We start from the raw sequence: 55076 nt of genomic DNA, 5'->3' as shown, positions 1-55076 counted from the left end.
GCAAACGCTGCAGTCGTTTGAAGCGCGTGTGAAAGGGGCTGCCCAGGCGAAGATGGAAAAAGACGCGACGGAAAACGCCAGCAAAGGTGAAGCTTATGCGGCCAAATTCGCCAAAGAGAAAGGCGTGAAGAAAACGGAAACCGGCCTGCTTTACCAGGTAGAGAAGGAAGGTACGGGTGGTGTGCCGAAAGACAGTGACACTGTCGTCGTTAATTACAAAGGCACCCTGATTGACGGTAAAGAGTTTGATAACTCTTATACCCGTGGCGAGCCGCTGTCGTTCCGTCTGGACGGTGTTATTCCGGGCTGGACTGAAGGTCTGAAGCACGTTAAGAAAGGTGGCAAGATCAAGCTGGTGATCCCACCAAACCTGGCTTACGGTAAAAACGGCGTTCCGGGGATCCCGGTTAACTCCACTCTGGTATTTGATGTGGAGCTGCTGGATATCAAACCAGCCGCTAAAAATGATACCAACGCACAACCGGCTGCACCAGCACCTGCCGCTGGCGACGCGAAAGCGAAGAAATAATTTCACTACCGCCACCTGTGGGTGGCGGTTTTGTTCCCCGTTCTTTCTCTCTGATTACCCCACTTTTATGCGTTAAGCCGTATTTCCATACAAAGGTCATACATGCTTTTCCGTTATTTGCTAAACTGCCCGACGTGCATTTTAATCATAATGAGTCTGGTCTGGCGCCTCGTGACAGGCTCTTGTCAAAGGGTGGTGTCGTTCATGTCTAATTCACTTCTTTCCGGAGATATGGCGGAGTCTGAGCTGCTGGAGCAGCACCCGTTCATGCCCGTCGATTTTGAAATCCTTAAATCCTACGAAGCCGTTGTCGATGGTCTTGCCATGCTGATTGGTTCGCACTGTGAAATCGTCCTGCACTCGCTGGAAGACCTCAAGTGTTCTGCGGTACGTATTGCTAACGGTGAACACACTGGCCGTAAAATCGGCTCACCGATTACCGATCTGGCTTTGCGTATGCTGCATGATATGGCTGGTGCGGACAGTAACGTTTCGAGAGCCTACTTCACCCGTGCGAAAAGCGGCGTGCTGATGAAGTCTGTGACTATCGCCATTCGCAATCGCGGCAGACGGGTGATTGGCCTGCTGTGTATCAATATGAACCTCGATGTGCCTTTTTCCCAGATCATGGCCACTTTTATGCCCCCGGAAATTCAGGAAGTCGCTTCTGCGGTCAACTTCGCTTCCTCGGTAGAAGACCTGGTGATGCAAACGCTGGAATTTACCATTGAAGAAGTGAGCGCGGATCGTAACGTGTCTAACAACGCCAAGAATCGCCAAATTGTTCTTAATCTTTACGAGAAAGGCATTTTTGATATCAAAGATGCGATCAATCAGGTTGCTGACCGTCTCAATATTTCTAAACACACGGTGTATCTCTATATCCGCCAGTTTAAAAATGATGACTTTCATGGGCAGTATAAGTAATGCGTTTTTGCCTGATGGTGACCGGCCCCGCCTTTGGTACGCAGCATGCCAGCAGCGCCTGGCTGTTTGCCCGTGAACTGCTGGCACAAGGGTATACTCTGGAAAGCGTCTTCTTTTATCGTGAGGGCGTACTCAATGCCAGTGAGCTGAATGCTCCCGCCAGTGATGAGGTCGACCTGACCCGAAACTGGCAGCAATTGCATCAGCAGCACGGTGTGGCGCTCAATATATGCGTTGCTGCGGCGTTACGTCGCGGCGTGAGCGATGAGCAGGAGGCGGCGAATCTGGGGCTGGCAGCGGCTAATCTTGCCAGGGGTTTTCAGTTTACCGGATTGGGCGCGCTGGCTGAGGCTGCGCTCAGCTGCGATCGCTTGGTACAATTCTGATGACATCTGTCGCTTTTGTTTTCACTCAGGGGCCACATGGCTCCAGCGCCGGGCGTGAAGGTCTGGATGCCGTGCTGGCAACATCGGCACTGAGTGATGAGATCGCCCTGTTTTTTGTCAGTGATGGCGTGCTGCAATTAACCCTCGGGCAAGATCCTCAGCGCATCCTGGCGCGCAACTACATCGCCACCTTTGGCGTTTTACCTCTGTATGACGTTGAGCGTTGTTATATCTGCGCAGCATCGCTTGCCGAGCGGGGTATTGCCGCCGAGGCGCCACGCGTACTGGAGGCCGAAGTGCTGTCTCCGCAGGCGCTGCGCATAACGTTGAATGACTATGACCGGGTGATGACCTTCTGAGGAAACCATGCTGCATACCTTGATGACATCACCATTTCGATGCGATCTCCCCGCCATATTACGTCTGCTGGCTGCGGGGGATGACGTTTTGCTATTACAGGATGGGGTCATTGCCGCACTGGAAGGTAGCGTGGCCCTTGAAGCGCTGCTGAAGGCACCTATTAACCTGTATGCGCTGAAAGAAGATCTCGAGGCGCGTGGACTTCTTGCTCAAATTTCATCCAGGGTGACGGTGATAGGCTATACTGACTTTGTTCAGCTGACGGTGCGAAATCTGCAACAAATGGCCTGGTAACGACGGTAATCCTGGTTATTTCTTGACTCTTTTTCAGCTCAGCCCTAAAATTCTGCGGCCTCGTGATTCTACGAGGCGATTTATTACGTGTTTACGAAGCAAAAGCTAAATCCCAGGAGCTATTTAATGGCAACAGTTAACCAGCTGGTTCGCAAACCACGCGTACGCAAAGTTGCAAAGAGCAACGTGCCTGCGCTGGAAGCCTGCCCGCAGAAACGTGGTGTATGTACTCGTGTATACACGACTACCCCTAAAAAACCGAACTCCGCACTGCGTAAAGTATGTCGTGTTCGTTTAACCAACGGTTTTGAAGTCACCTCCTACATCGGTGGTGAAGGTCACAACCTGCAGGAACACTCCGTGATCCTGATCCGTGGCGGTCGTGTAAAAGACTTGCCAGGTGTGCGTTACCACACCGTTCGTGGCGCGCTGGACTGCTCAGGTGTTAAAGACCGTAAGCAGGCTCGCTCCAAGTACGGCGTGAAGAAGCCAAAGGCTTAATGGTTCTCCGTTAAGTAAGGCCAAACGTTTTAACTTAAATGTCATAATAAACTCATAGAGTTTTGGACAATCCTGAATTAACAACGGAGTATTCCTATGCCACGTCGTCGCGTCATTGGTCAGCGTAAAATTCTGCCAGATCCTAAGTTCGGATCAGAGCTGCTGGCCAAATTCGTCAATATCCTGATGGTAGATGGTAAAAAATCTACTGCTGAAACTATCGTTTATAACGCGCTGGAGACCCTGGCTCAGCGTTCGGGTAAAAACGAGCTGGAAGCATTCGAAGTAGCCCTGGACAACGTCCGCCCAACCGTGGAAGTTAAATCCCGTCGCGTTGGTGGTTCTACTTATCAGGTACCAGTTGAAGTCCGTCCGGTTCGTCGTAATGCCCTGGCAATGCGTTGGATCGTTGAAGCTGCTCGTAAACGCGGTGATAAATCTATGGCTCTGCGCCTGGCGAACGAACTTTCTGATGCTGCAGAAAATAAAGGCACTGCAGTGAAGAAACGTGAAGACGTTCACCGTATGGCCGAAGCCAACAAGGCGTTCGCTCACTACCGCTGGTAACAGCTCTGTAGTTGTTATTAACCCAGCGGGCGTTCAAGTAGCCAACCCGCTGGGATTTGACTGCCTTAGAACGTCCGAGAATCAGAGGAATCAAATGGCTCGTACAACACCCATAACGCGCTACCGTAACATTGGTATCAGCGCACACATCGACGCCGGTAAGACGACCACTACCGAACGTATTTTGTTCTACACCGGTGTAAACCACAAAATCGGTGAAGTTCATGATGGCGCAGCCACCATGGACTGGATGGCGCAGGAGCAGGAGCGTGGTATTACCATTACCTCCGCAGCGACTACCGCTTTCTGGTCTGGTATGGCTAAGCAGTTCGAGCCGCACCGCGTTAACATTATCGACACCCCAGGACACGTTGACTTCACCATCGAAGTAGAGCGCTCTATGCGTGTACTCGATGGCGCAGTGATGGTTTACTGTGCTGTTGGTGGCGTGCAGCCACAGTCTGAAACCGTATGGCGTCAGGCTAACAAATATAAAGTTCCTCGTATCGCGTTCGTTAACAAAATGGACCGTATGGGTGCTAACTTCCTGAAAGTGGTCAGCCAGATCAAATCTCGCCTGGCGGCTAACCCGGTGCCGATTCAGTTGGCAATCGGCGCGGAAGAGAAATTCACCGGCGTTGTTGACCTGGTGAAAATGAAAGCGATCAACTGGAACGATGCCGATCAGGGTGTGACCTTCGAATACGAAGAGATCCCAGCTGATATGCAGGAACTGGCTGAAGAATGGCACCAGAACCTGGTTGAATCCGCAGCTGAAGCTTCTGAAGAGCTGATGGAGAAATACCTGGGCGGTGAAGAACTGACTGAAGAAGAGATCAAAAGTGCTCTGCGTCAGCGCGTTCTGAACAACGAAGTTATCCTGGTAACCTGTGGTTCTGCCTTTAAAAACAAAGGCGTGCAGGCGATGCTGGATGCGGTAATTGAATACCTGCCGGCACCCACTGACGTTACCGCGATTAACGGTATCCTGGACGATGGTAAAGACACTCCGGCCGTGCGTCACTCTGACGACAAAGAGCCGTTTGCTGCGCTGGCGTTCAAAATTGCGACCGACCCGTTTGTCGGTAACCTGACCTTCTTCCGCGTGTACTCTGGTGTGGTTAACTCCGGTGACACCGTGATGAATCCGGTTAAATCTCAGCGTGAGCGTCTGGGCCGTATCGTACAGATGCACGCTAACAAACGTGAAGAGATCAAAGAAGTTCGCGCAGGCGACATCGCTGCGGCTATCGGTCTGAAAGACGTGACTACCGGTGACACCCTGTGTGACCCGAGCAACGTGATCATTCTGGAGCGCATGGAGTTCCCTGAGCCGGTCATCTCCGTTGCGGTTGAACCAAAAACCAAAGCTGATCAGGAAAAAATGGGTCTGGCTCTGGGCCGTCTGGCGAAAGAAGACCCATCCTTCCGCGTGTGGACTGACGAAGAATCTGGTCAGACTATCATCGCCGGTATGGGTGAGCTTCACCTGGACATCCTGGTTGACCGTATGAAACGTGAGTTCAACGTTGAAGCCAACGTTGGTAAGCCTCAGGTAGCCTACCGTGAAACCATCCGTGAGACCGTTAAGGATGTTGAAGGTAAGCATGCTAAGCAGTCTGGTGGTCGCGGTCAGTTCGGTCACGTTGTGATCGATATGGGGCCTCTGGAAGCTGGCGGTCCTGGCTACGAGTTTGTCAACGACATTGTGGGTGGTTCGATTCCTAAAGAATTCATCCCGGCCGTTGATAAAGGTATTCAGGAGCAGCTGAAGTCCGGCCCTCTGGCTGGCTACCCGGTTGTTGATATCAAGGTTCGTCTGCATTACGGTTCATACCATGATGTTGACTCCTCCGAGCTGGCGTTTAAACTGGCTGCTTCCCTGGCCTTTAAATCTGCGTTCGGTAAAGCAAAACCTGTGCTCCTTGAGCCGGTGATGAAGGTTGAAGTCGAAACGCCAGAAGACTACATGGGTGACGTAATCGGTGACCTTAACCGTCGTCGCGGCATGATCGAAGGTATGGAAGATACTTCTACCGGTAAGACCGTTCGTGCTCAGGTACCACTGTCTGAAATGTTTGGTTATGCAACTGACCTGCGTTCACAGACTCAGGGCCGCGCTTCATACTCTATGGAGTTCCTGAAGTACGCTGAAGCGCCGAACAACGTCGCTCAGGCCGTTATCGAAGCCCGTGGCAAATAAGTTCTCGGGTTTACACCATTGATCCCGTGCTCATCTCCCACAGGGTGAGCACAGAAAGGAAGGAATATCGCCGTGGCTAAAGAGAAATTTGAACGTTCTAAACCGCACGTCAACGTAGGTACTATCGGCCACGTTGACCACGGTAAAACTACCCTGACTGCTGCTATCACCACCGTACTGGCTAAAACTTACGGCGGCGCTGCTCGTGCATTCGACCAGATNGATAACGCACCAGAAGAAAAAGCGCGTGGTATCACCATCAACACCTCTCACGTTGAATATGACACCCAGTCTCGCCACTACGCGCACGTAGACTGCCCGGGCCACGCCGACTATGTGAAAAACATGATCACCGGTGCNGCGCAGATGGACGGCGCGATTCTGGTTGTTGCTGCGACTGACGGCCCAATGCCTCAGACCCGNGAGCACATCCTGCTGGGTCGCCAGGTTGGTGTTCCATACATCATCGTGTTCCTGAACAAGTGTGACATGGTNGATGATGAAGAGCTGCTGGAGCTGGTTGAGATGGAAGTACGTGACCTGCTGTCACAGTACGACTTCCCAGGCGACGACACCCCAATCGTTCACGGTTCTGCGCTGAAAGCGCTGGAAGGTGAAGCAGAGTGGGAAGCTAAGATCATCGAACTGGCTGGCCACCTGGATAACTACATCCCGGAACCAGAGCGCGCAATTGACAAGCCGTTCCTGCTGCCAATCGAAGACGTATTCTCCATCTCTGGCCGTGGTACCGTTGTTACCGGTCGTGTAGAGCGCGGNATCGTTAAAGTCGGTGAAGAAGTTGAGATCGTTGGTATCAAAGATACCGTGAAATCAACCTGTACCGGTGTTGAAATGTTCCGTAAGCTGCTGGACGAAGGCCGTGCGGGTGAGAACTGTGGTATCCTGCTGCGCGGTATCAAGCGCGAAGATATCCAGCGTGGTCAGGTTCTGGCTAAGCCGGGCACCATCAAGCCACACACCAAGTTCGAGTCAGAAGTTTATATTCTGTCTAAAGANGAAGGCGGCCGTCATACTCCGTTCTTCAAAGGCTACCGTCCACAGTTCTACTTCCGTACCACTGACGTGACCGGTACTATCGAACTGCCAGAAGGCGTTGAGATGGTGATGCCAGGCGACAACATCCAGATGGTTGTTACCCTGATCCACCCAATCGCGATGGATGACGGTCTGCGTTTCGCCATCCGTGAAGGTGGTCGTACCGTTGGTGCTGGTGTTGTTGCTAAAGTTATCGCTTAATAGCTGATATCTGTCTGACGAGGTCTATCCCTGTCAGGGTAAATAGAAAAGGGCGCTTCGGCGCTCTTTTTTTTGCCGGTGTGAAATCGGCTCCGCGTCGTTTTATGAAAGCAAGATTGCTGTTGCTTTGCCGCTAAATGTACGTATAATACGCAGGCCTGCCAATACGGCAAGGCGCAACTCAATATGAGTTGCCGACCAGTACGCAAGTGCTCGTCAACAATACCCGCGATATGCGGGTTATGTGCTCAACGATTACACTCCTCCATCAATCGTAATGGATGCGAGTAGTAATTCTTTTCGTTTATAAATAATTGGAGCTCTGGTCTCATGCAGAACCAAAGAATCCGTATCCGTCTTAAAGCGTTTGATCATCGTCTGATCGATCAATCAACTGCGGAAATCGTAGAGACTGCCAAGCGCACTGGTGCGCAGGTACGCGGTCCTATCCCGCTGCCGACCCGCAAAGAGCGCTTTACCGTTCTGATCTCCCCGCACGTCAATAAAGATGCGCGCGATCAGTATGAAATTCGCACTCACAAGCGTCTGGTTGACATCGTTGAGCCAACTGAAAAAACGGTTGATGCTCTGATGCGTCTGGATCTGGCTGCCGGTGTAGACGTGCAGATCAGCCTGGGTTAATCAGGTCATTGAGCGATTGAGAGGTTGAAACAATGATTGGTTTAGTCGGTAAAAAAGTGGGTATGACCCGTATCTTCACAGAAGATGGCGTTTCTATCCCTGTAACCGTGATCGAAATTGAAGCAAACCGCGTTACTCAGGTCAAAGGCCTGGAAAACGACGGTTACACTGCTATCCAGGTAACTACCGGTGCTAAAAAAGCAAACCGTGTAACTAAGCCTGCAGCAGGTCACTTTGCTAAAGCTGGCGTTGAAGCTGGCCGTGGTCTGTGGGAATTCCGCACTGCTGAAGGCGCAGAGTTCACCGTAGGTCAGAGCATTAATGTTGACATTTTCGCTGACGTGAAAAAAGTTGACGTGACTGGAACATCTAAAGGTAAAGGTTTTGCCGGTACTGTTAAGCGCTGGAACTTCCGTACTCAGGATGCGACTCACGGTAACTCCTTGTCTCACCGCGTTCCGGGTTCTATCGGTCAGAACCAGACTCCGGGCAAAGTGTTCAAAGGCAAGAAAATGGCAGGCCAGCTGGGTAACGAACGTGTCACCGTTCAGAGCCTGGACGTGGTACGCGTTGACGCTGAGCGCAACCTGCTGCTGGTTAAAGGTGCAGTTCCCGGTGCTACCGGTAGCGACCTTATCGTTAAACCAGCTGTGAAGGCGTAAGGGGATAGCAATGGAATTAGTATTGAAAGACGCGCAAAGCGCGCTGACTGTTTCCGAAACTACCTTCGGTCGTGATTTCAACGAAGCGCTGGTACACCAGGTTGTTGTTGCTTATGCAGCAGGTGCCCGTCAGGGTACCCGTGCTCAGAAGACGCGTGCTGAAGTCACTGGTTCAGGCAAAAAGCCTTGGCGCCAGAAAGGTACCGGCCGTGCGCGTGCAGGTTCTGTAAAGAGCCCAATCTGGCGTTCAGGTGGTGTAACCTTCGCTGCGAAGCCGCAGGACCACAGTCAAAAAGTTAACAAAAAGATGTACCGTGGCGCGCTGAAAAGCATCCTGTCCGAACTGGTACGTCAAGATCGTCTGATCGTTGTCGAGAAGTTCTCTCTGGAAGCGCCTAAAACTAAGCTGCTGGTAGAGAAACTGAAAGACATGGCTCTGGAAGACGTGCTGATCATCACTGGCGAACTGGAAGAGAACCTGTTCCTCGCCGCACGTAACCTGTACAAGGTTGACGTACGTGATGCAGCGGCTATCGACCCAGTTAGCCTGATCGCCTTCGACAAAGTCGTTATGACTGCTGATGCAGTTAAGCAAGTTGAGGAGATGCTGGCATGATCCGTGAAGAACGTCTGCTGAAAGTACTGCGCGCGCCGCACGTATCTGAAAAAGCATCTGCTGCGATGGAAAAAACCAACACCATCGTTCTCAAAGTTGCGAAAGACGCGACCAAAGCAGAAATCAAAGCCGCTGTACAGAAACTTTTCGAAGTTGAAGTCGAAGTCGTGAACACTTTGCTGGTTAAAGGCAAGTCTAAGCGTCAAGGACAGCGTATTGGTCGTCGTAGCGACTGGAAAAAAGCTTACGTCACCCTGAAGGAAGGCCAGAATCTGGACTTCGCAGGCGGCGCTGAGTAAGTCGGAGGAGAAGAACAATGGCAATTGTTAAATGTAAACCGACATCTCCGGGTCGTCGTCACGTAGTTAAAGTGGTGAACCCAGAGCTGCACAAGGGCAAACCATTTGCCCCGCTGGTAGAAAAAAACAGCAAATCTGGCGGCCGTAACAACAATGGTCGTATCACTACCCGTCATATCGGTGGTGGTCACAAGCAGGCTTACCGTATTGTTGATTTCAAACGCAACAAAGATGGTATCCCGGCGACCGTTGAACGTCTTGAGTACGATCCGAACCGCTCTGCGAACATCGCACTGGTTCTGTACAAAGACGGTGAACGCCGTTACATCCTGGCCCCTAAAGGCCTGAAAGCTGGCGACCAGATTCAGTCTGGCGTTGATGCGGCGATTAAAGCGGGTAACACCCTGCCGATGCGTAACATCCCAGTCGGTTCTACCGTGCATAACGTAGAAATGAAACCAGGCAAAGGCGGACAGATTGCTCGCTCAGCCGGTACTTACGTGCAGATCGTTGCGCGTGAAGGTTCTTACGTTACCCTGCGTCTGCGTTCTGGTGAAATGCGTAAAGTCGAATCTGACTGCCGCGCAACCCTGGGCGAAGTCGGTAACGCTGAGCATATGCTGCGCGTTCTGGGTAAAGCCGGTGCCGCTCGTTGGCGTGGTGTTCGTCCTACCGTTCGCGGTACTGCGATGAACCCAGTCGATCACCCGCACGGTGGTGGTGAAGGTCGTAACTTTGGTAAGCACCCGGTGTCCCCGTGGGGCCTCCAGACCAAAGGTAAGAAGACCCGTAGCAACAAGCGTACTGATAAATTTATCGTACGTCGCCGTAGCAAATAATTTTAGAGGATAAGCCATGCCACGTTCTCTCAAGAAAGGTCCTTTTATTGACCTGCACTTGCTGAAGAAGGTAGAGAAAGCTTTGGAAAGCGGAGACAAGAAGCCAGTGCGCACCTGGTCCCGTCGTTCAACGATCTTCCCTAACATGATCGGTTTGACCATCGCTGTCCATAATGGTCGTCAGCACGTTCCTGTCTTTGTTTCCGACGAAATGGTCGGTCACAAGCTGGGTGAATTTGCTCCGACTCGTACTTATCGCGGCCACGCGGCTGATAAAAAAGCCAAGAAACGCTAAGGCAGGAGGAAGAGATGGAAACTATCGCTAAACATCGCCACGCTCGTTCTTCTGCACAGAAGGTTCGCTTGGTAGCGGATCTTGTACGCGGTAAGAAAGTGTCGCAGGCTCTGGACATTTTGACCTACACCAATAAGAAAGCGGCTGTACTGGTCAAGAAAGTTCTGGAATCTGCCATTGCTAACGCCGAACACAACGATGGCGCTGACATTGATGATCTGAAAGTCACGAAGATCTTCGTAGACGAAGGCCCAAGCATGAAGCGCATTATGCCGCGTGCAAAAGGTCGTGCAGATCGCATCCTGAAGCGCACCAGCCACATTACTGTGGTTGTGTCCGATCGCTGAGACTCTGGAGACTAGCAATGGGTCAGAAAGTACATCCTAATGGTATTCGCCTGGGTATTGTTAAACCCTGGAACTCTACCTGGTTCGCCAATACCAAAGAATTCGCTGACAACCTGGACAGCGACTTTAAAGTTCGTCAGTTCCTGACTAAAGAACTGGCTAAAGCATCCGTCTCTCGCATCGTTATCGAGCGTCCGGCTAAGAGCATTCGTGTGACCATTCACACCGCTCGTCCTGGCATCGTTATCGGTAAGAAAGGCGAAGATGTAGAAAAACTGCGCAAGGTCGTAGCGGATATCGCTGGCGTTCCTGCACAGATCAATATCGCCGAAGTCCGTAAACCGGAACTGGACGCTAAATTGGTTGCTGACAGCATCACTTCACAGCTGGAGCGTCGTGTGATGTTCCGTCGTGCTATGAAGCGTGCGGTACAGAACGCAATGCGTCTGGGCGCTAAAGGGATCAAAGTTGAAGTTAGTGGCCGTCTGGGCGGTGCAGAAATCGCGCGTACCGAATGGTACCGTGAAGGCCGCGTGCCATTGCACACCCTGCGTGCAGACATTGACTACAACACCTCTGAAGCGCACACCACTTATGGTGTAATCGGCGTTAAGGTATGGATCTTCAAAGGTGAGATCCTGGGTGGTATGGCTGCTGTTGAACAACCGGAACCGGCTGCTCAACCTAAAAAGCAGCAGCGTAAAGGCCGTAAGTAAGGAGAGTCGCTGATGTTACAACCAAAGCGTACAAAATTCCGTAAAGTGCACAAAGGCCGCAACCGTGGTCTGGCGCAGGGTACGGATGTTAGCTTCGGTACTTTCGGTCTGAAAGCTGTTGGCCGTGGTCGTCTGACTGCTCGTCAGATCGAAGCAGCACGTCGTGCTATGACCCGTGCAGTTAAGCGTCAAGGTAAAATTTGGATCCGTGTCTTCCCGGACAAACCAATTACCGAGAAGCCGCTGGAAGTGCGTATGGGTAAAGGTAAAGGTAACGTGGAGTATTGGGTTGCCTTGATCCAGCCAGGTAAAGTCCTGTATGAAATGGACGGTGTTCCGGAAGAGCTGGCCCGTGAAGCATTCAAGCTGGCAGCAGCAAAACTGCCTATCAAAACCACCTTTGTAACTAAGACGGTGATGTAATGAAAGCAACAGAGCTGCGTGAAAAAAGCGTTGAAGAGCTGAACACTGAGCTGCTTAACCTGCTGCGTGAGCAGTTTAACCTGCGCATGCAGGCAGCATCCGGCCAGCTTCAACAGACTCATGTGTTGAAGCAGGTGCGTCGTGATGTTGCACGCGTTAAGACTTTACTGACTGAGAAGGCGGGTGCGTAATGACCGATAAAATCCGTACTCTGCAAGGTCGCGTGACTAGTGACAAAATGGAGAAATCCATTGTTGTGGCTATCGAACGTTTCGTGAAGCACCCAATCTACGGGAAATTCATCAAGCGTACGACCAAACTGCACGTACATGACGAGAACAACGAATGTGGTATCGGCGACGTGGTGATCATCCGCGAATGCCGTCCACTGTCCAAGACTAAGTCCTGGACGCTGGTTCGCGTTGTAGAGAAAGCGGTTCTGTAATAGAATCTGCCTCTCTAAAAAATAAGATAAACGGCTCGTCTGAGCCGTTTATTTTTTCTACCCATAGGCGAAAAGCAGTGTTATAATGCTGCGCCCTCAATTATGGGGCGATTAAACGACCTGAATCAGGTCCCGAAGTAGTAGTTGACATTAGCGGAGCACTAAAATGATCCAAGAACAGACTATGCTGAACGTCGCCGACAACTCCGGTGCACGTCGCGTAATGTGTATCAAGGTTCTGGGTGGCTCGCACCGTCGCTACGCAGGCGTAGGCGACATCATCAAAATTACCATCAAGGAAGCAATTCCTCGCGGTAAGGTTAAGAAGGGTGATGTGCTGAAAGCGGTAGTGGTGCGCACCAGGAAGGGTGTTCGTCGCCCGGACGGTTCTGTCATTCGCTTCGATGGTAATGCATGCGTTATTTTAAACAATAACAGTGAGCAGCCTGTCGGAACGCGTATTTTTGGGCCGGTAACTCGTGAACTTCGTACTGAAAAGTTCATGAAAATTATCTCTCTGGCACCAGAAGTACTCTAAGGAGCGAAAAATGGCAGCTAAAATCCGTCGCGATGACGAAGTTATCGTGCTGACCGGCAAAGATAAAGGTAAGCGCGGTAAAGTAAAAAATGTCCTGTCTTCTGGCAAGGTCATTGTTGAAGGTATCAACCTGGTTAAAAAACATCAGAAGCCTGTACCGGCCCTGAACCAACCAGGCGGCATCGTTGAAAAAGAAGCTGCTATTCAGGTTTCTAACGTTGCGCTCTTCAACTCGGCAACCGGTAAGGCTGACCGTGTAGGCTTTAGATTCGAAGACGGCAAAAAAGTCCGTTTCTTCAAGTCTAACAGCGAAACTATCAAGTAATTTGGAGTAGTACGATGGCGAAACTGCATGATTACTACAAAGACGAAGTAGTTAAGAAACTCATGACTGAGTTTAGCTACAATTCTGTCATGCAAGTCCCTCGGGTCGAGAAGATCACCCTGAATATGGGTGTGGGTGAAGCGATCGCTGACAAGAAACTGCTGGATAACGCAGCAGCCGATCTGGCAGCAATCTCCGGTCAAAAGCCGTTTATCACCAAAGCACGCAAGTCAGTTGCAGGCTTCAAAATCCGTCAGGGCTATCCGATCGGCTGTAAAGTAACTCTGCGTGGCGAACGCATGTGGGAGTTCTTTGAGCGTCTGATTTCTATTGCTGTTCCACGTATCCGTGACTTCCGTGGCCTGTCCGCTAAGTCATTTGATGGCCGTGGTAACTACAGCATGGGCGTTCGTGAGCAGATCATCTTCCCAGAAATCGACTATGACAAAGTCGACCGCGTTCGTGGTATGGATATTACCATCACCACTACTGCGAAATCTGATGATGAAGGCCGCGCACTGTTGGCTGCTTTTAACTTCCCGTTCCGCAAGTAAGGCAGGGTTACTGATGGCTAAGCAATCGATGAAAGCACGCGAAGTCGTTCGCGTGAAACTGGCTGACAAGTACCGCGCTAAACGCGAGGAACTGAAAGCTATCATTTCTAGCGTGAACTCGTCCGACGAAGATCGTTGGAATGCTGTTCTCAAGCTGCAAACTCTGCCGCGTGATTCCAGCCCGTCCCGTCAGCGCAAGCGCTGCCGCCAAACTGGCCGTCCACATGGTTATGTGGGCAAATTCGGGTTGAGCCGTATCAAGTTGCGTGAAGCCGCCATGCGCGGTGAAGTACCTGGCTTGAAAAAGGCTAGCTGGTAATTACCAATTGAATCACGGGAGTAAAGACAGATGAGCATGCAAGATCCGATCGCGGATATGCTGACCCGTATCCGTAACGGTCAATCCGCGAATAAAGTAGCGGTCACCATGCCTTCCTCCAAGCTGAAATTGGCGATTGCCAACGTGCTGAAGGAAGAAGGCTACATTGAAGAATTTAAAGTCGAAGGCGACACCAAGCCAGAACTGGAACTGACTCTTAAGTATTTCCAGGGCAAGGCAGTGGTAGAGAGCATTCAGCGTGTGAGCCGTCCAGGTCTGCGTATCTATAAACGCAAAGACGAACTGCCAAAAGTAATGGCTGGACTGGGTATTGCTGTTGTTTCTACCTCTAAAGGTGTTATGACCGATCGTGCAGCACGCCAGGCTGGTCTTGGCGGCGAAATTATCTGCTACGTAGCTTAATCGGAGGAAAAATGTCTCGTGTTGCTAAAGCACCTGTCGTCATTCCTGCCGGCGTAGAGGTAAAACTCGACGGTCAGGTTATTTCGATTAAAGGTAAAAACGGCGAGCTGACTCGTACGCTCAACAATGCCGTAGAAGTTAAGCATGCTGACAACGCCCTGACTTTCGCTCCGCGTGAAGGTTTTGCGGACGGTTGGGCGCAGGCAGGTACTTCTCGCGCTCTGCTGAACGCTATGGTTATCGGTGTTACCGAAGGCTTCACTAAGAAGCTGCAGCTGGTTGGTGTAGGTTATCGTGCAGCCGTTAAAGGCAACGCAGTGAGTTTAGCCTTGGGCTTCTCTCACCCCGTTGAACACGCGCTGCCAGCGGGAATCACTGCTGAATGTCCCACTCAGACTGAAATCGTGCTGAAAGGCGCTGATAAACAGCTGATTGGTCAGGTTGCAGCCGATCTACGCGCTTACCGTCGTCCTGAGCCTTATAAAGGCAAGGGTGTTCGTTACGCCGACGAAGTCGTGCGTACCAAAGAGGCTAAGAAGAAGTAAGGTAACACTATGGATAAGAAATCTGCTCGTATCCGTCGTGCGACCCGCGCACGTCGCAAGCTCAAAGAGCTGGGTGCTACTCGCCTGGTGGTACATCGTACCCCGCGTCATATTTACGCACAGGTAATCGCACCTAACGGTTCTGAAGTCCTGGTTGCCGCTTCTACTGTAGAAAAAGCAATCGGTGAGCAACTGAAGTACACTGGAAACAAAGACGCTGCTGCTGCTGTTGGTAAAGCAGTTGCTGAACGCGCAATCGAAAAAGGCATCACTGGTGTTTCTTTCGACCGTTCTGGTTTCCAATATCATGGTCGTGTCCAGGCACTGGCAGATGCTGCCCGTGAAGCTGGCCTACAGTTCTAAGGTAGAGGTGTAAGATGGCACACATCGAAAAACAAGCTGGCGAACTGCAGGAAAAGCTGATCGCGGTTAATCGCGTATCTAAAACCGTTAAAGGTGGTCGTATTTTCTCCTTCACAGCTCTGACTGTTGTTGGTGATGGTAACGGTCGCATCGGTTTTGGTTACGGTAAAGCGCGTGAAGTTCCAGCAGCGATCCAGAAAGCGATGGAAAAAGCTCGTCGCAATATGATCAATGTCGCGTTGAACGGCGGCACCCTGCAGCACCCTGTTAAAGGCGTGCACACAGGCTCTCGCGTGTTCATGCAGCCAGCTTCAGAAGGTACCGGTATTATCGCCGGTGGTGCAATGCGCGCCGTTCTGGAAGTTGCTGGGGTTCATAACGTTCTGGCTAAAGCCTACGGTTCCACCAACCCGATCAACGTGGTTCGTGCAACTCTGGATGGCCTGGCTAACATGAATTCCCCAGAAATGGTCGCTGCCAAGCGTGGCAAATCCGTTGAAGACATTCTGGGGTAATGACCATGGCTAAGACTATTAAGATTACTCAAACCCGCAGTTCGATCGGTCGTTTGCCTAAACATAAGGCAACACTGCTTGGCCTGGGTCTGCGTCGTATTAACCACACCGTAGAGCGTGAAGACACGCCAGCTATACGCGGTATGGTTAACGCGATTTCCTACATGGTTAAAGTGGAGGAGTAACAGATGCGTTTAAATACTCTGTCTCCGGCCGACGGCTCTAAACACGCTCCTAAACGTCTGGGTCGTGGTATTGGTTCTGGTCTCGGCAAAACCGGCGGTCGTGGTCACAAAGGTCAGAACTCACGTTCTGGCGGTGGCGTACGTCGTGGTTTTGAAGGTGGCCAGATGCCTCTGTACCGTCGTCTGCCGAAATTCGGTTTCACCTCTCGCAAAGCAATGGTCACTGCAGAAGTTCGTCTGTCTGACCTGGCGAAAGTTGAAGGTGGTATCGTCGACCTGAACACGCTGAAAGCGGCTAACATTATCGGTATTCAGATCGAGTTCGCAAAAGTTTTCCTGTCTGGCGAAGTTGCTGCACCGGTAACGATCCGTGGTCTGCGTGTCACTAAAGGCGCTCGTGCTGCAATCGAAGCTGCTGGCGGTAAAATTGAGGAATAAGTAGCAGATGGCTAAGCAACCGGGATTAGATTTTCAAAGTGCCAAAGGCGGTTTTGGCGAACTCAGACGCAGACTTCTGTTTGTGATTGGTGCGCTCATTGTCTTCCGCATTGGCTCTTTTATTCCAATTCCTGGTATTGATGCCACTGTACTTGCCAAATTGCTTGAACAACAGCGTGGCACCATCATTGAAATGTTTAACATGTTCTCTGGTGGTGCTCTGAGTCGTGCTTCTATCTTTGCTCTGGGTATTATGCCGTATATTTCGGCTTCAATTATTATCCAGCTGCTGACGGTGGTTCATCCTGCGTTAGCTGAAATTAAGAAAGAAGGGGAGGCTGGCCGTCGCAAGATTAGTCAGTATACCCGTTACGGCACTCTGGTATTAGGGATCTTCCAGGCGGTCGGTATTGCTACCGGTCTGCCGAATATGCCTGGGATGCAGGGCTTGGTGTTAAATCCAGGCTTTGCCTTCTACTTTACCGCTGTTGTCAGTCTGGTTACCGGGACGATGTTCCTGATGTGGCTGGGCGAGCAAATTACTGAACGAGGTATCGGCAACGGTATCTCGATCATTATCTTTGCTGGTATTGTTGCGGGTCTGCCGCCGGCCATTGGCCATACCATCGAGCAAGCGCGGCAAGGCGACCTGCACTTCCTCCTGTTGCTGTTGGTTGCAGTTCTCGTATTTGCAGTGACCTTCTTCGTTGTTTTCGTTGAGCGTGGTCAACGCCGCATTGTGGTGAACTATGCGAAACGTCAGCAAGGCCGTCGCGTCTATGCTGCACAGAGTACACATTTACCGTTGAAAGTGAACATGGCCGGGGTTATTCCTGCTATCTTTGCTTCCAGCATTATCCTCTTCCCGGCAACCATTGCGTCATGGTTCGGGGGCGGAACCGGTTGGAACTGGCTGACGACGATTTCCATGTCATTACAGCCTGGTCAGCCGCTTTATGTGCTACTCTATGCGACTGCAATCATCTTCTTCTGTTTCTTCTACACGGCGTTGGTTTTCAACCCGCGTGAAACAGCAGATAACCTGAAGAAGTCTGGTGCATTTGTACCAGGTATTCGTCCGGGAGAACAGACGGCGAAGTATATCGATAAAGTGATGACCCGCCTGACCTTAATCGGTGCGTTGTACATTACCTTTATCTGCCTGATCCCGGAGTTCATGCGTGATGCGATGAAAGTTCCATTCTACTTCGGCGGCACATCGCTGCTGATTGTAGTGGTTGTCATCATGGACTTTATGGCTCAAGTGCAAACTCTGATGATGTCTAGTCAGTACGAGTCTGCATTGAAGAAAGCAAACCTGAAAGGCTACGGCCGTTAATCCAGGCGCTTGAGAAGTTACGGAGAGTAAAAATGAAAGTTCGTGCTTCCGTCAAGAAATTATGTCGTAACTGCAAAATCATCCGTCGCGACGGCGTTGTGCGTGTGATTTGTAGTGCCGAGCCAAAGCATAAACAGCGCCAAGGCTGATTTAATCGCATATTTTTCTTGCAAAGTCGGGTTGAGCTGGCTAGATTAGCCAGCCAATCTTTTGTATGTCTGTGCGTTTCCATTTGAGTATCCTGAAAACGGGCTTTTCGGCATGGGACGCATAAGTAATTAAATAGGAGTGCATAGTGGCCCGTATAGCAGGCATTAACATTCCTGATCATAAACATACCGTTATCGCATTAACTGCAATCTTCGGTATCGGCAAAACCCGTTCACAGTCTATCTGTGCATCTACGGGCATTGCTGAAAATGTTAAGATCAGTGAGCTGTCTGAAGAGCAAATCGACATTCTGCGTGATGCAGTGGCGAAATTTGTTGTTGAAGGCGATCTGCGTCGTGAAGTCACCCTGAGCATCAAGCGTCTTATGGATCTTGGTTGCTATCGTGGTTTGCGTCATCGTCGTGGTCTTCCAGTGCGCGGTCAGCGTACCAAGACCAACGCACGTACCCGTAAGGGTCCGCGTAAACCGATCAAGAAATAATCGGGGTGATTGAATAATGGCAAAGGCACCAGTTCGTGCACGCAAGCGTGTAAGAAAGCAAGTCTCTGATGGCGTGGCTCATGTCCATGCGTCTTTTAACAACACCATCGTTACCATTACCGACCGTCAGGGTAATGCGTTGGGTTGGGCAACAGCCGGTGGTTCCGGTTTCCGTGGTTCTCGTAAGTCTACGCCGTTCGCTGCGCAGGTTGCTGCAGAGCGTTGCGCAGAGGCCGTGAAAGATTACGGTATTAAGAACTTGGAAGTTATGGTTAAGGGTCCTGGTCCAGGCCGCGAATCAACAATTCGTGCTCTGAATGCTGCTGGTTTCCGCATCACTAATATTACTGATGTGACTCCGATCCCTCACAACGGTTGTCGTCCGCCGAAAAAACGTCGCGTATAACGCCCCGTTTTTTAGGAATGTTGGAGAAAGAAAATGGCAAGATATTTGGGTCCTAAGCTCAAGCTGAGCCGTCGTGAAGGCACAGACCTGTTCCTCAAGTCTGGCGTTCGCGCGATTGATACCAAGTGTAAGATTGAACAAGCTCCTGGTCAGCACGGTGCGCGTAAGCCACGTCTGTCTGATTATGGCGTGCAGTTGCGTGAAAAGCAGAAAGTTCGTCGTATTTACGGCGTACTGGAGCGTCAGTTCCGTAACTATTATAAAGAAGCAGCTCGTCTGAAAGGCAACACGGGTGAAAACCTGTTAGCTCTGCTTGAAGGTCGTCTGGATAACGTAGTTTATCGTATGGGCTTTGGTGCCACTCGTGCAGAAGCACGTCAGCTGGTTAGCCACAAATCTATTATGGTAAACGGCCGCGTTGTCAGCATCGCTTCTTATCAGGTAACTCCGAATGACGTTGTTAGCATCCGTGAGAAAGCCAAAAAGCAGTCTCGCGTGAAAGCCGCTCTGGAGCTGGCTGAACAGCGTGAAAAGCCAACCTGGCTGGAAGTTGATGCGACTAAGATGGAAGGTGTGTTCAAGCGTATTCCTGAACGTACCGATCTGTCTGCGGACATTAACGAACACCTGATCGTCGAGCTTTACTCCAAGTAAGGCTTAGTACCAAAGAGAGGACACAATGCAGGGTTCTGTGACAGAGTTTCTAAAACCACGCCTGGTAGATATCGAACAAGTGAGTTCGACGCACGCCAAGGTGACCCTTGAGCCTTTAGAGCGTGGCTTTGGCCATACTCTCGGTAACGCGCTGCGCCGTATTCTGCTTTCATCAATGCCGGGTTGCGCGGTGACCGAGGTTGAAATTGATGGTGTACTACACGAGTACAGCACCAAAGAGGGCGTACAGGAAGATATCCTGGAAATCCTGCTCAACCTGAAAGGTTTAGCGGTAAGAGTTCAGGGCAAAGATGAAGTCATTCTTACTCTGAATAAATCTGGCATTGGCCCTGTGACTGCAGCCGATATCACCCATGATGGTGATGTTGAAATCGTCAAGCCGCAGCATGTGATCTGCCATCTGACCGATGAAAACGCTGCTATTAGCATGCGTATCAAAGTTCAGCGTGGTCGTGGTTATGTGCCGGCTTCTGCCCGAATTCATTCGGAAGAAGATGAGCGCCCGATCGGTCGTCTGTTAGTCGACGCCTGCTACAGCCCTGTAGAGCGTATTGCCTACAATGTTGAAGCAGCGCGTGTGGAACAGCGTACTGACCTGGACAAGCTGGTCATCGAAATGGAAACCAACGGCACTATCGATCCTGAAGAAGCGATTCGCCGTGCGGCTACCATTCTGGCAGAACAACTGGAAGCTTTCGTCGACTTACGTGATGTACGTCAGCCGGAAGTGAAAGAAGAGAAACCAGAATTCGATCCGATCTTGCTGCGCCCTGTTGACGATCTGGAATTGACTGTCCGCTCTGCTAACTGCCTTAAGGCAGAAGCTATCCACTACATCGGTGATCTGGTACAGCGTACCGAGGTTGAGCTGCTTAAAACGCCTAACCTTGGTAAAAAATCTCTTACTGAGATTAAAGATGTGCTGGCTTCTCGTGGTCTGTCTCTGGGCATGCGCCTGGAAAACTGGCCGCCAGCTAGCATTGCTGATGAATAACCCGATCACAGGTTAAGGTTTCACTGAGAAGGATAAGGTCATGCGCCATCGTAAGAGTGGTCGTCAACTGAACCGTAACAGCAGCCATCGTCAGGCTATGTTCCGCAACATGGCTGGCTCTTTGGTTCGTCATGAGATCATCAAGACGACCCTGCCAAAAGCGAAAGAGCTGCGTCGCGTAGTTGAGCCGCTGATTACTCTTGCCAAGACCGACAGCGTAGCTAATCGTCGTCTGGCATTCGCCCGTACTCGTGATAACGAGATCGTGGCAAAACTGTTTAACGAGCTGGGCCCGCGTTTCGCGAGCCGTGCCGGTGGTTACACTCGCATTCTGAAGTGTGGCTTCCGCGCTGGTGACAACGCTCCGATGGCTTACATCGAGCTGGTTGATCGTCCAGAAGCTCAAGCAGAAGCTGTAGCAGAGTAATCTGTTGCAACATTAAAAAAACCTCGCTTGCGGGGTTTTTTTATATCTGAAATTCCTTCTCCTCGTCACGGTACAGTAATGACTCTATGCTGGGATCTCTTTGCTTAAGGAGACTGTGATGTCACTGATTGATGAATGGGTTGAAAAGCATATTCTCGCGGCTCTGCGCCAGGGCGACTTTGATAACTTGCCCGGCAGCGGACGTCCACTGCAACTGGATGATGATTCACATGTCCCTGAAGAGTTGCGCGCCAGTTATCGCATTCTGAAAAATTCGGGTTACCTTCCTCCCGCACTTGAAATGCGACGCGAGGCGGTCGAGCTGGATCAGCTGTTAAACAGCGTCAACCCGCTCGACGACCCGTATCAGCAGCAGAGAAAACGCCTCAGGCTGCTTGAACTAAAGCTACAACAGGCGGGTATCAATACTGATTTTCTGCGTGGCCACTATGGCGGTCAGGTGCAACAACGTTTATGCGAGGGTGAATAATGTATCGAATTGGACAATTGGCGAAGCTGGCCAATGTTACGCCGGATACCATCCGTTTTTACGAAAAACAGCAGATGATGGATCATGAGGTGAGAACGGAAGGCGGTTTCCGTCTTTACAGTGACAGCGATCTACAGCGTCTTAAGTTTATTCGTTACGGAAGGCATTCAGGTTTTACGCTGGAGGCCATTCGTGAGCTGCTGTCGATCCGCGTCGATCCAGAGCATCATACCTGCCAGGAATCAAAAGCCATCGTACAGAAAAGGCTTGATGAAGTTGAAACGATGCTTACCGAGCTTCAACATATGCAACGCTCACTGAAAAGATTGAATGATGCCTGTTGCGGAACAGCACATAGTAGCGTGTATTGTTCGATTCTTGAGGCTTTAGAAAAGGGCGCGACCACATCTTTAGTTGAAGCGGCTGATTGAAAATTTTCCTTTTCGGGTCTATATTCTCAGCCGTCATCGTACAACAGGAAAAATCCATGACCGTCTACCAACACAAAAAAGGCGTTATCCGCGATAACGCAATAGAAGCATTATTACACGACCCGTTGTTCAAGCCCCGGGTTGAAGTCAATCAAAAGGGCAAAGGCAGTTACCGGCGCAAAGAAAAACACGGTAAAAAGGGATGTTGGGAGGCCAGTGGTAAGTGCGCAAGCAGCTTATTTACCCCTGGCCTTCTACTTATTTAGCACTGAAACAAAAAAACTGCCAGCCAGGCGCTGACAGGGTTAAAAAGATAAAGCGGCTGTTATCAGCTATTTTTCATACCGTTACTGAGTTTTACCGTTCTGCTCTTTCAGCAAGTCGCGGATCTCACTCAGCAGGGTCTCTTCGGCAGAAGGTTTTGCCACAGGTTTCTCAACTTCTTTCTTGGTGTACAGCCTGTTCATCAGCTTGATGGCCATAAAAATGGCAAACGCAACAATGACGAAATCGAACACCGTTTGCAAAAACACACCGTATTCCATGATCACTGCGGGTGCAGCACCCTCAGCAGGCTTTAAAACCCAATTGAACTGCTTGAAGTCAACGCCGCCAATCAGTAATCCCAGCGGCGGCATAATGATGTTTGCCACCAGTGAAGATACGATCTTACCAAAAGCTGCACCGATGATGACACCTACTGCCAGGTCCACCACGTTGCCACGCATAGCAAAATCGCGAAACTCTTTGAATATACTCACTGTTATCTCCTGCCTTTAAGTTATTCCTAAAGTCTAACAAACGATGGTACTTTTGCCATAACGATCACAGATTAAATCGTGCTAATGGCCAATCTGCGTCCCGGCCGGTGCTGCCTGTATTGAGTCATACCTCAATAATATTAAAGGAAGAAAGGACTAGGCTGGAAAAGCCTTTCAACATCGGGCACAAATTTCTTATCGGTGAGGAACATAATCACATGATCGCCCTGCTCAATGCGCAGATTGTTGTTGGCAATCATTACATCGTCGCCGCGAACCACTGCACCTATAATGGTTCCCGGTGGCAGCTTGATATCATTAATCTGGCGGCCCACAACTTTCGAGGTAGATTCTTCACCATGGGCGATGGCCTCGATTGCCTCTGCCACACCACGGCGCAATGATGAAACGCCGACGATATCGGCTTTACGAACATGGCCGAGCAGAGCGGAAATCGTCGCCTGCTGCGGAGATATCGCAATATCGATGACGCTGCCCTGCACCAGATCGACGTAGGCGCGGCGCTGAATTAGCACCATTGCCTTTTTCGCCCCCATTCGTTTTGCCAGCATCGCCGACATAATGTTGGCTTCGTCATCGTTGGTGATGGCGATAAACAGATCGATCTGATCGACGTGTTCCTCGGCCAGCAACTCCTGATCGGAAGCGTCACCGTAAAATACGATGGTATTTTGCAAATTTTCAGCCAGCTCTGCCGCACGCTGCTGATCGTGTTCGATCAGCTTGACGCTGTAGTGTTTTTCCAGCCGCTGCGCCAGACCGAAGCCGATGTTCCCGCCGCCGACAATCATAATGCGCTTATAAGGTTTTTCCAGGCGTTGGTACTCACTCATCACCGCGCGAATATGCTGGCTGGCGGCGATAAAGAAGACTTCGTCGCCCGCTTCAATAAGGGTTGAACCCTGAGGACGAATGGGTCGATCCTGACGGAAAATGGCGGCAACACGGGTATCAATATGCGGCATATGTTCACGCATTACCGCCAGGGCATTACCGACCAACGGGCCGCCATAGTAAGCTTTAACTACCGCCAGGCTGACTTTACCTTCGGCAAAGTTAACCACCTGAAGTGCTCCCGGGTATTCAATCAGGCGGTAGATATTGTCAATGACCAGCTGCTCGGGCGAAATAAGGTGGTCAATGGGCACGGCTTCAGGAATAAACAGCTTATCGGCATCACGTATGTAGTCCGGCGCACGGATGCGGGCAATGCGGTTTGGCGTGTTAAACAGCGAATAGGCAACCTGGCAAGCCACCATGTTGGTTTCGTCGGAGTTGGTCACTGCCACCAGCATGTCTGCATCTTCGGCACCCGCCTCGCGCAGCACCCGAGGGTGAGAACCATGTCCCTGAACCACGCGCAGATCGAACTTGTCCTGCAACTGACGCAGGCGCAGAGCATTGGTATCGACCAGAGTAATATCGTTATTTTCTCCGACCAGGTTTTCAGCGAGAGTGCCGCCGACCTGTCCTGCACCAAGAATGATAATTTTCATTGTGCTTCAATCTGTAGGTTTCGTCCGGTTGTGGAGCCGTGTAGCGGCACCACCTCTGTCACTTTTTTACCAATTTCGCGTAGTAGAAACCGTCACCGCCATCCACTTGTGGGAAGACCTGGATCCCCGGCTGAGTCAAATCGCCAGTCTCAACCAAAACGGCATTGGCATGGCGCTGCAAAAACTGGCTTATCTGCAGATGGTTCTCTTCAGGCAGCACCGAGCAGGTCGCATAAAGCAGCGTACCTCCGGACTTCAGATAAGGCCAGACGGCATCCAGTATTTGCTGTTGCAGCGCTGCCAGCTCCGCGATATCTCGGTCGCGGCGCAGCCATTTGATATCCGGATGACGGCGGATCACCCCGGTTGCTGAACAGGGAGCATCCAGCAGGATACGATCGAATAGCCTGTCACCACACCATGCCGCTGGCGTACGGCCATCGCCGAGCTTAACCTCTGCATGCAGATTAAGACGTTGTAAATTCTCACTAATTCTTGCCAGGCGTTGGGCGTCAACATCCACAGCCAATACTTTCGCCTGTGGTGCCGCTTCCAAAATATGTGTGGTTTTCCCTCCGGGGGCAGCACAAAGATCGAGGATCTGTTCCCCGTCCCGTGGGGCAAGCAGCGCCACGCATCCCTGAGCAGAGGCATCCTGCACGGTGACCCAGCCCTGGTCGAAACCCGGAAGCTGGTGCACGGCGCACGGCAGCTCCAGCCGTAGCGCATCGCTGTGCCGGGGATGAGTAAACGCCTGTTTGCCGCTCTCTTCCAGCAAAGCCAGCCAGGTATCCCGGCTGTGGTGCTGACGGTTGACGCGCAGCCACATCGGCGGACGCTGATTATTCGCAGCCACAATTTGCTGCCACTGAACTGGCCAGGCACGCTTCAGGCGCTCCAGCAACCATTTGGGATGCAGATACTGCTGGTCGCCGTCGTTCATTTGCTGCATCAGTTCGTCCTGCTGGCGCTGGAACTGGCGCAGTACGCCGTTGATCAACCCTTTCAGCTGCGGGCGTTTCAGCGCTACGGCAGCTTCCACCGTTTCTGCCAGCGCTGCGTGGGGCGGAATGCGCGTGAACATCAGTTGATAAAGCCCGACCATGATCAGGAAATGAAGCGCACGCTGTTTGCCGGTCATAGGGCGCGACATCAGCTTGCTGATAATCCATTCCAGCTGCGGTAGGGTACGCAGTACGCCATAGCAAAGTTCCTGCAGCAGGGCAGCATCTTTGTCGCCGACGCTTTTTTGGGCGGCGGGCAGCACGTTACTCAGTGACTGCCCTTGTTCGACAACCTGTTCAATAGTCCGGGCGGCGATGCAGCGTAAATTAGTCATTTTTTTCATTGGAAATTCACAATTCTGACGCTGACCCGGCATCATGGCCGGGCAACGTGTCAGGCAATTATATTGCCAGGGGTAAACCATTCACGGCGGGAGTTAAGCAGATCCTGAGCCTTCATCGCCTTTTTACCTGCAGGCTGTAACTCTTCAATATTCAACACGCCATCGGCAGTAACAACCTGAATGCCCTGCTTATCGGCCTGCAGGATCTCGCCCGGCTGATGACCATTGACAGCAGGCAGCACGGAAGCTTTCCACACCTTCACCGGCTGCTCATCAATCACAAAGTAGCTTACGGGCCAGGGATTAAAGGCACGAATACAGCGTCCCAACTGCTCCGCAGAAAGCGACCAGTCGAGCCGAGCCTCTTCTTTACTGAGCTTTTCCGCGTAGCTAACCAGTGATTCGTCCTGTACCTGCGGCCGGGCGCTGCCGCCTGCCAGCTGTGCCAGCGTGGTTAACAGGCCAGCGGGGCCGAGATCGGCCAATTTATCGTACAGCGTGGCGCTGGTATCAGCGGCGTCAATCGGGCAGGCCAGCTTATGCAACATATCCCCGGTGTCCAGCCCGATATCCATCTGCATGATGGTTACCCCAGTCTCGGCGTCACCCGCCCACAGCGAGCGCTGGATTGGTGCGGCACCGCGCCAGCGTGGCAGCAGGGAACCGTGCACGTTGATGCAGCCGAGGCGCGGCATATCCAGCACGGCTTTTGGCAGGATAAGCCCGTAGGCCACTACCACCATGACGTCGGCGTTCAGAGCGGCGACCAGCTGCTGATTTTCTTCAGAGCGCAGCGAGGCAGGTTGAAAAACAGCGATATTATGCTGCTCAGCCAGCTGTTTCACCGGGCTTGCGGTCACTTTGTTACCCCGGCCGGCGGGGCGGTCTGGCTGGGTGAAGACGCCCACTACCCGATGCCCGGAAGACAACAGCGCGTCAAGATGACGCGCTGCAAAGTCAGGAGTGCCGGCAAAAATGATATTTAATGAATCGGACACGTTTTACCTTTCAGTCAACGCACTCAGTCGCGTGCGTTCTGGCGATACAGTTTTTCCAGTTTCTGACGGATACGCTGACGTTTCATGGGCGACAAGTAATCGATGAACAGCTTGCCGACCAGATGGTCCATCTCATGCTGAATACAAATGGCCAGCAGGCCATCCGCTTCCAGCTCGACGCTGTTACCGTCACGATCCAGCGCCCGGATTTTGACTTTCTCGGCACGAGGCACCAGCGCACGCTGTTCAGGGATAGACAAACAGCCTTCTTCAATACCTGTTTCACCGCTCTTTTCCAGCAGTTCCGGGTTGATCAACACCAGACGTTCATCGCGATTCTCGGAGACGTCGATAACGATAATACGCTGATGGATATCGACCTGGGTGGCTGCCAGCCCAATGCCTTCTTCGGCGTACATGGTTTCGAACATATCATCGACGATACGCTGAATATTCGCATTCACTTCTTTAACGGGTTTCGCAACGATGCGCAGGCGCTCGTCAGGAAAATGTAATACCTGCAAAACGGACATAACTTTCCAGATCTATATTCAAGGGTTGAGAGATTTATATCTCTTATTGTAGACATTTCGCGCGGCGATTGACAGCATTCCATACGCTAACCTTCAGGGATAAGGGACAACATCAGGGAGAAGTTCATGTCGCCAGTCGAGTGTGCGTTGAGGCTTTCGGGAGTACCTGGCTTATCCAGTTCGCAGCGGCTGGATCTGATGAGTCAGCTACTGGATTTCACTGCCCCTGGGGCCAGCCATCTTGCATCATTGAGGCTGTCAACTGTGCAACAACAGGCGTTCCTTGATTACGATGCCGATATTATCGTGCAAAGTTTTCGCTGGCTGGAATCCCCCCTGCATCATTTTTTGACGCCACACAGCCCCTGTTACCCTGAACAGCTTAAATCCATCATCAACTTTCCGCTGATGCTGTTTGTTGCGGGCGATCCGACTTTACTGGCATCACCGCAGCTGGCGATAGTGGGTAGCCGCCACTGTTCGCACTATGGCCGCGAGTGGGGGAGCTGGTTCAGTCAGGCGCTGGCCTTAAGTGGTTTGACTATTACCAGCGGGCTGGCATTAGGTATTGACGGTATTGCCCACGGTGCGGTGCTGGAAGTTCAGGGAAAAACCCTGGCGGTACTGGGCAGCGGGCTGCAAGCGGTTTACCCACGGCAGCACCAAGCATTAGCACAGCAGATCATTGATAGCGGTGGGGCGCTGGTTTCTGAGTTTCCGCTATCGGTTAAACCCCTACCCGCTCATTTTCCCCGGCGCAACAGAATTATCAGCGGCCTGAGTCGCGGGGTACTGGTGGTGGAAGCTACGCTACGCAGTGGTTCACTGGTGACCGCAAAGCTGGCGCTGGAACAGAACCGTAACGTATATGCGCTACCCGGGGCGCTGGGTAACCCGGGCAGTGAAGGAACCCACTGGCTGATCCAACAGGGGGCATTATTGGTTGCGCACCCTAATAATATTCTGGAAGAGATGCACAGTGACTTCTCGTGGCTACCCGTTTTAACACCGCTAACAAACAATTCAGACGCGGGCAACAATCCTCCATTGCCATTTCCCGATGTGTTGGCTAACGTAGGAGATGAGGTTACACCTGTTGACGTCGTCGCTGAACGTGCCGGCCAACCTGTGCCAGCCATCGTAGCGAAGCTGCTTGAGTTGGAGTTAGCAGGGTGGATCGCAGCTGTACCCGGCGGCTATGTCCGATTGAGGAGGGCAAGCCATGTTCGACGTACTCATGTACTTATTTGAAACGTATATCCACAATGAGGCAGAAATGCGTGTGGATCAGGATAAGTTAACTGATGATTTAACCGATGCAGGTTTTCATCGTGAAGATATTTATAATGCGTTGAACTGGTTAGAGAAGTTAGCAGACTATCAGGATGGGTTGGTTGCTCCGGTTCTGCTGACAACCGATCCGCTGTCTATGCGTATCTACACCGGGGAAGAGAGTCAGCGTTTGGATGCCAACTGCCGTGGCTTTATTCTGTTCCTGGAGCAAATTCAGGTGCTGAATCTGGAAACGCGTGAAATGGTTATCGAACGTATTATGGCGCTTGATACCCTGGAGTTCGATCTGGACGATCTCAAATGGGTGGTGCTGATGGTGTTGTTCAACATCCCGGGATGTGAAAACGCTTATCAGCAAATGGAAGAACTGCTTTTCGAAGCCAATGAAGGAATGCTGCACTGAAGATTGCCTTCGTGTAAACAATGTTATGAATAAAAATGCGCTTTTCGCTGCGCGGAAAAATGAACCCTGCCCCCAGTGCGGGGCAGAACTGGTTATGCGCTCCGGGAAACACGGTGCTTTTCTTGGTTGCTCGCAGTACCCCGCATGTCACTTTATTCGACCGCTTAAAGCTCAGGCTGACGGGCATATCGTTAAAGTGCTTGATGGACAGCTTTGCCCGCACTGCGGTGGCGATCTGGTGCTGCGTCAGGGGCGCTACGGCATGTTTATTGCCTGTGGACGTTACCCCGAATGCGGACACACCGAGACTATCGATAAGCCAGATGAAACTACGCTCGCCTGTCCGCAATGCGACAGCGGAAGATTGATCCAGCGTCGTTCGCGCTATGGTAAAGCGTTTTATGCCTGCGACCGTTATCCTGATTGCCAGTTTGCGGTGAACGACAAGCCGGTGGAAGGTGTCTGCGAGTTTTGCCAGTTTCCGCTGCTTATCGAGAAAAAAACGGCCAGAGGTACAAAGCGTTTCTGCGCCAGTAAAGCCTGTGGCAAACCCGTAACATCAGGAAACCGTAGTGAAGATGAACCCCGTGGTTGATTCGTTGGCGCAGTGTGTTGAACAGTTGGCCCAGTCGCAAGTGATTGCCTATCCGACCGAAGCGGTGTTTGGCCTGGGTTGCGATCCTGATAGCGAAGAAGCGGTGATGCGGCTGCTGGTATTAAAGCAGCGACCCGTCAAGAAAGGACTGATCCTGATCGCCGCTGATTATCAGCAGCTGATTCCCTGGATTGCCGACGAACAGCTTTCAGCTGAACAGAAAGCGCGCATGTTCTCTCGTTGGCCTGGCCCGGTAACATGGGTATTGCCGGCTCGCAGCACCACGCCGGGCTGGCTAACCGGGCAATTTACTACCCTGGCGGTACGCGTTAGCGACCATCCTGATGTCATCGCTTTGTGCCATGCTTTTGGTAAGCCGCTGGTTTCAACCAGCGCTAATTTGACCGGGTTGCCGCCGTGCCGCCACGTCGCTGAAGTACTGGCGCAGTTTGGCCCTGATTTCCCGGTATTAAAGGGCGAGACCGGTGGTCGCCTCAATCCATCGGAAATCCGCGATGTGCTAACCGGTGAATTAATTCGCCAGGGATAATGAGAGCAAACTATGTCATCTTTTGTCGTTATCGGTAATCCGATTAATCACAGTAAATCACCGCGTATTCATCAGCTGTTTGCCGAGCAAACCGGAATTGCACATCCTTATGAACGTCTGTGCGCGCCGCTTGATGGATTTAAGGCTGCGGCACGCGCGTTTTTTGTCCAGGGTGGACGGGGGGCCAATGTCACTTTGCCGTTTAAGCAGCTGGCTTACGAGCTTGCCAGCGAACGGACCGAACGTGCGGCACTGTCCGGGGCGGTTAACACGCTGAAGAAGCTGGATGATGGACGGTTATTAGGTGATAACACTGACGGCATTGGTCTGCTGAGCGATCTTGAACGCTTAGATTTGATCAAACCGGACGATCGGATCCTGTTGGTAGGGGCTGGTGGTGCGGCACGAGGTGTGATCCTTCCGCTACTTTCGTTTGGATGCAGCCTGACAGTGACTAATCGTACCCAGGCGAAAGCAGAGGATCTGGTGCAGCTTTTCCGACACAGCGGGCGTATCAGTTCAATGGCGAAAGAGCCATTAGCCGAAGGGCCGTTTGATCTGGTGATCAATGCCACTTCAAGCGGAGTCGCTGGAGAAACACCCGATCTTCCAGGCTGTTTGGCCGGCGAGTATACCCGCTGCTACGACATGTTCTATCAGATTGGAGACACGCCATTCCTGCAATGGTGCCGTCAGCAGGGAGCCTCTCAGATGGCCGATGGTTTGGGAATGCTGGTGGGGCAAGCGGCTCACTCTTTTATGTTGTGGCACGGGGTAATGCCGGAAATTACGGCGGCCATCAGCGCACTGAAAGCGGAGATGCGTGCGTGAATCAGGCCATTCAGTTTCCGGAGCGCGAATGGTGGGATGAAGCGAGGCAGGCTGTGTGCTTTAGCGCCCAGGCCAGTGGCTTTCAGTTGATTTGTGCGATTAACGGCGAAGAACTGCTTCGCCGCTTTCATTCGGAGCGAGATGCTCTGGCCTGTTTTCGCCTTAACCGGTGGGAGTTCGAAGAACTTGCGGAACGGGCCATCAAGCATCAGCAGGAAGATGCTCAGGGCTGGGTCTGGCTCTCCTCAAAGAGATAGTCATCTTTCCAGCGGACATAGTTATTGGCGGAATAGACCAGGCCACTTAATTCAGCCTCCGTCAGCGGGCGTACCTTCCTGGCCGGGCTGCCTAAGTAGAGGTAGCCGCTCTCAAGACGCTTACCCGGTGGAACCAGGCTACCGGCACCAATCATCACGTCATCTTCTACTGTTACAGCATCAAGCAGAATGGAACCCATCCCAATCAGAACCCTGTTACCAATAGTGCAGCCGTGCAACATCGCTTTATGTCCAACGGTAACATCTTCGCCAATCATCAGCGGGTAACCTTCAGGATTACCCGCTGACTTGTGGGTGAGGTGCAGTACGCTACCATCCTGAATGTTGGTACGTTTGCCGATAGTGATCCGGTTAACGTCACCTCGGATAACGGCCAAAGGCCAGATGCCTACGTCATCGGCCAGTGTTACATTGCCAATCACCACGCTGGTGGGATCAATCATCACTCGGTTACCCAGCTGCGGACGAACTCCTTTATACGCACGAATATTGTGGCTCATAGCGATCTCTCAATATAAACAATCCTTGTAGCGTAGCGTTGAGAGCGATCAAGGATCAATTAATCAGGCGAAAAACGCGTTAAAATTGCGCGCATCGCCTGATAACCCGGCAAAAAGAGTGAAAACCCAGCAGTCAAAAAGAAAGATCGAAAAAAGGCTTGTGCATTCAATCCGGATCCCTATAATGCGCCTCCACTGACACGGAACAACGGCTTACAGGCCGGCGTGTTGAGAGGTTCAGGAAGTTCTGAACCGCCGGAAAAACCCCTCAAAAAGAGGTTGACTCCGAAGGAGGAAAGCGTANTATACGCCACCTCGCGACAGTACGCTTCAGCGACTTGTTGCACCGCTCTTTAACAATTTATCAGACAATCTGTGTGGGCACTCGCAGGATTGATATCAGCGCCGCAAGGCGCAAAAAATATCAAGCCTCATGAGTGAACACATAATGACATTCATTATGACGTTTTACGATTGAGCATCGCTGTCCTGTTTGTAAAAGCAGGTTTCAGCAAATCGAACTTTTAATTGAAGAGTTTGATCATGGCTCAGATTGAACGCTGGCGGCAGGCCTAACACATGCAAGTCGAACGGTAGCACAGAGAGCTTGCTCTCGGGTGACGAGTGGCGGACGGGTGAGTAATGTCTGGGAAACTGCCCGATGGAGGGGGATAACTACTGGAAACGGTAGCTAATACCGCATAACGTCTACGGACCAAAGTGGGGGACCTTCGGGCCTCACACCATCGGATGTGCCCAGATGGGATTAGCTGGTAGGTGGGGTAACGGCTCACCTAGGCGACGATCCCTAGCTGGTCTGAGAGGATGACCAGCCACACTGGAACTGAGACACGGTCCAGACTCCTACGGGAGGCAGCAGTGGGGAATATTGCACAATGGGCGCAAGCCTGATGCAGCCATGCCGCGTGTATGAAGAAGGCCTTCGGGTTGTAAAGTACTTTCAGCGGGGAGGAAGGGGGAAAGGTTAATAACCTTTTTCATTGACGTTACCCGCAGAAGAAGCACCGGCTAACTCCGTGCCAGCAGCCGCGGTAATACGGAGGGTGCAAGCGTTAATCGGAATTACTGGGCGTAAAGCGCACGCAGGCGGTCTGTCAAGTCGGATGTGAAATCCCCGGGCTTAACCTGGGAACTGCATTCGAAACTGGCAGGCTAGAGTCTCGTAGAGGGGGGTAGAATTCCAGGTGTAGCGGTGAAATGCGTAGAGATCTGGAGGAATACCGGTGGCGAAGGCGGCCCCCTGGACGAAGACTGACGCTCAGGTGCGAAAGCGTGGGGAGCAAACAGGATTAGATACCCTGGTAGTCCACGCCGTAAACGATGTCGACTTGGAGGCTGTTCCCCTGAGGAGTGGCTTCCGGAGCTAACGCGTTAAGTCGACCGCCTGGGGAGTACGGCCGCAAGGTTAAAACTCAAATGAATTGACGGGGGCCCGCACAAGCGGTGGAGCATGTGGTTTAATTCGATGCAACGCGAAGAACCTTACCTGGCCTTGACATCCACGGAATTTTGCAGAGATGCGGAAGTGCCTTCGGGAACCGTGAGACAGGTGCTGCATGGCTGTCGTCAGCTCGTGTTGTGAAATGTTGGGTTAAGTCCCGCAACGAGCGCAACCCTTATCCTTTGTTGCCAGCGATTCGGTCGGGAACTCAAAGGAGACTGCCGGTGATAAACCGGAGGAAGGTGGGGATGACGTCAAGTCATCATGGCCCTTACGGCCAGGGCTACACACGTGCTACAATGGCGCATACAAAGAGAAGCGACCTCGCGAGAGCAAGCGGACCTCATAAAGTGCGTCGTAGTCCGGATCGGAGTCTGCAACTCGACTCCGTGAAGTCGGAATCGCTAGTAATCGTAGATCAGAATGCTACGGTGAATACGTTCCCGGGCCTTGTACACACCGCCCGTCACACCATGGGAGTGGGTTGCAAAAGAAGTAGGTAGCTTAACCTTCGGGAGGGCGCTTACCACTTTGTGATTCATGACTGGGGTGAAGTCGTAACAAGGTAACCGTAGGGGAACCTGCGGTTGGATCACCTCCTTACCTGAAGATACCTTCCGGCGCAGTGTCCACACAGATTGTCTGATNAAAAAGTAACGAGCAGAAAAACCTCTACAGGCTTGTAGCTCAGGTGGTTAGAGCGCACCCCTGATAAGGGTGAGGTCGGTGGTTCAAGTCCACTCAGGCCTACCAAATTTCTTCTCATGCTGCGTTATGCACTCGGTCGTTTACTGTAGTAAACTTCCCTCCCGCATGCCTTGCCTGAAAAGAAATTGCATTTTCTCTTTATAAAGAAAATGCGACTCCTCATGAGTGGTAGAAAAAGGTTTCTGTCAGACCGTATGGGGCTATAGCTCAGCTGGGAGAGCGCCTGCCTTGCACGCAGGAGGTCAGCGGTTCGATCCCGCTTAGCTCCACCATATGGTTTTTCTGAATTCAATATTTCAGAGTGTACTGGTTAACAGTATGCTGCGAAGTATTATGCTCTTTAACAATCCGGAACAAGCTGAAAATTGAAACGACGTGTCGTGTTCATTCTCCGTAATAAGAATGAAGTTAACGACATGTTCGAGTCTCTCAATGCCTGCAACTGACAGACGTCTTTCGGGACGCTTGTGGGTTGTGAGGTTAAGCGACTAAGCGTACACGGTGGATGCCCAGGCAGTCAGAGGCGATGAAGGGCGTGCTAATCTGCGATAAGCGTCGGTAAGGTGATATGAACCGCAACAACCGACGATACCCGAATGGGGAAACCCAGTGCAATCCGTTGCACTATCATGTCATGAATACATAGTGGCATGAGGCGAACCGGGGGAACTGAAACATCTAAGTACCCCGAGGAAAAGAAATCAACCGAGATTCCCCCAGTAGCGGCGAGCGAACGGGGAACAGCCCAGAACCTGAATCAGTTTGTGCTTTAGTGGAAGCGTCTGGAAAGTCGCGCAGTAAAGGGTGACAGCCCCGTACACAAAAAGGCACTTATTGTGAGTTCGATGAGTAGGGCGGGACACGTGACATCCTGTCTGAATATGGGGGGACCATCCTCCAAGGCTAAATACTCCTGACTGACCGATAGTGAACCAGTACCGTGAGGGAAAGGCGAAAAGAACCCCGGCGAGGGGAGTGAAACAGAACCTGAAACCGTGTACGTACAAGCAGTGGGAGCACCTTCGTGGTGTGACTGCGTACCTTTTGTATAATGGGTCAGCGACTTATATTCTGTAGCAAGGTTAACCGTATAGGGGAGCCGCAGGGAAACCGAGTCTTAACNGGGCGTTAAGTTGCAGGGTATAGACCCGAAACCCGGTGATCTAGCCATGGGCAGGTTGAAGGTTGGGTAACACTAACTGGAGGACCGAACCGACTAATGTTGAAAAATTAGCGGATGACTTGTGGCTGGGGGGTGAAAGGCCAATCAAACCGGGAGATAGCTGGTTCTCCCCGAAAGCTATTTAGGTAGCGCCTCGTGAACTCATCTCCGGGGGTAGAGCACTGTTTCGGCCAGGGGGCCATCCCGGCTTACCGATCCGATGCAAACTGCGAATACCGGAGAATGTTATCACGGGAGACACACGGCGGGTGCTAACGTCCGTCGTGAAGAGGGAAACAACCCAGACCGCCAGCTAAGGTCCCAAAGTCATGGTTAAGTGGGAAACGATGTGGGAAGGCCCAGACAGCCAGGATGTTGGCTTAGAAGCAGCCATCATTTAAAGAAAGCGTAATAGCTCACTGGTCGAGTCGGCCTGCGCGGAAGATGTAACGGGGCTAAACCATGCACCGAAGCTGCGGCAGCGGACGTATCACCCGGGCACATTCACGGTAGTGGATAACGATTGACGGAGCGCAGCGACGTCAATGCGCCCATNAAAGTCGAGTGGGCCTCGGGATACGTCCGTTGGGTAGGGGAGCGTTCTGTAAGCCGTCGAAGGTGGACNGTGAGGTCTGCTGGAGGTATCAGAAGTGCGAATGCTGACATAAGTAACGATAAAGCGGGTGAAAAGCCCGCTCGCCGGAAGACCAAGGGTTCCTGTCCAACGTTAATCGGGGCAGGGTGAGTCGACCCCTAAGGCGAGGCCGAAAGGCGTAGTCGATGGGAAACGGGTTAATATTCCCGTACTGGGTGTTACTGCGAAGGGGGGACGGAGAAGGCTATGTTGGCCGGGCGACGGTTGTCCCGGTTTAAGCGTGCAGGCTTGAGTTCCAGGCAAATCCGGAACTCTTTAAGGCTGAGGCGTGATGACGAGGCACCACGGTGCTGAAGTGACAAATGCCCTGCTTCCAGGAAAAGCCTCTAAGCATCAGGTAACGACCAATCGTACCCCAAACCGACACAGGTGGTCAGGTAGAGAATACCAAGGCGCTTGAGAGAACTCGGGTGAAGGAACTAGGCAAAATGGTGCCGTAACTTCGGGAGAAGGCACGCTGGCGCGTAGGTGAAGCGACTTGCTCGCGGAGCTGAAGCCAGTCGAAGATACCAGCTGGCTGCAACTGTTTATTAAAAACACAGCACTGTGCAAACACGAAAGTGGACGTATACGGTGTGACGCCTGCCCGGTGCCGGAAGGTTAATTGATGGGGTTATCGCGCTGCGAGAAGCTCTTGATCGAAGCCCCGGTAAACGGCGGCCGTAACTATAACGGTCCTAAGGTAGCGAAATTCCTTGTCGGGTAAGTTCCGACCTGCACGAATGGCGTAATGATGGCCAGGCTGTCTCCACCCGAGACTCAGTGAAATTGAACTCGCTGTGAAGATGCAGTGTACCCGCGGCAAGACGGAAAGACCCCGTGAACCTTTACTACAGCTTGACACTGAACATTGAGCCTTGATGTGTAGGATAGGTGGGAGGCTTNGAAGCGTGGACGCCAGTCTGCGTGGAGCCAACCTTGAAATACCACCCTTTAACGTTTGATGTTCTAACCTGGCGCCGTAATCCGGCGTGGGGACAGTGTCTGGTGGGTAGTTTGACTGGGGCGGTCTCCTCCCAAAGAGTAACGGAGGAGCACGAAGGTCAGCTAATCACGGTCGGACATCGTGAGGTTAGTGCAATGGCATAAGCTGGCTTGACTGCGAGAGTGACGGCTCGGGCAGGTGCGAAAGCAGGTCATAGTGATCCGGTGGTTCTGAATGGAAGGGCCATCGCTCAACGGATAAAAGGTACTCCGGGGATAACAGGCTGATACCGCCCAAGAGTTCATATCGACGGCGGTGTTTGGCACCTCGATGTCGGCTCATCACATCCTGGGGCTGAAGTAGGTCCCAAGGGTACGGCTGTTCGCCGTTTAAAGTGGTACGCGAGCTGGGTTTAGAACGTCGTGAGACAGTTCGGTCCCTATCTGCCGTGGGCGCTGGAAGATTGAGAGGGGGTTGCTCCTAGTACGAGAGGACCGGAGTGAACGCACCGCTGGTGTTCGGGTTGTCATGCCAATGGCATTGCCCGGTAGCTAAGTGCGGAAAAGATAAGCGCTGAAAGCATCTAAGCGCGAAACTTGCCTCGAGATGAATCTTCCCTGGGTCCTTGAGACCCCTGAAGGGACGTTGAAGACGACGACGTTGATAGGCCGGGTGTGTAAGCGCAGCGATGCGTTGAGCTAACCGGTACTAATGACCCGTGAGGCTTAACCTTACAACGCCAGAAGCGTTCTGGGTTGTGTTGAGGGACGAAGAGATATTTTCAGCTTGAACCGGATAAAGAATTAGCGGGAACGAAAGATTTTTTGCTGATGCAAGGCGGCAAGTGCAGTAAATGAAGGAGCATACTGAGGTATGTGACTGAGTTTACAAGCGCGGCCAACGCGGCATCAGTGAAAAAGATTCGTTTCGTGCACCAGAATTTGCCTGGCGGCTTTAGCGCGGTGGTCCCACCTGACCCCATGCCGAACTCAGAAGTGAAACGCCGTAGCGCCGATGGTAGTGTGGGGTCTCCCCATGCGAGAGTAGGGAACTGCCAGGCATCAAATTAAGCAAAAGGCCATCCCGCGGGATGGCCTTTTTGCGTTGTGATAATTCAGTAAAATTTAATTCAATCCTGCTACCCATCCGCTTATCTCTGACGAAATTGATGTAAACATCATGCTTTTGTCACCACTTTGTCATCATCTGCGATGTAATGAAACATTTTCAACTATTCGATGAGTGCTCGACTTTCATATCATGTGACGATATCTTTAGCTATCTGGATGTCTAAACATGTAAGCGTATGCAATGAGGAAATAGGCGATGCCAATCAGGGTACCCGATGAATTACCTGCGGTGAGTTTTCTGCGCAACGAGAATGTCTTTGTTATGACCTCTACCCGCGCCAGCACTCAGATGATCCGCCCTTTAAAAGTACTGGTGCTGAATCTGATGCCGAAGAAGATCGAAACGGAGAACCAGTTCCTGCGATTGCTGTCTAACTCTCCATTGCAGATCGATATCCAGCTATTACGTATCGATACACGCGAATCCCGCAATACGCCGTCGGAACATCTGAATAATTTCTACTGTAATTTCGAAGACATACAGAATGATAACTTTGATGGGTTGATTGTAACCGGCGCGCCGCTTGGACTGGTTGATTTCTGCGATGTTGCCTACTGGCCACAAATTCATAAGGTACTACATTGGGCGAAGGAGCACGTCACTTCCACGCTGTTTGTCTGTTGGGCAGTACAAGCCGCATTAAACATTTTGTATGGCATTCCTAAGCAAACACGCAATAGCAAACTGTCTGGCGTATTTGACCACCAAATATTACATCCGCATGCTCTGCTAACTCGTGGTTTTGATGATAGTTTCCTGGCGCCTCATTCACGTTATGCTGACTTCCCTACGGGACTACTACGTGATTATACCGACCTGGAGATATTTGCCGAATCAGAACATACCGGCGCGTACCTGTTTGCCAGCAAGGATAAACGTCTCGCTTTCGTTACCGGTCATCCTGAATATGATGCGTTAACCTTAGCGGGTGAATATCACCGGGATTATGAAGCAGGCTTGAATCCGGAAGTACCGTTTAACTATTTTCCGCAAGACAACCCGCAGCTGCCTCCGCGTGCCAGCTGGCGCAGTCACGGTAACCTGCTGTTCTCTAACTGGCTAAACTACTACGTTTACCAGATCACGCCGTTCGATCTGCGCCATATGAATCCAACGCTGGATTGATCTGCCGGGGGATTATCATCTCAACGTGTCTCTGCCGGGTTTAGCGGCGATGGGTGGCAGCGTATGCACCAGCAGCCTGTACCAGTCATCCTAATCGCCTGATGTTAGTGGATAACCAGCCTCTGGCAAAAGGAATGGCTTACTGGCTGCCAGCACAGCATCCTTAACTTTGGCTACAGTAGTGCCAGCGATAGAGAACCGCCAAAGTTCATGGAAATGATGTTTCTGTTATAATGACAATAAATAGCCGTTGACCCTTAATTAAATCTGTCTTTAGTGCTAAATCCTATTTTAGTTAATTTATAACTGGATATAAATATCTGAGGATAGAACCCGCTGTGCGGTGAATATTATAGCGGATATCATGTCAGAGGATCTGAAAAGCCAGGCATTACACCCGGTTTTGGAAATAACATTTTTTCGTATCAGATGGTCATCTCTCTTTGAATTTAACTCAATTTAAGGATCCGGCTTTAATTCAGTACGCCATTTATAATCTGCCTGTCAGTTTTAATCTGATGATTTTCCATTTTCAGAAGCTTATTCATTGATTCACCTTGCGCAAGGAGTATGTTAGTGTTCACTAACCTATAATTTTTGGAAAAAGTTTTGCAGCAATACGTTCTTTTCGCATTCTGCGCCAGAGGCTTGTGGCAAAGAGTCAATACGGCATATTGTTGAGGTGAATCAGTGAGTTGTTGCGCCCGGTTGCCGGCCAGAAATCAACTTACAATATGGCTGCGAGTATTAAAAATTAATCATGCTGTCTGACGGCACCCTGCTATCTGAGGCTATTGGTGCACCATCAGTTTAATATCGACTTAACGCGATCTGGCATTTCAGCTCATTTTGTCAGGGAACCGGCGCAACGCCGCCACAAAACACGGATTTATATTTTTTCATAAAATATTTTATCTGAATATCAGCTAAAATAAGCGGCGTGTAGCTCGCGCGATTGATATGCGGTGTTTTTAACTTAGGGAGGTCAATACCGGTGTTAACTCTGCTTAACCTTTTTGCTGCCGTCGCGTTATTGGTATGGGGAACTCATATCGTGCGGACGGGGATCATGCGTGTCTATGGTGCTGATTTGCGACGGGTACTGAGCCGCAGCATGGCCAAAAAACCCCTGGCATTTCTGGCCGGTATTGGCGTGACTGCGCTGGTACAAAGCAGTAATGCCACCACCATGCTGGTCACCTCGTTTGTGGCACAGGAACTGGTGGGACTATCCCCGGCGTTGGTGATCATTCTCGGCGCTGATGTGGGGACTGCGCTGATGGCACGCATCCTGACATTCGATCTCTCCTGGCTTTCACCGCTATTTATCTTTTTTGGCGTGGTGTTCTTTCTGGGGCGCAAGCAGACCCGCGCCGGTCAGTTAGGTCGTGCCAGCATTGGCCTGGGATTAATTCTGCTGGCGCTGCAGCTGATTGTTGCCGCTGCCACGCCCATGACTCAGGCCGCCGGGGTAAAAGTGCTGTTTTCATCACTGACCGGGGATGTGATGCTCGACGCTCTGATCGGCGCACTGTTTGCCATTATCAGTTACTCAAGCCTGGCGGCGGTATTGCTAACTGCCACGCTGGCAGCTACCGGGGTTATCTCTTTTAAAGTGGCATTATGTCTGGTGATCGGCGCTAATCTTGGCAGCGGACTGTTAGCGATGTTGAACAACAGTGCGTCTAACGCCGCCGGTAAACGGGTGGCGCTCGGCAGCCTGCTGTTTAAATTTATTGGCTCACTGCTGGTCCTGCCATTTATCGACCCGCTGGCGAACTGGCTGGAGAAGATGCCGGTTAACAATGAAGAGTTAGTGATTTTCTTCCATGTGTTTTATAACCTGCTCCGCTGCCTGATCATGGTGCCCTTTGTCGCGCCGATGGCCACATTATGCCAGCGGCTGATCCGCGATGAAGCGGAAACCGATTTGCGACTCAAACCCAAACACCTGGACAGCGCATCGCTCGATACTCCGGCACTGGCGCTGGCGAATGCGGCGCGCGAAACGCTGCGTATGGGGGATGTACTGGAACAGATGCTCATCACCTTCAGCAAGGTGGTGCATGGTCAACGGCGTGAAGATCGGGAAATACGCAAGCTTGATGACGATGTCGATGTATTGTATACCGCCATTAAACTCTATCTTGCGCAGATGCCGAAAGAAGATCTGCCGGAAGAAGATTCGCGCCGCTGGGCGGAAACGATTGAAATGGCACTCAATCTGGAAATGGCCGGAGATATTCTTGAACGGATGAGTGGTGATGTGGCTGATAAGTCGCTGGCGGCAGGACGGGCCTTTTCACTGGAAGGCATGAAGGAGCTGGATGCCCAGCTGGAGTTGCTCACCAGTAATTTGCGTCTCAGTCTGTCGGTGTTTTTATCTCGCGATATCACCAGCGCCAAACGGCTGCGTCGCGCCAAGCACCGTTTTCGCATCACCAACCGCCGCTACTCATACACACACGTTGAGCGCCTGCATCAGCAGAATGTACAGAGCATGGAAACCAGTTCGCTGCATTTGGGGCTGTTGGGCGATATGAAGCGTCTGAACTCGCTGTTTTGTGCGGTCGCTTACAGCGTGCTGGAAGTGCCTGATGACGAACGCGTTGAGGAGTGAGTGGTGACTATCTCACCATTGGCAAGGTGCCATCGAGCCGGCCACCGTTACATTCACTGACTGTGCGGCGAAGAAAACCGGGCAAGGCCCGGTTTCAGTATCATTCAAAGATATTACGGTGCAGCGTCTGCACGATTTTCTCGGCATCATTACCTGGCACCAGGAAGCAGAGGTTATAGCTGCTTGCGCCGTAACAGATCATGCGCAGATTAAACGGCTCCAGCACGCCGAACACTTCTTTGCCGACACCACAGGCCCTGGAGAGTTGATTACCAATAATCGCCACCAGCGCCAGGTTCTCTTCCACTTCCACCCGACACAGGGAGGACAACTCTGTCAGTAGCGCCTGAGTCAGCAGACTGTCGCCGGTCGAGGTCGAACCGGTGGTATCCAACGTCAGTGCCACGCTCACTTCAGAAGTGGTAATCAGGTCTACGGAGATACGGTGACGTGCAAGGATATTAAATACTTCAGCAAGGAAGCCGTGTGCGTGCAGCATATTCAGGCTGTGCAGCGTCAGTAACGTCTGCTTGCGGCGCAGCGCCAGAGCGCGGAACAGCGGTGGGTTACGGGTTTCATTGCATACCATTGTTCCCCCAGCCGACGGATTTTTACTGGAGCCGACAAACACCGGGATATCGCTGCGCACGGCAGGCAACAGAGTGGCCGGATGCAACACCTTGGCACCGAAGGTCGCCATTTCAGCGGCTTCTTCAAAGGTGATCTCGTCAATACGTTTGGCAGAAGGGACCACGCGTGGGTCGGTGGTGTAAATACCCGGTACATCGGTCCAGATATCAATGCGGGTGGCGTGTAGCGCCTCCCCCAGCAGTGCGGCGGTATAGTCACTGCCGCCACGGCCCAGCGTAGTGGTACGGCCTTGCGCTTCGCTACCGATAAAGCCTTGGGTGACGATTAAGGCTTCGTCAGTGCGGGGCTTCAGCTGGCTGTTGACCAGGTCCTGCAGGGCTGCGGATTCCGGCTCGGCGCGGCCAAAACGGTCATTGGTAAGCATGACTTTACGTACATCAAACCACTCGGCAGCCACGTCGCGCTGGCGCAGGACTTCAACAAACAGCAGGGTGGACATTAGCTCACCGTGGCCGACCAGCTCATCGGTCAGCGCAGTCGAAGTCGCCAGTGCGGCGGCATCAGACAGCGCGCTGAGATTTTCCAGTATGCGGTCGATTTCCTCACGGATAACGCCCGGATGGTTAAGCGGGTTGATAATCGCGTATTGAATTTGGCGGATTTCATCCAGCAGGGCAGTGCGCTGTTCCTGCTGCTGCCCTTCAGCCAGCGCAACCAGCAGATTGGTCACGCCCGCCGACGCGGAGAGAACCACCAGACGCACGTCGGGGTTAGACAACACCACATCGGCACTGCGGTTCATAGCGGTATAGTCGGCAACGCTGGTGCCGCCAAATTTCGCCACGATCAGATTTTGAGACATTACGATGACTACCTTCGTGTCAGGATTTATTACATCAGCTTGGCACAAGGAAAGGACATAACCGGGGGAAGCCGTAGAAGAAACCACTACGAGTCACCCAGAAGCGCCCCACCTTGCCGCCCGACTACCGGACGTTGCTGGTGACAACCCAGAGGATTCAGCCCCTGCGGTCGATACGCCCCACACCGCGTGGTTGATACCTCGGCGTCGCTCCCCCTGATGTGTTATCGATGGATTCGGTTCCTCCAACACACTGCCTGGGCGACGCGCCTCTTCTGGCTTGCGCACGGATGCGCAAGTTGCGGCATACAAATATCGGGTTATGGCTCTGCTGTCAACGCCTGTCGCCTGTCGAGTGTGCATTTTTATTTAATCCCCTTTGGTATCATCTGCGCTAATAATTTTTGGTCTGAAAATGACCATGCAGATCGAAAGCGCCAACTTTTATCAGAACTGTTTAGGCTATAATTTTTTGTCATATCAGCGTATTAATAGTCATACTCAAAGCCTGAGTCGAGCTGCCCTCACCGGCTGAATACCCATCTTATGGGACGATAGCCGTCACCTGTTGCAGGAAAAGGAGAGTCAATATCCCGTAGCGGGTAACATATCGTCCGGCCTGAATGATGATTCTTAATTAAAAAGAGTATGTTGCTATGAAAAATATCAATCCGACTAAAACCGCAGCCTGGAAGGCGCTGCAGCAGCATTTTGAACAGATGAAAGATGTCCATATTGCTGACCTTTTCGCCACGGATGCCAACCGGTTTGCTGCTTTCTCCGCCACGTTCAACGATCGGATGCTGGTGGATTTCTCAAAAAACCGCATTACCCGTGAAACGCTGGAAAAATTGCAGGCGCTGGCGAAAGAGACTGACTTACAGAGCGCGATTAAGTCGATGTTTTCCGGTGAGAAGATCAACCGTACCGAAGACCGCGCGGTGCTGCATGTCGCGCTGCGTAACCGCAGTAATACGCCAATCGTCGTTGACGGCAAAGATGTGATGCCAGAGGTGAACGCGGTACTGGCGAAGATGAAAGCCTTCTCCGAACGCATTATTAGCGGCGAATGGAAAGGTTTTACCGGAAAGGCCATCACCGATGTGGTGAATATAGGTATTGGTGGTTCCGATCTGGGTCCGTTTATGGTGACAGAAGCGCTGCGTCCGTATAAGAACCATCTTAAAATGCATTTCGTTTCCAACGTCGACGGCACCCATATTGCTGAAACGTTGAAAATGCTAAGCCCGGAAACCACACTGTTCCTCGTCGCCTCAAAAACGTTCACCACCCAGGAAACCATGACCAATGCCCATAGCGCGCGTGAATGGTTCCTGACCTCTGGCCAACCGCAGGATGTGGCGAAGCACTTTGCCGCATTATCGACTAACGGTAAGGCGGTGAGTGAGTTTGGAATTGATACCGACAATATGTTTGAATTCTGGGACTGGGTGGGTGGCCGTTACTCGATGTGGTCAGCGATTGGCCTGTCTATCGTGCTTTCTATCGGTTTCGAAAACTTTGAGAAACTGCTGGACGGTGCACATGCTATGGATCGCCACTTCGCGGATACGCCAGAAGAAAAAAACCTGCCGATACTGCTGGCGCTGATCGGTATCTGGTACAACAACTTCTTTGGTGCAGAAACTGAAGCGATCCTGCCATACGACCAGTATATGCACCGTTTTGCTGCCTATTTCCAGCAGGGCAATATGGAGTCTAATGGTAAGTACGTCGATCGTGCCGGCAATGCGGTTTCTTACCAGACTGGCCCAATCATCTGGGGAGAGCCGGGTACTAACGGACAGCATGCGTTTTACCAGCTGATCCATCAGGGCACCAAGCTGGTACCTTGTGACTTTATCGCCCCGGCGGTGTCGCATAATAAGCTGAGCGACCACCACAGCAAGCTGCTGTCGAACTTCTTTGCCCAGACTGAAGCGCTGGCGTTTGGTAAATCGCGAGAGGTGGTGGAACAAGAGTTTGCCGATGCCGGCAAGGACGCAAAATCAGTCGAACACATCGTGCCTTACAAGGTATTTGAGGGTAATCGTCCTACCAACTCGATCCTGCTGCGCGATATCACTCCGTACACCCTTGGTGCGCTGGTTGCGCTGTATGAGCACAAGATCTTCACTCAGGGCGCAATACTCAACATCTTCAGCTTTGATCAATGGGGCGTTGAACTGGGTAAACAACTGGCCAGCCGCATTCTGCCTGAGCTGTCTGGTGCGTCAGAAGTCAGCAGCCATGACAGTTCGACTAACGGGCTGATTAACCGTTATAAAGTCTGGCGTTAATTGTTGATGCGTTAAACCTGGGGGGCCGCTTTTCTGCTGGCCCCGTTACGGCCTTAGCCTCCATATCCTGGGGCTTTTTATCAGGTGTGCGGCAAAACCCTGTGCTTCATGGCGGGGAGCGATATTTGTATCGGGTGATTGCTGATGCTGGTTGACAATAGGCTAAATTTCCATCGTCGCCGCGTTGAGCTGGCTTTTTCTGGTGTTTGAAGTGGAAATCGTTATGCCGTACGGGGCTAAAACGTGGGTAAATAGCCTAAGTTTTTTCCTAAAAGAGTCGTAAAAAGTGCATTTTTCAAGTGGGAAATTCCTAAAATTTCAAGCTGATAACGACGACAAAAAAAGGTAGTGATCCATTTATCTTGATGAAAAATAGATTTTTTTCTGCAAATGAAGCGGTTTACCAACGTGATGTGATTCAGAACTCGCCGTAATGATTATTCGGAATTTAATTCTAATTATTATTGGTTGTTTGAGCATATATTTTAACTAAAACCTAAAATATAGGTTATTAATCTAATTTTTATCTTTTTTTTGGCTTTTATAAACAGACGATATACTTCGCGTAATGACGGGAACCCTCCGCTGCTTTCTCACCATTAATTTTACATACTGGTGATGCCAGAAATCATCCCGGTCCTGGCATCCATTCATTTATTGAAGGGAAAATGTAATGAAAAAAGGCTTATGGGCTGCTGCAGCCATAATGTATTTAGCGGGCGCTTCTGGCGCCATCGGCGCCGAGCCAGCGGGAGCGCCCACTGGTGGTTCAAATGGTGGTTCAGCCGGTGCCGAAGCCGGTGCCATATCGGCCGGTGCCACCACTGCCGTGGGTATTGGTGTGGTCGGCGCTTTGGCCGGTATTGCCGTAGCCTCGACTGGCGGCAGAAATAGTGGTTCCAATACCGCAATCAATACAACTGTAGCCACGACGCCCTAAGTACCTAAAACTAATCATAACCACACGTTTGTGTGGTTATTTTTTAGCTTTGCTCTCTTTTTTTCAAGGATCCCTCGTTGCGAAACCTACCACTGCTGATGCTGCTTTGCCTGTTGCTTCAGGCCTGTAACCAAACTCAAAAAGGAATGGGTGAAACCCTGCGGTTGGCCCTGGTCGGCGCAGATGACATCCGGTTAACTAACGAACAGATAAACCACCTGCCGTACGCCAGTATATATCTGCGAATAAACGGCGGACAGCAGCTTTTTGTGGTGCTGGGCTACAACGAGAACGGCCAACAGAAGTGGATAACGCGTGATAAAGCGATGCTGGTCACTGAGCATGGCAGACTGGTGAAAACCCTGGGATTGGCGGATAACCTCAATGAGGTTAGCAACCTGCAGCATGACCCGCTGCGTGATGCGCTGCATCTTAGCGAAGGGGCGAACTGGAGCCGTACTCTTAGCTGGACGGAAAACGGCAAGGCGCGAGCCGATACGGCGACGTCGCGCTTTACTCGTGGGCAAGACGCGGTGCTGCAACTTGCCGGTCGGTCGGTTGCATGCCACGTCTGGCAGGAAGAGGTCGCGCTGGCTAAAAATGGTGCATCCTGGCTTAATAGGTTCTGGGTAGATGCCTCCAGCGGGCAGATACGTCAGTCACAGCAAATACTGGGAGCAGACTCTCTCTCCATCGACGTCACTATCCTGAAGCCGGCAATATGATGAAAAAAACCTTAACATTACTCGCCGGGATAGTAGCAGCGCTTACGCTGCAGGCCCGTGCGGACAGCCAGGTCAACATTTTTTATCCTGGACAGAACCAGCCTCTGGTGGTCAATCATATGGCGGATCTGCAACAGTTGGTTACCAACCCTGCGCTGGCGGAAAAAACCTGGTGGCCAGGCACGACGATCGCCGAAAAGCGGGCGACGGCGGTTGCGATCCAACAGCAGCAGCAACTTTTGGCGCGCTTACAGACGTGGCGCGATCGGCTGCGTAATGAAGGTGATGACACACAGGCAGTAGCAGTGGATAACGTCCGTCAGCAGATCGCCGTGCTAAAGGTTACCGGGCGTCAAATCGTTAATCTGGATCCGGACTGGGTGCGGTTAAGGCCGCAGGACAATCGTTGGCTGCAGGGTGAGTACAGCGTCTATACGCTGAATGAGCCGACCTCGATAACTCTGGCTGGCGTCATTGAAAAAACGGGAAAAACGCCGTGGGCGGCGGGACGTTCAGCGGTGGAGTATCTCGATGCACATCCACGCATGAGCGGGGCCGAACGTAGCACCGCGCTGCTGATTTCCCCCGGCGGCGAAGTCACGGAGATCCCGGTGGCGTACTGGAACCGCCGCCATGTCGAGCCACAGGCGGGCAGTACTTTGTTTATTGGCTTCTCCGCCTGGACGCTACCGCGCGCCTACGCCGATCTCAACTCGCAGATCGTTTCTGTCCTGACGCACCGGATCCCTGACTGATGAAAAAACGTTATCTCCTCAGCCTGCTGTCGCTTTCCGTTGCCTGTGCCTGCCAGGCTCGGGCAGATATCTATCCCGACCCGATTGGCCCGTCACAGTCTGACTTCGGCGGGGTGGGTTTGTTGCAAGTGCCCAGTGCGCGCATGGCGCAAGACGGTGAGTTCAGCGTTAACTATCGCTATAACGATCAGTATCTTTTTTACTCATCTTCGATGCAGCTTTTCCCGTGGCTGGAAGCCACTATTCGCTATACCGATGTCAAAACCCGCGAGTACAGCGCGGATTCCAGTTTCTCCGGCAGCCAAACCTACAAAGATAAAGCTTTTGACCTTAAGCTGCGGCTATGGGAAGAGGATTACTGGCTACCGCAGGTCTCCGTGGGATCGCGCGATCTGGGCGGTACCGGGCTGTTTGACAGTGAGTATCTGGTGGCCAGCAAAGCCTGGGGGCCGTTTGATTTCACCCTCGGTTTTGGCTGGGGTTATCTCGGCAACAGCGGTACGGTGAAAAATCCGTTCTGTTCGATAGGTCATAAATATTGCTATCGCGCTAATGGCGGCGGTACTGCCGGTTCGTTAAGCGCCAGCGAGATGTTTAAAGGGCCAACGGCGTTTTTTGGCGGGATGGAATATCAGACACCGTGGCAGCCGCTACGCCTGAAGGTGGAGTATGAAGGCAATGATTATCAGGATGACTTTGCCGGGAAACTTAAGCAGAACAGCAAGGTTAACGTGGGAGCCATTTACCGTCTGACCGACTGGGCAGATGTCAACGTCAGCTACGAGCGTGGTAACACCTTGATGGCCGGCTTTACCCTACGCACCAATTTTAACGATCTGCATCAAAATCAGATTGATAGCATCAAACCGTCCTATAACCCGCAGCCGCAGGAACGCTTCCTCGATCCGACCGTGACCGCAGAACAGCTAAACCAGCTGAAGTATAACGCCGGGCTGGATGCGCCGAATGTGCAGGTGGACGGCAGTACCCTGTATGTCACCGGAGAACAGGCTAAATACCGTAATACCCAGCTCGGCGTGGATCGTGCCAATGTGATTATGGCGAATCATCTGCCGGCCGGTATCGATACGCTACGCGTGACCCAGACGCGTAGCAATATGCCGCAGGTCACCACGCAAACCGATGTCGCCAGCCTGCAACGTCAGCTGGCGGGTTATCCACTCGGGAAGGAAGAAACATTACAGCAGCAGCGAGTTAACCCGATTGCGCCGGGGCATGTTGAGCAGGGATTCCACATCAGTGACGAGCGCCTGGACTACGACCTCTCACCGGTTCTTGACCAGTCGGTAGGGGGGCCGGAAAGTTTTTATCTGTACCAGGTTGGCGTGATGGCCAACGCCAGCTTCTGGCTAACAGATCATCTGCTGCTGGATGGCAGCCTGTTCGGCAACCTGTCCAATAACTACGACAAATTTAGCTACGACGGCGCGCCGAAGGATTCGACGCTGCCACGGGTGCGCACCCACATTCGTGATTACGTTGAAAATAACGTGTATGTGAGTAACCTGCAGATTAACTACATGCATGAGCTGGGGAACGGGTTCTACGGCCAGCTCTACGGTGGCTATCTGGAAACGATGTTCGGTGGTGTCGGGGGCGAAGTGCTGTATCGCCCGCTGGATGTCAGCTGGGCGGTTGGGGTGGATGCGAACTATGTCAGGCAGCGCGACTGGAACAATATGATGCAGTTCACCGACTATACGGCAAAGGTGGGCAATATCACCGGTTACTGGCAGCCGTGGTTTATGCGTAACGTGCTGGTAAAAGCCAGCGTTGGCCAATATCTGGCCGAGGATAAAGGCGTTACGCTGGACGTGTCGAAACGCTTTGACAGTGGGATTATCGTTGGGGCTTATGCCACTAAAACCAACGTCTCGGCGCAAGAGTACGGCGAAGGGGACTTTACCAAAGGTTTCTATATTTCCGTGCCGCTGGATGTGTTCAGCGTTACACCAATACGGGATCGTGCGCAGATTAACTGGACGCCGCTGACGCGTGATGGTGGTCAGATGTTGGGACGTAAATACCCGCTGTATAATATGACCAGCGATCGCGACGCCAGCTACCGATAATTCGCAGGGCTTGCTTTGGGCAAGATGCGCAAGATGCCTGCCCGCCAGCAGCCGCGATCGGGCGTATATTGGCGTGTCCATGTGCTTCATGCTTTGCTGCGCCGTTAAGCCGTTTTACCGGGAAACGGCAGCATCACTGTTGCCGGGATGTCTTGTGATCTGCATCACGTTAAAGCATATTGTCGCCGTCGTGAACCCCGACGGCGACAATGACTTTTTGAGGTGTAACATGACTTCCCCTGTGCGCAATACTCCGGCCATTCGCTTAGCATTTGCCCTGCAAATGGTGTTAAACGCTGGCCTGATTGTTCTTGCCTGTATTTTGATTATCTTCCTCGGCAAAGAGACCATGCATCTCGGCAATGTGTTGCTGAATACCGGAGAACAAACCTCGTCCTATCTACTGATTGATGGCATCGTCATCTATTTTCTCTATTTCGAGTTCATTGCCCTAATCATCAAGTACTTCCAGTCGGGTTATCACTTCCCGCTGCGCTATTTCGTTTATATCGGTATTACCGCAATTATTCGCCTGATCATCGTCGATCATAAAAACCCGTTTGATACCCTGGCCTACTCGATAGCGATCCTGATCTTAGTCATCACCCTGTGGCTGGCGAACACCAATAGCCTGAAGCGCGAATAACTGCTGGCCAACGCCTGCTCCAGCCCAGCCGCGTGGGCTGTGGCAGGCTCAACGCGGCAAAAATCTGCCACGCATTGATAGGTTTGCTGGCAGGGTCTGCGTTACACTGGCGCACCGAAATTTTTACGGAGAAGTGCTATGGCGGAGAACGCGCTGTCGCTATTACGCGCGATCGAATGGCTCCCCGACTCATCACCCTTGCTGACCGCCCCTCTGCTTGACTGGCTGCTGGAAGTCGACTCCATGACCCGGCGGTTTGAAGGCCACTGTCAGTTAGTCACGGTTAATCTGTTACGTGAGGGGTTTGTCAGCCCACAGGAAATCGCGCAAGAGGTTGTTCTGCTGCCGGCAGAAAGCCGTTACTGGCTGCGTGAGATTGAGCTGTGTGCCGACGGGGTGCCGTGGCTGGTGGCGCGGACGCTGGTGCCTGAGTCAACGCTGATTGGCCCGGAGCAGAAGTTACAGCAGTTGGGCACCGTACCGCTGGGGCGTTATCTTTTTGCTTCCTCAGCCTTAACCCGTGACTTCATCGACGTTGGCCAGAGCGCAGGTCTGTGGGCGCGACGCTCGCGTTTACGCCTGTCGGGAAAGCCGCTGTTACTCACCGAACTGTTTTTACCCGCTTCCCCGCTGTATGGAAGCCTGGCAAAAGGGGCGCTGTAGCATGGAGAGAAGCGTGCAAATGAGTCGGTTCTCGGCTTACTGCCGTCTGATGCGCATCGATAAACCTATTGGTTCATTGCTGCTGCTATGGCCCACATTATGGGCGCTGTGGCTGGCGGGGATGCAGGTCCCACCGCTCAAGGTGCTGTCGGTCTTTGTGCTGGGCGTCTTCTTTATGCGTGCGGCGGGCTGTGTCGTCAATGATTTTGCCGACCGCAAAATTGACGGACACGTTAAGCGCACCCGTGAGCGGCCGTTGCCAAGCGGCGCGGTGACAGCGCGCGAGGCGAAGCTGCTGTTTGCCGGGCTGGTGCTTGTCTCCTTCGCGTTGGTAATGACGATGAACAGCATGACCATCTGGCTGTCGCTGGGCGGGCTGGGTTTGGCCTGGATGTACCCGTTTATGAAGCGTTACACCCATCTGCCACAGGTGGTGCTGGGGGCGGCGTTTGGCTGGGCGATCCCGATGGCGTGGGCGGCGGTGAGCGAAAGCGTGCCGCTAAGCTGCTGGCTGCTGTTCCTGGCGAATATTTGCTGGACGGTGGCTTACGATACGCAATACGCGATGGTTGACCGCGATGACGATGTGAAAATCGGCGTGAAATCTACCGCAATCCTGTTTGGCCGTTATGACAAACTGATTATTGGCATGTTGCAGTTGGCGACATTGCTTCTGCTGACGTTGGTTGGCTGGCGGATGGGGCTGAACGGGGTCTTTTACGGCACGGTTCTGGCTGCGGGCGCGCTGTTTATCTATCAGCAAAAGCTGATCGCCCGGCGTCAGCGCGAGCTGTGCTTCAAGGCTTTTCTGAACAACAACTGGGTAGGGTTGCTGCTGTTTATCGGCGTGGCGCTCAGCATCGGATAATAATCAGCATTGGATAATAAAAAGAGCCGCTGGAAAACCAGCGGCTCTGATGCATCGGGTCGCACCGTTTTGCCCGGCGCGACCGCCACACCACATCACTCGTGCCCGACCGCACTCTCAATGGTCATTCTCACATCCTGTGTTATCAGGTCAGCCAGCAGCTGGTAAACCTGCCCGGTACGCTCAATCTGAGCATCGCCGGAATCGCTGATATAGCCTTCATCACGCAGGGTTAACACCAGAGAGGTGAATACCGCTTTGTCGAAGAACTCCGGGGCGTTAATACCGTGCAGCACCGACAGGCGCTGCGCCATAGTGCGACTTTCTTTCTCCAGCGTGCCACGGTTAATCGTCGGATCGGCACTGAGGATTGAGAAAGTAATGGCGTAGCGTTGCAGGGTTTCGCGTACGCCGGCGGCCAGCAATTGCAGGGTGTGGAAACGCGCGGCGCTCAGACGCAGACGGCTATCTTCCGCTATCAGCAGCCCCTGGCGAGCCATTTCAGCCACTAATGCGTCCAGCAAGTCAGGCAGCTCTTGCTCCTGCCAACGCAGGAACAGTTCGCTTTTGAGCATAGGATAAATCACGCCTGCCTGGCGCAGCAGTTCGCTGCGGCTCACTTCGCGGTGCTGCATCAGAATGGCGGCGATCAGCGACGGCATGACCAGCATATGGTGAATGTTATTGCGATAATAGGTCATCAGCACCGCCTGCTCGCGCGGCAGAATGACGATTTCACCAATGCTGTCCTGCTCCAGCTCAAACTTATTCATGCCGAGCGCGTGCTCAAGCAGTGCCTCAGGCGCCAGGGCTGGCACGGTGGAGTCAGGAGAGTACGGCACGTTACGTAACAACTGTACGTAGCAGTCAAGCTGCCCGGTGAGCTGTTCACGGGTCATGGAGCGCTGACGTGAAGCCAGCAGCGCGGTAACACACAGGTTCATGGCATTCGCCGCCCCGGCGTTATTAATCCGTACCATGACCTGCTGCGCAATATCATTAACCGCCGGGGTTAACCATGCCGGGCGCTGGGATTCAATCGGATCGATGGCCTCACGCCACTCTGGCACCTGCTGGTTGAGGTAGCTGACCAGCGGTAGCGGCTCACCAAAGTTAACGTAACCCTGGCCGAGGTTACGCAGCTTGCGCAGTCCGCGTACCATCGACATAAAGCCCTCTTTCTCTTTGGTCGCTCCGCGCAGCTCTTTGGCGTAGGTTCCTACTTCCATCACATGTTCGTACCCGATGTAGATCGGCACCAGGGTGATGGGGCGATTGCCGCCGCGCAGCATCGCCTGAATGGTCATCGACAGCGTACCCGTTTTGGGATCGAGCAAACGGCCAGTACGTGAGCGCCCACCTTCCACGAAATACTCAACCGAATAACCACGGGTGAACAGTTCGCCGAGGTATTCACGGAACACCGTCGCATAAAGTTTGTTGCCCTTAAAGGTGCGGCGAATAAAGAACGCGCCCAGGCGACGGAAGATCGGCCCGGCTGGCCAGAAATTCAGGTTAATCCCGGCGGCAATATGCGGCGGTACCAGACCCTGGTGATACAGCACGTAAGAGAGCAGCAGATAATCCATATGGCTGCGGTGGCACGGCACATACACAATTTCGTGCCCGTCCTGCGCCAGCTGGCGCACGCGCTCGCCGCCGTTAACGTTAATGCCCTGGTAGAGTTTGCTCCAGGTCCAGCCCATGATGCGGTCTGTGAGGCGAATCGCCTCGTAAGAGAAGTCGGCAGCGACCTCCTCCATCAGTTCTATCGCATTCTGTTGCGCTTTCTCGTGGGAGATCTTCTTGCTGCGCGCCTCATCCTCTACCGCTTTAGCGATGGCCTTGGACTGTAACAGTTTATTGAACAGATCCTGACGTACCGGCAGGCGTGGCCCGACTGCCGCCAAACGCTGGCGGGCAAAGTGCATGCGCGCAACGCGGGCCAGCTTCTGGGCGATAATTTTGTCGGTGCCGTGTTCTGTTGCCATGTGGCGCAGCGACACCATCGGTGAGAAACGCACAAAACTGTCACGGCCTAACCACAATACGGCAAAGAATTTCTGGATGCCGTTCAGCACGCGCAGATGCGGCTGATCGTCGCCCTGCACCTCGCGGCCTGGGGCGCGTCCAAACATCACCGAGACGGGCACCATCTGGACATCAAGTTCCGGATGGTTGCGGTGCAAATCCAGATAGTCATGGAACAGCTTAACCGACTCCAGATTCGGGACGAAATAGGGGAATACGCGCGGGCCATCATGGATAAAGACGTGGCGTGGCAGCAAATTGCCATCGATATCCAGCGGTTCCAGCGGATCGGGCAAGTCCTGTTTGCGACACTGATCGCGCAGCGCAAGGAGATCGGCCTTTGAATCATAAGGCAGTACGTACATAATAGGGCGCGACGTATCAAGCCCGAGTTCAGCAACCGGCTCGGCCGGAATTGCTTTACTTTTTACCAGTAATTTAACCGGTAAATTCAATAAGTTATAATATAAATTACGCCAACCTGACATAGATAAAATAAAGCCTCTTGTTAGCAAAGCGACGCAAGCATACCAGAAAGTGCCAGCGGAATCTGTGATGTTACAAAACCAGAACATCCAGTGAATGACATTCAACTTCTTAAAGGACTATCTCATTATGGCAAATAACGCTACCGGATTGATGCGAATTATTAAGGCTGCCGGGTATTCCTGGAAAGGTCTGCGCGGCGCATGGCGGCATGAAGCGGCCTTTCGCCAGGAAGCTGCGGCAGCGATTATCGCCATTGTTATTGCTGGTTTTCTTAATGTCGACGCGATAACTCGTGTGCTGCTGATAGGCTCCGTCGTGATGGTGATCATCGTCGAGATCCTGAATAGCGCCATCGAAGCGGTCGTAGACCGTATTGGTCATGAAATCCATCCCCTCGCCGGCCGGGCAAAAGACATGGGTTCCGCCGCCGTATTGATAACGATTTTGTTGGCCGTCTTAGTTTGGATCATGCTGCTGCTGCCGCTTTTGTGATGAGTCACTCAGAAAACTCAACAAATTGAATTTAGCCCAGCTTTAGGTTTTCAATACAGAAATACCTGTATATACTCACAGTCGACTGTATAAACAACCAGGGGGGCGGAATGAAAGCACTAACGGCAAGGCAGCAGCAGGTTTATGACCTGATTCGCGACCACATTAATCAAACCGGTATGCCCCCGACTCGGGCAGAAATAGCCGCGCAGCTCGGTTTCCGCTCTCCAAATGCGGCTGAAGAGCACCTTAAAGCACTGGCGCGTAAAGGCGTAATTGAGATTGTCTCTGGTGCTTCA

Annotated in this window: 66 protein-coding genes, 2 tRNA genes, 3 rRNA genes and 1 riboswitch (2 of these 72 only partly in view); of the genes, 63 read left to right on the top strand and 8 right to left on the bottom strand. The window is 52.2% G+C overall.

Translation table 11 applies throughout. The features are described 5' to 3' along the window. The 40 genes from fkpA to EPYR_RS16650 all read left to right on the top strand — a co-directional run. Positions 1 to 529, top strand: partial view of an FKBP-type peptidyl-prolyl cis-trans isomerase gene (gene fkpA / locus EPYR_RS16840; protein WP_015899098.1) — the 3' portion only. Its footprint begins 314 nt before the window's first position; only the last 529 of its 843 coding nucleotides appear in the window; the start codon falls outside the window, past its left edge; the stop codon is at positions 527 to 529. A gap of 204 nt (positions 530 to 733) precedes the next feature. Further along, positions 734 to 1456 (top strand): helix-turn-helix transcriptional regulator, encoded by a 723-nt coding sequence (locus EPYR_RS16835; protein WP_015899097.1) that lies wholly within the window; start codon positions 734 to 736, stop codon positions 1454 to 1456. Continuing rightward, complete coding sequence (gene tusD / locus EPYR_RS16830; RefSeq protein ID WP_014539657.1) at positions 1456 to 1842, top strand: sulfurtransferase complex subunit TusD; 387 nt, start codon at positions 1456 to 1458, stop codon at positions 1840 to 1842. Before EPYR_RS16835 ends, tusD begins: the two co-directional genes overlap by 1 nt. Continuing rightward, positions 1842 to 2201: a sulfurtransferase complex subunit TusC gene (gene tusC, locus EPYR_RS16825; protein WP_014539656.1), complete on the top strand. Its 360-nt coding sequence runs from the start codon at positions 1842 to 1844 to the stop codon at positions 2199 to 2201. Before tusD ends, tusC begins: the two co-directional genes overlap by 1 nt. Before the next feature lie 7 nt (positions 2202 to 2208). After that, positions 2209 to 2496 carry a sulfurtransferase complex subunit TusB gene (tusB, locus tag EPYR_RS16820; RefSeq protein WP_014539655.1) on the top strand — a complete coding sequence of 96 codons (288 nt, stop codon included), beginning with the start codon at positions 2209 to 2211 and terminating at the stop codon, positions 2494 to 2496. Between the two features lie 126 nt (positions 2497 to 2622). Then, positions 2623 to 2997: a 30S ribosomal protein S12 gene (gene rpsL, locus EPYR_RS16815; RefSeq protein ID WP_003852912.1), complete on the top strand. Its 375-nt coding sequence runs from the start codon at positions 2623 to 2625 to the stop codon at positions 2995 to 2997. A 96-nt stretch (positions 2998 to 3093) separates the two neighbouring features. Beyond that, on the top strand, positions 3094 to 3564 hold the full coding sequence (rpsG, locus tag EPYR_RS16810) for a 30S ribosomal protein S7 (protein WP_004160604.1): 471 nt from the start codon (positions 3094 to 3096) through the stop codon (positions 3562 to 3564). 94 nt (positions 3565 to 3658) lie between these two features. Further along, positions 3659 to 5767: an elongation factor G gene (gene fusA / locus EPYR_RS16805; RefSeq protein WP_014539654.1), complete on the top strand. Its 2109-nt coding sequence runs from the start codon at positions 3659 to 3661 to the stop codon at positions 5765 to 5767. Positions 5768 to 5839: 72 nt separating this feature from the next. Continuing rightward, the gene (gene tuf, locus EPYR_RS16800; RefSeq protein WP_014539653.1) at positions 5840 to 7024 is read left to right on the top strand and encodes an elongation factor Tu; all 1185 of its coding nucleotides are present in this window, start codon (positions 5840 to 5842) and stop codon (positions 7022 to 7024) included. A 330-nt stretch (positions 7025 to 7354) separates the two neighbouring features. After that, on the top strand, positions 7355 to 7666 hold the full coding sequence (gene rpsJ, locus EPYR_RS16795) for a 30S ribosomal protein S10 (protein WP_001181005.1): 312 nt from the start codon (positions 7355 to 7357) through the stop codon (positions 7664 to 7666). A 32-nt stretch (positions 7667 to 7698) separates the two neighbouring features. Beyond that, complete coding sequence (rplC, locus tag EPYR_RS16790) at positions 7699 to 8328, top strand: 50S ribosomal protein L3 (protein WP_004160595.1); 630 nt, start codon at positions 7699 to 7701, stop codon at positions 8326 to 8328. A 10-nt stretch (positions 8329 to 8338) separates the two neighbouring features. After that, on the top strand, positions 8339 to 8944 hold the full coding sequence (rplD, locus tag EPYR_RS16785) for a 50S ribosomal protein L4 (protein WP_014539652.1): 606 nt from the start codon (positions 8339 to 8341) through the stop codon (positions 8942 to 8944). Continuing rightward, positions 8941 to 9243 carry a 50S ribosomal protein L23 gene (gene rplW, locus EPYR_RS16780; RefSeq protein WP_004160593.1) on the top strand — a complete coding sequence of 101 codons (303 nt, stop codon included), beginning with the start codon at positions 8941 to 8943 and terminating at the stop codon, positions 9241 to 9243. The genes rplD and rplW overlap by 4 nt, the downstream gene beginning before the upstream one ends. 17 nt (positions 9244 to 9260) lie before the next feature. After that, entirely contained in the window at positions 9261 to 10082 is an 822-nt protein-coding gene (rplB, locus tag EPYR_RS16775; RefSeq protein WP_004160592.1) for a 50S ribosomal protein L2, read from the top strand. A 16-nt stretch (positions 10083 to 10098) separates the two neighbouring features. Then, on the top strand, positions 10099 to 10377 hold the full coding sequence (rpsS, locus tag EPYR_RS16770) for a 30S ribosomal protein S19 (RefSeq protein WP_014539651.1): 279 nt from the start codon (positions 10099 to 10101) through the stop codon (positions 10375 to 10377). Positions 10378 to 10391: 14 nt separating this feature from the next. Beyond that, positions 10392 to 10724, top strand: coding sequence for a 50S ribosomal protein L22 (gene rplV, locus EPYR_RS16765; protein ID WP_000447532.1), 333 nt, complete (start codon positions 10392 to 10394; stop codon positions 10722 to 10724). A gap of 17 nt (positions 10725 to 10741) precedes the next feature. Next, complete coding sequence (gene rpsC / locus EPYR_RS16760; protein ID WP_002919766.1) at positions 10742 to 11440, top strand: 30S ribosomal protein S3; 699 nt, start codon at positions 10742 to 10744, stop codon at positions 11438 to 11440. A gap of 12 nt (positions 11441 to 11452) precedes the next feature. Next, positions 11453 to 11863 carry a 50S ribosomal protein L16 gene (rplP, locus tag EPYR_RS16755; protein WP_002438716.1) on the top strand — a complete coding sequence of 137 codons (411 nt, stop codon included), beginning with the start codon at positions 11453 to 11455 and terminating at the stop codon, positions 11861 to 11863. Beyond that, the gene (gene rpmC, locus EPYR_RS16750) at positions 11863 to 12054 is read left to right on the top strand and encodes a 50S ribosomal protein L29 (RefSeq protein ID WP_004160585.1); all 192 of its coding nucleotides are present in this window, start codon (positions 11863 to 11865) and stop codon (positions 12052 to 12054) included. Before rplP ends, rpmC begins: the two co-directional genes overlap by 1 nt. After that, positions 12054 to 12308: a 30S ribosomal protein S17 gene (gene rpsQ / locus EPYR_RS16745; protein WP_014539650.1), complete on the top strand. Its 255-nt coding sequence runs from the start codon at positions 12054 to 12056 to the stop codon at positions 12306 to 12308. The genes rpmC and rpsQ overlap by 1 nt, the downstream gene beginning before the upstream one ends. A gap of 166 nt (positions 12309 to 12474) precedes the next feature. Further along, complete coding sequence (rplN, locus tag EPYR_RS16740; protein WP_014539649.1) at positions 12475 to 12846, top strand: 50S ribosomal protein L14; 372 nt, start codon at positions 12475 to 12477, stop codon at positions 12844 to 12846. 10 nt (positions 12847 to 12856) lie between these two features. Then, the gene (gene rplX, locus EPYR_RS16735; RefSeq protein WP_004160582.1) at positions 12857 to 13171 is read left to right on the top strand and encodes a 50S ribosomal protein L24; all 315 of its coding nucleotides are present in this window, start codon (positions 12857 to 12859) and stop codon (positions 13169 to 13171) included. Positions 13172 to 13185: 14 nt separating this feature from the next. Continuing rightward, entirely contained in the window at positions 13186 to 13725 is a 540-nt protein-coding gene (rplE, locus tag EPYR_RS16730; protein WP_004160580.1) for a 50S ribosomal protein L5, read from the top strand. A 13-nt stretch (positions 13726 to 13738) separates the two neighbouring features. Then, the gene (gene rpsN / locus EPYR_RS16725) at positions 13739 to 14044 is read left to right on the top strand and encodes a 30S ribosomal protein S14 (RefSeq protein ID WP_004160578.1); all 306 of its coding nucleotides are present in this window, start codon (positions 13739 to 13741) and stop codon (positions 14042 to 14044) included. 30 nt (positions 14045 to 14074) lie between these two features. Further along, complete coding sequence (gene rpsH / locus EPYR_RS16720; protein ID WP_004160576.1) at positions 14075 to 14467, top strand: 30S ribosomal protein S8; 393 nt, start codon at positions 14075 to 14077, stop codon at positions 14465 to 14467. Between the two features lie 11 nt (positions 14468 to 14478). Then, positions 14479 to 15012: a 50S ribosomal protein L6 gene (gene rplF, locus EPYR_RS16715; protein WP_014539648.1), complete on the top strand. Its 534-nt coding sequence runs from the start codon at positions 14479 to 14481 to the stop codon at positions 15010 to 15012. Positions 15013 to 15021: 9 nt separating this feature from the next. Beyond that, positions 15022 to 15375 (top strand): 50S ribosomal protein L18, encoded by a 354-nt coding sequence (rplR, locus tag EPYR_RS16710; protein WP_012442836.1) that lies wholly within the window; start codon positions 15022 to 15024, stop codon positions 15373 to 15375. A 14-nt stretch (positions 15376 to 15389) separates the two neighbouring features. After that, positions 15390 to 15890: a 30S ribosomal protein S5 gene (rpsE, locus tag EPYR_RS16705; RefSeq protein ID WP_014539647.1), complete on the top strand. Its 501-nt coding sequence runs from the start codon at positions 15390 to 15392 to the stop codon at positions 15888 to 15890. Positions 15891 to 15895: 5 nt separating this feature from the next. After that, positions 15896 to 16075 carry a 50S ribosomal protein L30 gene (gene rpmD, locus EPYR_RS16700; RefSeq protein WP_015899095.1) on the top strand — a complete coding sequence of 60 codons (180 nt, stop codon included), beginning with the start codon at positions 15896 to 15898 and terminating at the stop codon, positions 16073 to 16075. A 3-nt stretch (positions 16076 to 16078) separates the two neighbouring features. Next, positions 16079 to 16513, top strand: coding sequence for a 50S ribosomal protein L15 (gene rplO, locus EPYR_RS16695; RefSeq protein ID WP_014539645.1), 435 nt, complete (start codon positions 16079 to 16081; stop codon positions 16511 to 16513). 7 nt (positions 16514 to 16520) lie between these two features. Continuing rightward, complete coding sequence (secY, locus tag EPYR_RS16690; RefSeq protein ID WP_014539644.1) at positions 16521 to 17852, top strand: preprotein translocase subunit SecY; 1332 nt, start codon at positions 16521 to 16523, stop codon at positions 17850 to 17852. A gap of 32 nt (positions 17853 to 17884) precedes the next feature. Next, positions 17885 to 18001: a 50S ribosomal protein L36 gene (rpmJ, locus tag EPYR_RS19735; RefSeq protein WP_004160566.1), complete on the top strand. Its 117-nt coding sequence runs from the start codon at positions 17885 to 17887 to the stop codon at positions 17999 to 18001. A 146-nt stretch (positions 18002 to 18147) separates the two neighbouring features. Next, entirely contained in the window at positions 18148 to 18504 is a 357-nt protein-coding gene (rpsM, locus tag EPYR_RS16685; protein ID WP_012442833.1) for a 30S ribosomal protein S13, read from the top strand. A gap of 16 nt (positions 18505 to 18520) precedes the next feature. Further along, positions 18521 to 18910 carry a 30S ribosomal protein S11 gene (gene rpsK / locus EPYR_RS16680; protein WP_004160563.1) on the top strand — a complete coding sequence of 130 codons (390 nt, stop codon included), beginning with the start codon at positions 18521 to 18523 and terminating at the stop codon, positions 18908 to 18910. 33 nt (positions 18911 to 18943) lie between these two features. Next, positions 18944 to 19564, top strand: a complete 621-nt coding sequence (rpsD, locus tag EPYR_RS16675) for a 30S ribosomal protein S4 (protein ID WP_004160561.1) — start codon at positions 18944 to 18946, stop codon at positions 19562 to 19564. Between the two features lie 25 nt (positions 19565 to 19589). Next, on the top strand, positions 19590 to 20579 hold the full coding sequence (locus EPYR_RS16670; protein WP_002919219.1) for a DNA-directed RNA polymerase subunit alpha: 990 nt from the start codon (positions 19590 to 19592) through the stop codon (positions 20577 to 20579). Between the two features lie 40 nt (positions 20580 to 20619). Further along, positions 20620 to 21006, top strand: a complete 387-nt coding sequence (gene rplQ, locus EPYR_RS16665; RefSeq protein ID WP_004160560.1) for a 50S ribosomal protein L17 — start codon at positions 20620 to 20622, stop codon at positions 21004 to 21006. Positions 21007 to 21124: 118 nt separating this feature from the next. Continuing rightward, positions 21125 to 21496: a DnaJ family domain-containing protein gene (locus tag EPYR_RS16660; protein ID WP_015899094.1), complete on the top strand. Its 372-nt coding sequence runs from the start codon at positions 21125 to 21127 to the stop codon at positions 21494 to 21496. Then, positions 21496 to 21927, top strand: a complete 432-nt coding sequence (zntR, locus tag EPYR_RS16655; protein WP_014539642.1) for a Zn(2+)-responsive transcriptional regulator — start codon at positions 21496 to 21498, stop codon at positions 21925 to 21927. Before EPYR_RS16660 ends, zntR begins: the two co-directional genes overlap by 1 nt. A gap of 56 nt (positions 21928 to 21983) precedes the next feature. After that, on the top strand, positions 21984 to 22193 hold the full coding sequence (locus EPYR_RS16650) for an alternative ribosome-rescue factor A (RefSeq protein WP_015899093.1): 210 nt from the start codon (positions 21984 to 21986) through the stop codon (positions 22191 to 22193). An 81-nt stretch (positions 22194 to 22274) separates the two neighbouring features. On the opposite strand, the gene mscL is transcribed toward EPYR_RS16650, so the two are convergent. The 5 genes from mscL to def form a co-directional block, all read right to left on the bottom strand. Continuing rightward, the gene (gene mscL, locus EPYR_RS16645) at positions 22275 to 22688 is read right to left on the bottom strand and encodes a large-conductance mechanosensitive channel protein MscL (RefSeq protein ID WP_014539641.1); all 414 of its coding nucleotides are present in this window, start codon (positions 22686 to 22688) and stop codon (positions 22275 to 22277) included. A gap of 140 nt (positions 22689 to 22828) precedes the next feature. Beyond that, positions 22829 to 24205, bottom strand: a complete 1377-nt coding sequence (gene trkA / locus EPYR_RS16640; RefSeq protein WP_014539640.1) for a Trk system potassium transporter TrkA — start codon at positions 24203 to 24205, stop codon at positions 22829 to 22831. 58 nt (positions 24206 to 24263) lie between these two features. Further along, positions 24264 to 25553 carry a 16S rRNA (cytosine(967)-C(5))-methyltransferase RsmB gene (rsmB, locus tag EPYR_RS16635; RefSeq protein ID WP_015899092.1) on the bottom strand — a complete coding sequence of 430 codons (1290 nt, stop codon included), beginning with the start codon at positions 25551 to 25553 and terminating at the stop codon, positions 24264 to 24266. Positions 25554 to 25603: 50 nt separating this feature from the next. Further along, a complete protein-coding gene (gene fmt, locus EPYR_RS16630) occupies positions 25604 to 26551 on the bottom strand; it encodes a methionyl-tRNA formyltransferase (RefSeq protein WP_014539638.1) in 948 nt (315 codons plus the stop codon). A 23-nt stretch (positions 26552 to 26574) separates the two neighbouring features. Next, positions 26575 to 27084 (bottom strand): peptide deformylase, encoded by a 510-nt coding sequence (def, locus tag EPYR_RS16625; RefSeq protein WP_014539637.1) that lies wholly within the window; start codon positions 27082 to 27084, stop codon positions 26575 to 26577. A gap of 126 nt (positions 27085 to 27210) precedes the next feature. On the opposite strand from def, the gene dprA reads away from it, so the two are divergent. Genes dprA through EPYR_RS16595 form a run of 6 tightly spaced genes read left to right on the top strand, consistent with a single transcriptional unit; the run spans position 27211 to position 31013 of the window. Beyond that, a complete protein-coding gene (gene dprA, locus EPYR_RS16620) occupies positions 27211 to 28335 on the top strand; it encodes a DNA-protecting protein DprA (protein WP_014539636.1) in 1125 nt (374 codons plus the stop codon). After that, complete coding sequence (gene smg, locus EPYR_RS16615) at positions 28307 to 28780, top strand: DUF494 family protein Smg (RefSeq protein ID WP_014539635.1); 474 nt, start codon at positions 28307 to 28309, stop codon at positions 28778 to 28780. Before dprA ends, smg begins: the two co-directional genes overlap by 29 nt. 25 nt (positions 28781 to 28805) lie before the next feature. Next, a complete protein-coding gene (locus EPYR_RS16610) occupies positions 28806 to 29375 on the top strand; it encodes a DNA topoisomerase family protein (protein ID WP_015899090.1) in 570 nt (189 codons plus the stop codon). Continuing rightward, positions 29353 to 29925, top strand: coding sequence for an L-threonylcarbamoyladenylate synthase type 1 TsaC (gene tsaC / locus EPYR_RS16605; protein ID WP_014539633.1), 573 nt, complete (start codon positions 29353 to 29355; stop codon positions 29923 to 29925). The genes EPYR_RS16610 and tsaC overlap by 23 nt, the downstream gene beginning before the upstream one ends. A 12-nt stretch (positions 29926 to 29937) precedes the next feature. Beyond that, entirely contained in the window at positions 29938 to 30756 is an 819-nt protein-coding gene (gene aroE, locus EPYR_RS16600) for a shikimate dehydrogenase (protein ID WP_014539632.1), read from the top strand. Next, the gene (locus EPYR_RS16595; protein ID WP_041474057.1) at positions 30753 to 31013 is read left to right on the top strand and encodes a DUF1488 family protein; all 261 of its coding nucleotides are present in this window, start codon (positions 30753 to 30755) and stop codon (positions 31011 to 31013) included. The genes aroE and EPYR_RS16595 overlap by 4 nt, the downstream gene beginning before the upstream one ends. On the opposite strand, the gene EPYR_RS16590 is transcribed toward EPYR_RS16595, so the two are convergent. After that, positions 30980 to 31534 carry a gamma carbonic anhydrase family protein gene (locus EPYR_RS16590; RefSeq protein ID WP_014539631.1) on the bottom strand — a complete coding sequence of 185 codons (555 nt, stop codon included), beginning with the start codon at positions 31532 to 31534 and terminating at the stop codon, positions 30980 to 30982. The genes EPYR_RS16595 and EPYR_RS16590 overlap by 34 nt on opposite strands. Positions 31535 to 32059: 525 nt before the next feature. Here EPYR_RS16590 and EPYR_RS16585 point away from each other — a divergent pair. The 7 genes from EPYR_RS16585 to EPYR_RS16555 all read left to right on the top strand — a co-directional run bounded on the left by EPYR_RS16585 (position 32060) and on the right by EPYR_RS16555 (position 41322). Further along, positions 32060 to 33599: ribosomal RNA gene (locus EPYR_RS16585) — 16S ribosomal RNA — on the top strand. 73 nt (positions 33600 to 33672) lie between these two features. Beyond that, positions 33673 to 33749 (top strand) — tRNA-Ile (locus tag EPYR_RS16580). Between the two features lie 151 nt (positions 33750 to 33900). Continuing rightward, positions 33901 to 33976, top strand: a tRNA-Ala gene (locus EPYR_RS16575). 206 nt (positions 33977 to 34182) lie between these two features. Next, positions 34183 to 37179 (top strand): 23S ribosomal RNA (locus EPYR_RS16570). A 211-nt stretch (positions 37180 to 37390) separates the two neighbouring features. Continuing rightward, positions 37391 to 37506 (top strand): 5S ribosomal RNA (gene rrf, locus EPYR_RS16565). Together the 16S, 23S and 5S rRNA genes with 2 tRNA genes alongside form the textbook arrangement of a ribosomal RNA operon. A gap of 266 nt (positions 37507 to 37772) precedes the next feature. Next, complete coding sequence (gene metA / locus EPYR_RS16560) at positions 37773 to 38702, top strand: homoserine O-acetyltransferase MetA (protein WP_014539630.1); 930 nt, start codon at positions 37773 to 37775, stop codon at positions 38700 to 38702. Between the two features lie 994 nt (positions 38703 to 39696). After that, positions 39697 to 41322 (top strand): Na/Pi cotransporter family protein, encoded by a 1626-nt coding sequence (locus EPYR_RS16555; RefSeq protein ID WP_015899088.1) that lies wholly within the window; start codon positions 39697 to 39699, stop codon positions 41320 to 41322. 100 nt (positions 41323 to 41422) lie between these two features. Here the strand turns inward: EPYR_RS16555 and lysC are convergent, their stop codons facing one another. Then, entirely contained in the window at positions 41423 to 42775 is a 1353-nt protein-coding gene (lysC, locus tag EPYR_RS16550; protein WP_014539626.1) for a lysine-sensitive aspartokinase 3, read from the bottom strand. Between the two features lie 93 nt (positions 42776 to 42868). After that, positions 42869 to 43058: riboswitch (Lysine riboswitch) on the bottom strand. A 373-nt stretch (positions 43059 to 43431) separates the two neighbouring features. On the opposite strand from lysC, the gene pgi reads away from it, so the two are divergent. The 8 genes from pgi (at position 43432) to ubiA (ending at position 51765) form a co-directional block, all read left to right on the top strand. After that, positions 43432 to 45075: a glucose-6-phosphate isomerase gene (pgi, locus tag EPYR_RS16545; protein WP_014539625.1), complete on the top strand. Its 1644-nt coding sequence runs from the start codon at positions 43432 to 43434 to the stop codon at positions 45073 to 45075. A gap of 673 nt (positions 45076 to 45748) precedes the next feature. Continuing rightward, positions 45749 to 46015, top strand: coding sequence for a membrane protein (locus EPYR_RS16540; protein ID WP_015899087.1), 267 nt, complete (start codon positions 45749 to 45751; stop codon positions 46013 to 46015). 77 nt (positions 46016 to 46092) lie between these two features. Beyond that, a complete protein-coding gene (locus tag EPYR_RS16535; protein WP_014539623.1) occupies positions 46093 to 46740 on the top strand; it encodes a YjbF family lipoprotein in 648 nt (215 codons plus the stop codon). After that, entirely contained in the window at positions 46740 to 47495 is a 756-nt protein-coding gene (locus EPYR_RS16530) for a capsule biosynthesis GfcC D2 domain-containing protein (protein ID WP_014539622.1), read from the top strand. Before EPYR_RS16535 ends, EPYR_RS16530 begins: the two co-directional genes overlap by 1 nt. Beyond that, positions 47495 to 49588: a YjbH domain-containing protein gene (locus EPYR_RS16525; RefSeq protein ID WP_014539621.1), complete on the top strand. Its 2094-nt coding sequence runs from the start codon at positions 47495 to 47497 to the stop codon at positions 49586 to 49588. The genes EPYR_RS16530 and EPYR_RS16525 overlap by 1 nt, the downstream gene beginning before the upstream one ends. Positions 49589 to 49817: 229 nt before the next feature. Continuing rightward, positions 49818 to 50234 carry a phosphate-starvation-inducible protein PsiE gene (gene psiE / locus EPYR_RS16520; protein WP_015899086.1) on the top strand — a complete coding sequence of 139 codons (417 nt, stop codon included), beginning with the start codon at positions 49818 to 49820 and terminating at the stop codon, positions 50232 to 50234. A 138-nt stretch (positions 50235 to 50372) separates the two neighbouring features. After that, a complete protein-coding gene (gene ubiC / locus EPYR_RS16515; protein WP_014539619.1) occupies positions 50373 to 50897 on the top strand; it encodes a chorismate lyase in 525 nt (174 codons plus the stop codon). A 1-nt stretch (position 50898) separates the two neighbouring features. Then, positions 50899 to 51765, top strand: coding sequence for a 4-hydroxybenzoate octaprenyltransferase (gene ubiA / locus EPYR_RS16510; protein ID WP_014542571.1), 867 nt, complete (start codon positions 50899 to 50901; stop codon positions 51763 to 51765). Between the two features lie 95 nt (positions 51766 to 51860). Here ubiA and plsB read toward each other — a convergent pair whose 3' ends face one another. Beyond that, the gene (plsB, locus tag EPYR_RS16505; protein ID WP_014539617.1) at positions 51861 to 54284 is read right to left on the bottom strand and encodes a glycerol-3-phosphate 1-O-acyltransferase PlsB; all 2424 of its coding nucleotides are present in this window, start codon (positions 54282 to 54284) and stop codon (positions 51861 to 51863) included. A 127-nt stretch (positions 54285 to 54411) separates the two neighbouring features. Between plsB and EPYR_RS16500 the strand changes: the two genes are divergently transcribed. Both EPYR_RS16500 and lexA read left to right on the top strand, forming a co-directional pair. Continuing rightward, positions 54412 to 54777, top strand: coding sequence for a diacylglycerol kinase (locus EPYR_RS16500; RefSeq protein ID WP_015899084.1), 366 nt, complete (start codon positions 54412 to 54414; stop codon positions 54775 to 54777). Positions 54778 to 54887: 110 nt separating this feature from the next. Further along, positions 54888 to 55076, top strand: the 5' portion of a protein-coding gene (gene lexA / locus EPYR_RS16495) for a transcriptional repressor LexA (RefSeq protein WP_014539614.1). The gene runs 420 nt beyond the window's last position; 189 of the gene's 609 nt are visible here — the first part of the coding sequence; the start codon lies at positions 54888 to 54890; its stop codon lies beyond the right edge, outside the window.

Source organism: Erwinia pyrifoliae DSM 12163 (genome assembly GCF_000026985.1).
Lineage (GTDB): Bacteria > Pseudomonadota > Gammaproteobacteria > Enterobacterales > Enterobacteriaceae > Erwinia > Erwinia pyrifoliae.
This window is presented reverse-complemented; position numbering and strand designations above follow the sequence as displayed.

Coding starts and splice junctions, on each gene's coding strand:
- EPYR_RS16835 (WP_015899097.1), top strand. CDS start 734: ATGTCTAATTCACTTCTTTCCGGAGATATGGCGGAGTCTGAGCTGCTG.
- tusD (WP_014539657.1), top strand. CDS start 1,456: ATGCGTTTTTGCCTGATGGTGACCGGCCCCGCCTTTGGTACGCAGCAT.
- tusC (WP_014539656.1), top strand. CDS start 1,842: ATGACATCTGTCGCTTTTGTTTTCACTCAGGGGCCACATGGCTCCAGC.
- tusB (WP_014539655.1), top strand. CDS start 2,209: ATGCTGCATACCTTGATGACATCACCATTTCGATGCGATCTCCCCGCC.
- rpsL (WP_003852912.1), top strand. CDS start 2,623: ATGGCAACAGTTAACCAGCTGGTTCGCAAACCACGCGTACGCAAAGTT.
- rpsG (WP_004160604.1), top strand. CDS start 3,094: ATGCCACGTCGTCGCGTCATTGGTCAGCGTAAAATTCTGCCAGATCCT.
- fusA (WP_014539654.1), top strand. CDS start 3,659: ATGGCTCGTACAACACCCATAACGCGCTACCGTAACATTGGTATCAGC.
- rpsJ (WP_001181005.1), top strand. CDS start 7,355: ATGCAGAACCAAAGAATCCGTATCCGTCTTAAAGCGTTTGATCATCGT.
- rplC (WP_004160595.1), top strand. CDS start 7,699: ATGATTGGTTTAGTCGGTAAAAAAGTGGGTATGACCCGTATCTTCACA.
- rplD (WP_014539652.1), top strand. CDS start 8,339: ATGGAATTAGTATTGAAAGACGCGCAAAGCGCGCTGACTGTTTCCGAA.
- rplW (WP_004160593.1), top strand. CDS start 8,941: ATGATCCGTGAAGAACGTCTGCTGAAAGTACTGCGCGCGCCGCACGTA.
- rplB (WP_004160592.1), top strand. CDS start 9,261: ATGGCAATTGTTAAATGTAAACCGACATCTCCGGGTCGTCGTCACGTA.
- rpsS (WP_014539651.1), top strand. CDS start 10,099: ATGCCACGTTCTCTCAAGAAAGGTCCTTTTATTGACCTGCACTTGCTG.
- rplV (WP_000447532.1), top strand. CDS start 10,392: ATGGAAACTATCGCTAAACATCGCCACGCTCGTTCTTCTGCACAGAAG.
- rpsC (WP_002919766.1), top strand. CDS start 10,742: ATGGGTCAGAAAGTACATCCTAATGGTATTCGCCTGGGTATTGTTAAA.
- rplP (WP_002438716.1), top strand. CDS start 11,453: ATGTTACAACCAAAGCGTACAAAATTCCGTAAAGTGCACAAAGGCCGC.
- rpmC (WP_004160585.1), top strand. CDS start 11,863: ATGAAAGCAACAGAGCTGCGTGAAAAAAGCGTTGAAGAGCTGAACACT.
- rpsQ (WP_014539650.1), top strand. CDS start 12,054: ATGACCGATAAAATCCGTACTCTGCAAGGTCGCGTGACTAGTGACAAA.
- rplN (WP_014539649.1), top strand. CDS start 12,475: ATGATCCAAGAACAGACTATGCTGAACGTCGCCGACAACTCCGGTGCA.
- rplX (WP_004160582.1), top strand. CDS start 12,857: ATGGCAGCTAAAATCCGTCGCGATGACGAAGTTATCGTGCTGACCGGC.
- rplE (WP_004160580.1), top strand. CDS start 13,186: ATGGCGAAACTGCATGATTACTACAAAGACGAAGTAGTTAAGAAACTC.
- rpsN (WP_004160578.1), top strand. CDS start 13,739: ATGGCTAAGCAATCGATGAAAGCACGCGAAGTCGTTCGCGTGAAACTG.
- rpsH (WP_004160576.1), top strand. CDS start 14,075: ATGAGCATGCAAGATCCGATCGCGGATATGCTGACCCGTATCCGTAAC.
- rplF (WP_014539648.1), top strand. CDS start 14,479: ATGTCTCGTGTTGCTAAAGCACCTGTCGTCATTCCTGCCGGCGTAGAG.
- rplR (WP_012442836.1), top strand. CDS start 15,022: ATGGATAAGAAATCTGCTCGTATCCGTCGTGCGACCCGCGCACGTCGC.
- rpsE (WP_014539647.1), top strand. CDS start 15,390: ATGGCACACATCGAAAAACAAGCTGGCGAACTGCAGGAAAAGCTGATC.
- rpmD (WP_015899095.1), top strand. CDS start 15,896: ATGGCTAAGACTATTAAGATTACTCAAACCCGCAGTTCGATCGGTCGT.
- rplO (WP_014539645.1), top strand. CDS start 16,079: ATGCGTTTAAATACTCTGTCTCCGGCCGACGGCTCTAAACACGCTCCT.
- secY (WP_014539644.1), top strand. CDS start 16,521: ATGGCTAAGCAACCGGGATTAGATTTTCAAAGTGCCAAAGGCGGTTTT.
- rpmJ (WP_004160566.1), top strand. CDS start 17,885: ATGAAAGTTCGTGCTTCCGTCAAGAAATTATGTCGTAACTGCAAAATC.
- rpsK (WP_004160563.1), top strand. CDS start 18,521: ATGGCAAAGGCACCAGTTCGTGCACGCAAGCGTGTAAGAAAGCAAGTC.
- rpsD (WP_004160561.1), top strand. CDS start 18,944: ATGGCAAGATATTTGGGTCCTAAGCTCAAGCTGAGCCGTCGTGAAGGC.
- EPYR_RS16670 (WP_002919219.1), top strand. CDS start 19,590: ATGCAGGGTTCTGTGACAGAGTTTCTAAAACCACGCCTGGTAGATATC.
- rplQ (WP_004160560.1), top strand. CDS start 20,620: ATGCGCCATCGTAAGAGTGGTCGTCAACTGAACCGTAACAGCAGCCAT.
- EPYR_RS16660 (WP_015899094.1), top strand. CDS start 21,125: ATGTCACTGATTGATGAATGGGTTGAAAAGCATATTCTCGCGGCTCTG.
- zntR (WP_014539642.1), top strand. CDS start 21,496: ATGTATCGAATTGGACAATTGGCGAAGCTGGCCAATGTTACGCCGGAT.
- EPYR_RS16650 (WP_015899093.1), top strand. CDS start 21,984: ATGACCGTCTACCAACACAAAAAAGGCGTTATCCGCGATAACGCAATA.
- trkA (WP_014539640.1), bottom strand. CDS start 24,205: ATGAAAATTATCATTCTTGGTGCAGGACAGGTCGGCGGCACTCTCGCT.
- rsmB (WP_015899092.1), bottom strand. CDS start 25,553: ATGAAAAAAATGACTAATTTACGCTGCATCGCCGCCCGGACTATTGAA.
- def (WP_014539637.1), bottom strand. CDS start 27,084: ATGTCCGTTTTGCAGGTATTACATTTTCCTGACGAGCGCCTGCGCATC.
- dprA (WP_014539636.1), top strand. CDS start 27,211: ATGTCGCCAGTCGAGTGTGCGTTGAGGCTTTCGGGAGTACCTGGCTTA.
- smg (WP_014539635.1), top strand. CDS start 28,307: ATGTTCGACGTACTCATGTACTTATTTGAAACGTATATCCACAATGAG.
- EPYR_RS16610 (WP_015899090.1), top strand. CDS start 28,806: ATGAATAAAAATGCGCTTTTCGCTGCGCGGAAAAATGAACCCTGCCCC.
- aroE (WP_014539632.1), top strand. CDS start 29,938: ATGTCATCTTTTGTCGTTATCGGTAATCCGATTAATCACAGTAAATCA.
- EPYR_RS16590 (WP_014539631.1), bottom strand. CDS start 31,534: ATGAGCCACAATATTCGTGCGTATAAAGGAGTTCGTCCGCAGCTGGGT.
- metA (WP_014539630.1), top strand. CDS start 37,773: ATGCCAATCAGGGTACCCGATGAATTACCTGCGGTGAGTTTTCTGCGC.
- lysC (WP_014539626.1), bottom strand. CDS start 42,775: ATGTCTCAAAATCTGATCGTGGCGAAATTTGGCGGCACCAGCGTTGCC.
- pgi (WP_014539625.1), top strand. CDS start 43,432: ATGAAAAATATCAATCCGACTAAAACCGCAGCCTGGAAGGCGCTGCAG.
- EPYR_RS16540 (WP_015899087.1), top strand. CDS start 45,749: ATGAAAAAAGGCTTATGGGCTGCTGCAGCCATAATGTATTTAGCGGGC.
- EPYR_RS16530 (WP_014539622.1), top strand. CDS start 46,740: ATGAAAAAAACCTTAACATTACTCGCCGGGATAGTAGCAGCGCTTACG.
- EPYR_RS16525 (WP_014539621.1), top strand. CDS start 47,495: ATGAAAAAACGTTATCTCCTCAGCCTGCTGTCGCTTTCCGTTGCCTGT.
- psiE (WP_015899086.1), top strand. CDS start 49,818: ATGACTTCCCCTGTGCGCAATACTCCGGCCATTCGCTTAGCATTTGCC.
- ubiC (WP_014539619.1), top strand. CDS start 50,373: ATGGCGGAGAACGCGCTGTCGCTATTACGCGCGATCGAATGGCTCCCC.
- ubiA (WP_014542571.1), top strand. CDS start 50,899: ATGGAGAGAAGCGTGCAAATGAGTCGGTTCTCGGCTTACTGCCGTCTG.
- plsB (WP_014539617.1), bottom strand. CDS start 54,284: ATGTCAGGTTGGCGTAATTTATATTATAACTTATTGAATTTACCGGTT.
- EPYR_RS16500 (WP_015899084.1), top strand. CDS start 54,412: ATGGCAAATAACGCTACCGGATTGATGCGAATTATTAAGGCTGCCGGG.